The organism is Staphylothermus marinus F1 (assembly GCF_000015945.1).
GTDB lineage: Archaea > Thermoproteota > Thermoprotei_A > Sulfolobales > Desulfurococcaceae > Staphylothermus > Staphylothermus marinus.
Genome location: NC_009033.1, coordinates 1,440,911 through 1,498,581 on the forward strand (window position 1 = coordinate 1,440,911; position 57,671 = coordinate 1,498,581).

Below are 57,671 nucleotides of genomic sequence, written 5' to 3' on the forward strand. Positions count from 1 at the left end.
AAGGCAAAAATATCATTAAGCTTAACGTGCCAGATATAGCATTTGGCGATTATGGTTTTGTATTGATCCTCATTGATAATTGTGATGAGTCTTGTGGTGAAGATTTGAAAAAGGAAATAGTGAATAGATTGGGGAATGATATTATAAAGATAGATGTGTTCACTTCTACTAATAGCTATGTTTTTCTAAAATACAATAGGTTATTACTGCTTGACGATGAATCAATTGTTATGACGAAAAGAATGATTGAAAGAGCTATTTATTATGTGTATAAGAAGGGAATGTTTAATGCCACTGCTTTCTTAACAGATTTTGGTAGGGGTATAGGAGAGTCAATCTATGATATATTTATATCTGAGCTAATGAAGGATGTTGAGAGAAAATATGAAGAAAGACTGAGAGATTCTCTCAAAATGTTTACTTATATATATAAAGCTCTAGGATTAGGAGATATGTTGATAGAAGGTTTAGAAGAGCTTGGAAACAGTTATAGGATTATTATTAGAAATAATTATGAATGCACTGCACTTGCAAAATATGGTTCGAAACATGGTTTTGTCGGAAAAGTTGGAAATATGACTAAAGGCGTTATAGAGGGGTTCTTCAGGAAATTGTTTAATAGAGAAGTTAGTGTAAAAGAAATTGAATGCGTTCTTGAAGGAAGACAAGCAGATGTATTTACAGTCGATCTTAGAGAATATGCTTTTGAGTTGTAGATTAAATATAAAATAAGAATAGGATTTTACTCCTCTACTTTTCAAGCTCTCTTGTTCTCTCAAATAATTCTTTAGTTGCTTCACCCATTTCCTTAGTTCCGCCCACTAATTCCTCTGTGGAGGCAACTTCTTCTGGAGCAACCATTGTTGGAACACCTGCTTCACGACCAGCTTCTTCAAGCTCTCTAACAGCTCTCTTATATACTGAAACAGGATCATAGTAGTAGTTAAATATTATTCTTGAAACATCCCATACATTAAATATGTTCTTATAGATCATCCAGTTTAATACAGTTGCTTTACGATATATTTCATCAATAATGTCTTCAAGCTCTAATCCACGCTTTGCAGCAATATCCCTTAAATGCAGGCTTTCCTCGAGATTAACCTTGAACTGATCTGTTCTAGGATCCCATACCGCAATAGTTCTATATTTACCGAAATCCTCGACTTCCTGTACAATAGTTGCTCTCCTACGGACCCTAACAACTCCCTTCTCAATACGAGCAATAACACGTTGTAGATGAATAAATGTATTCATCAACTTCATATATGTCGGCGGAATATTCATTGGTGGACTCGTAAGCCTCTTAATAGCATAATCAAGCGTCTCAGCATGAATAGTTGATAATCCACCGTGGCCCGTGTTATGGAGTAGAATCGGTATGTTTCCTCCGAAGAACGCCTCTGTTATAGGAACTGATATATCGTAGACATATCCCTTATACTGTTTCTTCCTCACATCTTTGATCTTTAAGACAATGATGTCTCCATTAATTAATGACTCGATTTTTCTCAAATACTCTCTGCTGAAGTCAGTGAAGGATCCATCCCTTCTGATCCATTCTAAGGCTTTTAAAGCTGTTTTCCTTGATATGAACTCTCTCCTCTTTATATATGCTAGTTCGGGAGGCATAGTTCTTGGTTTAGTATACTTGATCAGTTTAAGAATAGGTTTTACAGGCACTCTTTCTGAAGCATTAGGTTTCCTATATGATTGGTCAAGGTAAACTATTACATGATAGTAGGTTTTCCCATTATTCTTTCCTGCTTCTTTTTCTTCTTTAAGCACAGAATAGAAGCCAGCGAAACGAGCCAGCCATAATAGTTGATATGCTAAGTTCTTATTCGCAGTTGTATAACTAGTATATCTTCTCCTAAGCGTTCTCTGTGAATAAGCTCTTAATCCCTCGAAGAAGGCTCTAATAACACTTTTAGGAGAGCTCCAAAGGATTTCTGGCATCTTTTTTTCTTCAAGTTTTCTTCCTAGAAGCTTCTCGAATATAATAGCTAGTAGTGTGTGTGGATACTCGTAAATAATATAGGTGCCACGATCATCTATGAAAGGTTTTATATTGAATTTCTCATACATTATATTCATTACCTTATCGGCAATATTCTTTGCACTCTTACCAAAAGTGAAGCAGATTAGTTTATCTCTACGCTCCTTGACACATCCATTAGCAATGTATGCTCCAAATAGGAATGCTAATTTCTCATCTAATACTAGTCTTATTGGAAGAGTATACTTGCTTCTCCGTAGCTTGATAAGTGAATTATTTTTCTTTGTTATAACACGTTTTCTCAGGATCATGTATTGTTTTAGAGGTATAGGGTTTCTGCCTCCTGTATGCTTCTTTAATTCGCTAGGTATATTGTCGACATAGACATCGTTATAGTCGCTGACAAGATCTATGAGGTCTATTGTTTGATGATCTTTATTCTCCTTAACACCATTAAATGATACAAGGTATTCACCCTTATTTAGAAGCATAACAGGTTTCTCAACTATGTCTAGGGTATCTGGATCTAGGACAAATACGCTATGACTACCTGTTGCTTCTAGTTTGCCTCCTCCCTCATATATTATTTCATAGATCTCATTGGTTCTATGCCTTAACACGTATTTTATGGGTTTCCACACAACTTGGAACCCGTCATGGCTTAAAACATAGTATCCATTTACATGCTTAGCTGTTCTTTCCTCTCCTTCCTCATAGAATTTATCGATGAATTCACCGATTTTTACTAGATGAATTTTGTTAATTGGATCCCTTATCAGTACTGGTGTATCATATGATACACTAGCCATTGCTTGGAACAGTACGAATGCTTCTTCTCCACGAACCTCTCCCACTATTATATAGTCTGGCCTATATCTTAGGCTTAGTTTTACTAGGTCAAATAAGCGTATGTTTGTTCCCAGCGAGCTTGTACCTACTAGGTATGTTTCTCTACTTGTTAATTGTACCCAGTTAGGATGTGGGAGATTGATTTCAGGAGTATCCTCGATGGTGACTATTTTCATTCCTGGACGAATAAACATGCTTATAACGTTTAGCATAGTTGTTTTACCAACACCTGTACCGCCAGCGATCATCGCTGTTTTTCCATGTTCTATAAGTGTCCATAGATAAGCTGCTACAAGACTATTTATGACGCCTGATTGTATAATCTCGGTTACACTAAATGGTCTCTCACGGAACTTACGGATAGTGAATGTTGGTCCTTTAACAGATACTTCACGTCCAAACGTAGCGGCTAAACGGTGTTTTTCAGGCAACATAGCGTCTAGGATTGGGAAAGCTATACTAATATGTTTACCAGCCATATGAGCCATTTTCATAACGAACTCGTTCAAGTAGTCTTCATCTATGAAAGTAATATTTGTAGGGATGCTCTCGTATTTTTTGTGCCAAACATATATTGGTATGTTTACTCCATTACAAGATATATCCTCAATATTTGGATCCTTCATTAATGGATCAATTGGACCATATCCTAATAGGTTTCTCTCAATATAGTAGAGCAACTTAATCTTACGGGCACCAACAAGTCCTAGTTTCTCTCTATACTTATCAGCAATCCTCTCTGTTTCTTTGAAAACATATCCTTTCAAATCCTTAATATCCTCAGGTCTTGTTGGAGGACGTATTTCATCCATCAAAATATCGGTGAGCTTCTCCAATACTTCTTTATCACTCGGTGTAAGACCATATTCTTCAACGAAATACATTGGTCCTTGAGGTGTTTCAGCTATCACGATCTTGACGAATGGTTTATATACATAGTAGCTCTCAATAATTCTCCAACTAGGATCACGTTTTGCAACCTGAATAGGCTCTGCAGGAACAATAATTGATTTAACAGCTTCAGAAACCTCTTCCTCTCCAGGAAGCTTTGTTAACCTCTCCTTCCTTTCCCTACGCGAAAACATCGATAAAATCTTCCTAAGAGACTCCATGGCTCAAATACACTCTCCAAACTAAAATTAAACACACAGTTTTATAACTGATAATCATATTATATACTCCCTCGATAAATAATTATTCCCTAAAACAGTTTGTGGTTGCCCGAGCATTATCTTTTGGAAGCTATGGTTATTTTGGGAATTGTTTGCAGGGGCTCCCCCCTCTTGTGTCGGGGCTCCACATAGACCACTTTGAGTCCTTCATCTGCATTTTACAAACAATTATGAAGGGTTTATAAAGCGAACACATAAACATAAACACTACAAAACAATCATAGCCTCCACAATATCCAAAACAACCATAGCATCTAAATAAGCGAATAGTCTCCAGAGTTGTTCTTATTTAGTATTCCTTGTATAGGTTGATAAATATATTTGTGTCCTAAGGAAACTATATATTAAGGAATACCAACTATGAATACTAGGGGTTATACATGTCCTTTTGGGATTGGGTTTACAGGTATTTTGAGGGTTTAGGCAAATATATTCTTAGAATGTATCCGAACTTATCAAATGATATACGTAAGAGTGGGATGCATCTATATCCTGAAGTATATGCTTCTTTCATGGCTTTTATGTCTATCCTGATTAGTGGTGTGACTATTGTTTTAATAATATTGTTTGCAGTAGTGAAAATATATATTGTTTTACCTTTCCTTGTCCTAGTACCTTTCCTTACATATATTTTATTAGCGTATCTACCAGCTCTTATAGGAAGTAGTAGAGCCGGCGGGATAGAAGGAGAGTTCCCATATACAACGGCTTATTTAAGCATGATGGTTATGAGTGGTTTATCGCCGTATGTAGCGTTTGAGAGAATTACTCATGCAAGCAAAGTATTTACTAAATCAGCAGAGCTTAGCCAGAGATTTATATTATTAGTAAGAGTTCTAGGGAGGGATCCGTTAACAGCTTTCAGCATGTTAGCTCATAGAACACCTAGTCCAACTGCGAGAGACTTGTTAATGGGTTATGTAACAACTGTTCGTGCAGGCGGAGATGTAGCTGATTATTTGAATAAAAAAGCTAGACTATTATTCTCTGAACTACTTGTTAAAATGAAGATTATAGCTGATAGATTAGCTGGTCTTCTAGAAGCATATCTAGCTCTTGTCCTCTTATCAATGATTAGTTTAACAGTCATGTACTTTGTAACAGTATCATTTATCTCCGCCGTCCCCTTTGGATTATCGCCTATAGGATTATTCTTAGTCCTCTACGTATTAATCCCTATGATTTCGGGCATGATTATTTATTTAGCTGATATTACCCAGTATAAGGAGCCATGGGTTGATTATCGCCCATACATATTGTTTGGAGGCTTAACTCTTCCACTAGCGTTTTTCCTAGTATTTTTTGGAATGATTATTCCAAATATTCTACCGCCTGGACACCCGTTTAGGAGTAATGTCTTGGTTAAGGGAATATATGATTTCCTTGTTTACCCAGCTGTAGCCTTTAATCTTCAACCATATATTTATCCATCAGTAGCTTTATCAATGATATTAATCACTGCTACCCTGCCAACAACAATCTATGCGGAAATAGTTGGAAGAGAATACAAAGTAGTAACTGGTATAACAAGGTTTCTACGTGACCTCGTAGAGATACGTAAGACAGGATTATCTCCGGAGAGAAGCATTATTGAGCTTTCACGTAGAAACTATGGTGTATTCACAAAGTATTTAAAGAAGATGGCTCTCCAACTAAGCCTTGGGATCTCCTTGTCTAGGATAATACAGGAGTTATTCAAGAAAATAATTGTTTGGAGAGCAAAGGTATTATTATTCGTATTAACAGACACGATCGAGGTTGGCGGTGGAAGTGTTGAGATAATGGAGCATCTTGCATGGTTTGCTGAAAGTGTAGATGCTATTGAGGATGAGAAAAAGAAGAATCTCAGAACCCTCCTAATAGTTCCATATATGGGTGGAATATTAACAGCAGCAACAGTAATTATGCTGGCAGCATTCATGGGCTCACTACAATTTGGTGCTGGAGGAGCATATTTTCAAGCCGCAGCAACAGCGTTGCCAGCAATAGTTATAAATACTTATCTAATGGGTCTTGTAGCTGGAAAAGTATCATCGGGATCAATAGCTGCTGGATTCAAACACGCAATATTTTTAACAATAGTTACACTCCTATTCTTCCTAGCATCACCACTATTCAACACAATGCTTGGAGGATTAACACAGCCAGTAACGTGAGGTTTAAGAATTGAGGGGGATCAGCGAAACAATATCCACCGTTATAATATCATCGGTAATTATAATGGTAAGTATAATGATATTCTACATAGCCACATATTCTCTAACAACAACTATGCAGGTATCAGAGTATGGATACATGAAATCATCAATGATAAACATAGCTTCATCAATACCAGAAATAATTAAGGGAACAAGCATATCAATATCTGTTCCGAAGGGAAGCGTAGGAGTAGGATATAGCATTCAAAACAATATAGTTTATGAAGTAGATGTTCTCACAAGTTCTGGATGGAAGAATATAATAGTTGATGATTCCCCATCAGCTATCGTGATTAGATCCTATAATGTAGTAGTCACTAGCAATAGGATCATCTATGGTATTAACAATCTAACCGTAAATGATATCGCCTTCATACCAACAATATGGGAGTACTATAAGGATGGAGCATCAATAATAAACTTCAACACATCTAGATTCTATATCCACATATACAAAGTCACAAATGGAACATATACAGAAATATATATTAGAATCTACTATTTACAGCTAAGACCAAAATACATATCTGGCCCAAGAACAATCATGTTTGTACCCGGAGGAAAAGTAATAGAGGATCAAATAAACAATATTGAAGGACTCGTTATTAGAGAAATAAATAGTGTAACAGGTAAAACCATTCGTTCCTATGAACCATCTAAATTGTTCAGTCTAGGATATAAAGTAAATTTATTATTAAGCGTTGATCGATTATATGTGGTGATGACTTAGTGGCGACACCTGCTATAATTCATATGATCGGCACCTTAGCATTAGTGATCGTATTAGCATTCGTGATACTACACGTATCAAGCACAATTACCGTAATGAAAAACGATGCCCTAGTTAATAATTTTAAGAGAATAGCTGATTCAGTTTCTACCCAGATCCTGTATGCTATAATGTGGCATAATAACTTGTCAATAAGACTGATGTATCCTCCACAAGCTGGGTATGGTCAACAATATAATATAATAATAGGCACAGGAGCAGCTATAAGATCCCATTATAAAATATTCAATGTACCAAATGATAATACATTATATATAGTCATAACTACGCCGGATAACACTATTCATGTAGAGAAAAAAATAATAGAAACCACAAATGGTTATACAACGATAACTATGGTAAACGATCCCATACTATTCGGTAGTTCAACAATTACTTACTTAGATATTAGAGTCGTTAACAATAATATATATGTGAATATAGTTGTTAAGGGGGAAATATATAGATGAAAGAACTTATTGAATATGTTTTAGCTGCTTTAATAATTGTTTCCTTCATACCCATATTTGATGTTATAGTCACCGATTTTTCAAGAACAAACCCCCCTATAATAGAGAGTAGTACCCTAGTATACATGTCAAGCGGTATAAGAGATGTTTTAACAAATATTTCTTCCCAAGGAAACTTCACGCCTCAATTAGTCGATATCGCGGGAGCTATTTCTTCTAGACTAAACATATCTAGAAATATAGGATATAATGTTAGAATAGTTTCTTCAGGAGTCAGTAAAATAAATGTTCAAGATAATAATATACAAGTATACACGACAAGTCCTGGAAAACTATATGTATGCATAGTCTATAATGATCTATCATATAGTAACTACCAATTATATAAACCAACCACTACTTTAGCAAATGGAACATTTCTCTACACCATAATCCCTTCCAGAACAGACATAATAGCAGTATCAGCAATTCTAGAAACAGGCGTAGCCAGATATATAGGATACTGGATCTCGGATAACATATACGAAGCACACGCTTATAACGTTAATAACACAGTCACCATAGCAATACCCGACACAGTTCCACAACCAAACTACTATACAGTATCCGGTTTAGAAGCTATAGACGCTATATTAATTTACTATACACAGGGACATTTCTATAATTACTCAATAGCTAGTGGTAGCTTTATAGTTAATCTAACATGGATCCAGTACTATTCTTATTATTGGGGTGCTGGATACTATAAACAATATTTCTCCAGATACATAGCATCTTACTATGATCAAACAACAATTGATGGAATAACTTATAGTCTGCATAAATTACAGAATTATGTGGAAAAAGACACTCATTATATATTATACGAATATTATTCTGGGAACCTTATAATATACTATGATAGTATAGTAGGGACAGAATCTCGGTTCTTCAATATTCAATATCCAATTTACAATTTAGTATTTATATTTCTCAGAGATGCGGATAATAATATATACTATGCTGTAATTTATCCGCATGAACTATCTATTGGTGAACCAATACCTTCTAACTGGGTCACATATAAAACAACATATACGGCGAGAATAGGAATGGTTAACTATGACATAATAATAACTGTGTGGAGGAGGTTTCAGAGATGAAGTCGCAGGCTATTGTTATATCAGCATATCTAGCATCAATACTTATAATATTATTGATAATTACCTACTATATCAACATCCTACCCTATTCTACGACTATAAATATTCGTACACGCAACTACGATGTATACTCGATCATATACTCAAAAGTTTCTTGGACAGCGCGAGAACTAGCATATACTATTATCGATGAGTTAAAGGCTAGCTACGTTGTTGTAAATATAACTGTTATCAACATTACTGATCGCCAAGTTAACAGTACCGACTACTATTCAATCATTCCGAATAACCAAAATGTTACCTTAATCTATGAATACAACGTTTCCAGGCTTGATGATAATGGTTTATTCTATAGTTACTATATAAAGGTGGGGTTTAGATGAAGGCTCAACTACCCGTAGTAATAGCTATAGTTATATTGGGAGGTTTAATAATAGCCAGCTTATTCTATGTTACATCAATCACACTATATACTAAATCCCTCAGCAAAGGCACGGTTAAGAATGAATGGGACCTCATAGATCAAGAACTAGACACATTGGATCTAGTTGCACTAAAATATGCTAGTATGAAAGCCTATAAAGAGTTTAGTTCATCTTTTGACACTATATATAATGAGATAAGCTATACTCTATCTCTCGAGGATAGAAGTGCAATATATTATTCGGACTTTTCAACAGATAATACAGCTGGCCTAGTAATTATAGCGGATAATTATTATGTTGATACAAATAAGCATGTCTTAGTGCTTGAAAGCAGTAGCGATTTTGCCATAGCATATGTTAATATACCTATAAGCGGTATTTTTTATGATCAGGTATATGTAGCTTATAGAGGAACAGCTGACCAGCACATAGACTGGTTTCAATTACGCATCCGCAGATCTAGAATACAGTATATGTATATACTGGGCAATGACATTAATTCTCAAATGCTTGAAGTAAGATATTATAGGAGAGGAGTTTATAGATTGGTGAAAACATCGGAGTCAGTACCTGATCCTTATGTTTATTATGGTGGTTATGATTATATTACAGGAACACTTAGCTTAGACGTGTTTGATAGAATTAATAATGTTTGGGCTAGTATAACTTATGATAGGAGATCAACTTCTCAGAATTTATACTATGGTGTTGGAGGATATTATCATGTTGAAATAGATAAGCTTGTATTATCGGTTAATAGGGATCCCAAATATATATATGTTGAAGGCTTATATCCTGGGTGGAGAGTCGTTGTTTCTAATGGAACAAATAGTTATGAGGGAGTTGCTGATTCTTCGGGTTTAGCAATGGTCTTTTTCCCTGATCTAATCTTTAGAAATGGAGTTATCAGTGTATATGATGATACAGGTGAATTGGTGATCTCTAAGGCTTTCGATGTTATTGTTGGAGGTGATAGGTATGTTTTTGGAGCCGGTAACTTGGCGGGTTATGATTATTATCAAGTTCTAGAGAATTTTAAGCAGTCTTTAAACAATGCTAGTTTAGAGGCATTATCTGTTCTTAGGAAGAGTGTTTTAGAAGTAATTCATAATTGGATATCTTATAAGATACGTGATGGATACTCTATTAATATTACTTATTTCAAGCCATTCTATAATATTACATTGTGGAATAATGGCTATATATCTAATGGTAGGGGATCGATCGGGTTTGAAATAAAATATTTTATAATAGCACCGGATGGAGAGTATAGAGAGTTTGTTAAAAGCATAAATGCAACATACTTTATGTCTTTTGATTTAGTTTATACGGGTTTATGCGTTGTATTTGCTTTATGGGAACAGGGAGGTTCTTGTTCCTTGATCATTTCAAAATATTATATTAAGCCCCTTCCTCCTCTGGTTTAGTGTTTTTGTTTTTATCTTAATTGTTTATGTAGTGTTTTCTTTTTCTCCCTTAACAGCTACTAGTGATTCGTTTTCATGCACTGTTGTTTCTGGGTTTGGTGCTATTATGTATTCATTGTTTGTTTTTACATATGCTATTATTCTGTAACGATATTTTTTATCTTGATTAAGGATTTCTTCTATTTCTCTAATTGTTTTTCTTTCTAGTTTCTTGTTTATTTTAATCTGTATTAAGTCTCCTTTTCCCCGAGCCGATATAATATCGGATAATACTAGTAGTACTCCGGGCTCAAATAGTGCAGAGGTTATTGTTCTTCCAAGCATTCTCGTTGATATTACTGTTTTTGCACCTGCAGCTCTAACTAGTTCCTCTGTCTTAGAATCAGATGCTACTGCGTAGATGTTTATATTGGGGTTTAAATATTTGATTAGAAGAGTTGTATGTATTGTTCTACTATCATCTCTTAAGCATAGGAAGACATGTTCAGCTTTTTCTATCCCTGCACGCTTTAATACCTCAGCATTACTTGGATCACCTACTAGGAAATCAACATCACTTATACTCCTAGGTTCTCTTGGCGTAACCCAGCCAACTTCGTCCAAGTAATTATTAGCTATCAATTCATCTATTATCTCCCTACAAGAATCACTATCCCCAATAACAAGTATCTTCTTATTCTTCAAAGGCGCTCTCCCCAAGCTCCTCCTAATACTTTTAGACAGGAACCAATCAGCTATAACTGATACTGTTAAAGTATATGCTAGAATACCCATAACAGCGGAGAACCCAGCAACAAGCCAGCCAAGCCCTCTAACAGGTGTAATGTCTCCGTAACCAATAGTAGCCATAGTTATAATGCTCCAGTAAAGACTTGCAATAATATCTATCTCCTCCCTACCAGCAAAAATGTGCTCACTATAATAAAACAATAAACCATTAACAAACCATGTAGTAACAAAGAAGAGGACAACATAAAACATACGAGTCCTAGCAATTCTTTTAATGATCCTGTGCTTAGCTAAAATCCTATAAATAATAAACGACACCATAAAACCTCCCATTTACCTATTCTCTATGTATAAGTGAATACTGTAGCAAAGTTCTAATAAAACTTAATATTTATCGATGACCGATGCGGATAAAACATTAGTTTCCATATTTAATGATCGAGTTTTTCGATAAACAATCATTGATGCATGCCCCGTTTAGACTTGGGCATAGTTTCAATATTCTTATCTGGGAGGAGAGGTTTTCTATTAGAAAAAAGCCTTTTTGAAGCGTGGAAATAGTGTTTTCTGGGATCAAATTTAATAACCATGAAGTAATAAGGATCATGTAGTTAGAAAGTATTTGTAGGGTGTTGTTCATGAGTGAGAGGAAAACGGCTAAGGAGATAATATTAGAGGTGCTTAAGAAGGAGAAGAGACCATTGTCTCCTAAGGAGATTCAGAAAATAACAGGGTTAAACTATAATACTATTCGTGGTAGACTTCAAGATTTGAAGAAGGCAGGACTCGTTGTTAGAACTGAGAAGGGCTGGATATATAAGGAGTATGCTAAGTAAAATTGATTTATACCTATATAATCCAAATAATTATTTTTTAAAACATTGTTTCCCTTAATGTATTGCGGGGATATTTTCTAGTACAATATATGCTATGATCGAGTAAAGTATTGTTAATAGTAGGTCTCTCAACAAGTTTTTCTTGTTAACACCTGTAATGCTTATCTTCATCAATATTATTCCAGCAATATTTGTTAACGCATAGCCTGCGCTGAATAATATTGCGAAATCAATTCTTATCAAGCTATGTATAAGGACTGCGAACAAGTATGCTAATGGAATATTTATGAATAAATCATTCCACCATGAGAGAGGAGATAATATATATCCTGCTAAGAACACTGCTGACCTAACCACTACTTTTAACTTACCTAAATATTTAAGCGATAACAACCCAATGATCCCATTATAACCTTGTATATCCACCCGTATTACACATGTATTACCGGGTTCTATTATAAGGAGTAAGATAGATCAGCTATCATGGCATAAACAATATAAAGCTTTCTGATCATTAGGTATTACCAGCCAGTACATAATGGTTGATGTAGCCATGTTAAGACATAAAGATGTTGCGGCAAGATACGAGCACAAGTTTACATGGAAAGAAATAAGTGATCCAATATATGGATACACATATTTCAACAGGGAAATAGAAGAGAAAATTATAAACAGCCTCATACTTCAAAGACTAAGATATATATTACAACTACAAACAGCCCACCTAGTATATCCTGGAGCAGTTCATACACGTTTCCAACACGCAGTAGGAGTAATGCATCTAGCCGGCTTAATGGTTGAAGACATTATTTCAAAAATACTAATATATTATGGAAAAGAATACTTGGAAGACTATGATCCAGACTCATTAATACAAGCAGTAAGACTTGCAGGACTACTCCATGATGCAGGACATGCTTGTTTTGGACATGCATTCGAAGAAGCACTACTATGGGGCAACAATAGGGTTCCCATAGAAGTTAATAATCATGAAAAAATAGGCTATAAAATAGTGCAACTATTACTGGAGGATAAGATTAGAGAATTCGAAGACACATATGGACTGGGTCATTTATACGATATATTAATGAGTATATTGGACCCCGATGAGCCCAGGGATAAAATACTCTTAATCATGAGGTGGTTGATAAAGGATAGCTTGTATCCAGCAGATATTCTTGATTTCCTACGTAGAGACAGCTATTATACTGGAACAAATGAGTATGGATACATTGATTATGAGAGACTCTACAAGAATACTTATCCATACTTTGAAAACAATAAACCTCTCCTCCTACTAGACAGGAATACTTGGGGAGAGTTTAGAGCTTATCTATATGCTAAAGCAAACATGTTTGAACACGTATATTATCATAGTGTTAACAGAGCTTTCGACAAATTATTAAAAACTATTCTTAGAAAATTAGATGAAGAACTAGATCTTACTGGTAGAGTAAATGATCTAGCCAAGGGCGATCCATATGGGTACTTGGCTCTAACAGATGTTAAAATGTATGATGTAATGCTTGAAAAAGCACTTAATACTAATGGTGAATTATCCAAGCTAACCTATAGGTTATTGATTGAGAGGAAACCAGAATGGAAGAGAGTGGGTAGAGAATATATTTTAAGCAGTTATCAAGGATCCTTAGCAGTTAAGCATATATTAAAACTAGTATTCGATAAAGAATATCGTAGAAGAATCGCTGATAAGATCAGGGAAGAAGTATATGATTCCTTAAAGGATAAAGGAGTTGATGAATCAGATATATGGATTGATGTACTAGATATATCACCTGTTCCAAGAAGCATTCTAATGCCTGGAAAAAGTGGTGGTGCAAACCTCTTAACACTACATATTGGGAAGAAGAAGGATAAACAAATCATTAAGGATAGAGACGTATTCTTAGTCGAGGAGGGTATACCGTTAATGATAATATTCAGAGCATATATTAGGAGAGGACTACACAGACTAGAATATGAATCAATAGTTACCGAGAAAATAAGGCAAACAGTAAATTCAGAACTAGGAATAAATATTGACGAGTACAAGAAGATAATCAAAGAAATATATAGTGAATTATCCCCCGAAAAATACGAAGAAGAAAAAATAACCGTTTAATAATAATAGACACCATTACTTTAATAAGCACTCAATTCTAGGGATTTAATAACATGTTCTGCTATTATTAATTTATTTGAAGACATAAATACATTGATATCCTAAAGCGATAAATTGAATATGTTAGAAATAGTGGTGGACAAGCTCTAAGTATTGATGCTGTACATATTAACGATAAACTTGTTACTGTTCAAAGCATTTACGATGCTGATGATCCTGATAATTTCAAATCACTATGAAATAGGATATGATCCAGGCACAGACAAAATTACTACATGGACTTTTCACTCAGGATACAAAGTAACAATCTGGTATATCAAACTATAATATCGTCACAATATTGCTATAATGGAAAAATCTAGTGTAGAGCAGAGAAAATGACATGCTCTGTAGAAAGATTATTTTTCACATGTAAAGTTTTCATTTCCTATAATGTTTCTTTGGGATAAAGATTATTGTGTTCCAAGGTATATTTACTTGATTTGTATGTGTATGGCAATTTTCTAAGAGTTTCGGGAATGTGTTGAACTTATAGATTTAATTGTCTCTTACTCCATAATTATTCCTATTAGAGTGAGTAGAGCTGATGTGGTATGGGTAAGATTGTTTTGTCTTTGAAACATAAGCCTGAGGAGTATAGTGTTTTGATAAAGGTTTATGGTGGTGATGGTGCATTAGTTAAGGAGGAAAGCATTGATCATATTAAACAGGTTATTATTAAAGCTGGAGAAGTTAGATTGTCTAGGCAATTGTCTCCGGAACCCCTTGTAGTAGTTATTGATGCTGAGAAACCATCTATAATGGTTAAGGAGGGAACACTGCTTTATATACGTGACGAGGGAGCTGGAAAACAATGAGTCAATATGTAGTTGGAGGCTTTAAGCTTGAGGAATCCCGTAGTAGGAGAGGGAAGCATATTGCGAAATCAGTAGCTTACATATATTCTAGAGATAAGGGATTCATACCTATAGATAAGGCTAGCGAATACATTGTGTCTCGAGAACCGGATAAACCAACATATGTTAAGGGGGAGGCTTGGAAGTTCTTCATAAGGCTTGGTCACGGCGAATATATTGTTTATGGATGGTTTGTACGTAATTTTCTAGGCAAAGTCAAGGGGTTTATCAGTGTATATAATTATAAGGGAGAACTTCTTTATCGAGCAAAATACTATGATGGTGTCCTTAGGAGAAGCATGGGGGACCCAATATATGCTTGGCTAGTAAGGTTATTTATTGAGAAAACCAAGCTACCAATAAAAAAGACGAGATTAGGTGATGAGAAGATATGAGTGAACTTCTCGATCTAGCTAAGAGAATGGTTAAAGCTTTCAGGACTTTTGAATGCTTTGTTTTCGAGAAGGAAGAGATCGATAAGGTTAGAGAGCTCTTGGTTCAAGCTGATATTAGAAGTCTTGTCAGGATAAGAAAAGCTGATCCAAGATATCCATATATATACGTAGTTGTTCCCTGGAGTAGGGAGTTTGAGAATATATGTGTGTCTAGAGTTAAGAAGATGCTTGCTGAGGGAAGAATTGATCGGGAGACATATAATAAGAGATATAATGAGATGATCACTCAGTGTATTAGGCATTATGAGAGGGAGAGGGTAAAAGAAATTATTGAGAAACTAGAAAGATATATTGGTAAAGGCTCAGGTGGAGGTTTTGGAGGAAAAACTACTATCTTTCCCCTCGAATTCCCGTAAATACTTAGCAATAGGTTATTTTCTAAGAATAATACCTATAGGAAACATTGTTGGTTCAGCACTTATACCTATTGGATGGTTCAAAATCAAGAATTGGGGTAAAAATACTCCTTACGATTTAGCATTTATTGGTTCAATTATAACACTTATCATACTCATCTATAGTAGTTTTATTGGCGGAGCAAATCTTCTCCCAGGAACGCAGAGTGTTCCACAAATACAGATAACGGGTCAAGAAACAGTATCTGAGCTAAAAGAGAAGATTATCCCATATCTACAGCAATTAGTTGATTTAATGAGGAATCCCAGTAGCTATATACCACCATTAATTATGGGGTTGGGAATTATGCTTGAATCATTTGGTGTGAGGAGATTGAGTAGAGATACTAGTAATGTTGTTTCCAAGTATTTATTCATATTAATGATTCTCCTAGCATTTCTCACAATGCTCTCATCACCCGCAACACTATATTCTGCTCAAAACTTGGAGAAGCTTATTCCACAAGTAGAATCTGCTGAAACACTAGATGATATAACATCTATTCTATCCATAGGATTACTTTCAGCACTAATCCCGGTTCTGATCGTTAGTGGATTAACTTTTATCATAGGATTGATCACATATATTATGCTCGGCTATAAAATATGGAAAATAGAGGAGCATGTGAAGAGAATAAAACTATTATCTGAAGTAGAGGAAGAGGAGAAGCCCAGCGAAGAATTATTAATATAAAACAATATTTAACCGTATACTAGCCTATATATGATTCTCCTTGAACCTTTATATTCATAGATTATTTTTAAAAGACACCCACTCCTTTCTTTAGATATATTGAACATAAAAGTTCTTGATTCATGTGGTTTTATTATGGTGTTTAATTGATAAATTGAATTACATATTGATACATTGATTATGAATACTTTTTCATCATAATTATTCGTTATATTAACCATTAATGTAGACTTATTCTCTAGTATATTGTATTGAATAAATAATCCACCCCTTATAGATGAGAAGTTATTTTTTAAGCTTGGATGAAATATTCGCGGTAGAAACACGGTTAATGAAAACATTATTGTTAATAGTAGTAATGCTACGAAAGGTTTAGCTAAAACAGATTTACTACTACTTATAACGCTCATACATTACCCTAATATATGTATGGAGACTATAAAAAGTGTGTTAGAAGATGGCGAATTGTAGAGTAATATATAGTCCTATCGAGAAAATAAACGATATAATCCACAATAATGGTTTCCAAGAAATAATCTTTGATCCATCTAGTGGAGGGATAGGTAATAGGTTAAAGAATGCAACCCAAGAATTAAGTATTGCTGTCCAATATGCGAGACTAAGTATTATTGAGGTACATAACATGGTTTTTAAGCAAACCACAACGATGAAGAAGGATATTGTTGCGAACAATATATTAGTTATTGGTCCAGCCAGTGATACTACTCCATTAATCCTCTTATTCTCCACTGGATCATAGTAGTGGCTTATAACGAGAGTATATCCAGGCATAATTATTTTGAATGGTATAATTGGTATAGCTGTTATAAGTGTTAATAATAACCCGGTAGGATCTAGGACATACCTGCTATAACAACCCATTCTCCGAGCACTCCATCTATGAGCTAGTTCGTGGGGAACCATAGCTATTATTGCCCCGATAGAAATGATCAAGAAAACAATGTATTCATGTGATAACAAGTAGCCTAATCCGAATACTAGGGATACAACAATAGATGCTATAATCAAAGATAATGCTTCGTTAAGCTTAATTATAGACGACACTTCTATCCACCATTCATTCTAGAGCTATCTATATAATTACTTAGAATAATATGTTTAATAACTGATTATATAAAACTCCATGGGTAGGCGGTGCTTTTAATGGTCGGTGTTGATGATAGATGCATGATGATAGCTAGGTTCCAGCCCCTCCACTATGGACATTTCAATGTGATCAAGTATTGTTATGAAAAATTCAAAGAGGTAATTATAATAGTTGGTATGGCTAGTCAGAGCCACACACCAGAGAACCCGTTTACAGCTGGTGAAAGAATAGAGATGATCCGAGAAACAATTAAGTGGGCAAAACTACCCCTAGATAAACTAATAACTGTGACTCTCCCAACTCTAGAAGTTAGTAGAGCAGCTGTTCATTATGTGAAACTATATAGTCCACCATTCAAATACGTTGTAACATTGAATCCTATTATTCAAAGAATATTCATTGAGGAAGGCTACCACGTTATACAGCCACCAATAGTTGAGAGAGGAAACTATAGAGGAACAGTTATTAGAAAACTAATAGCGAATGGTAGTGATGAATGGAAAAAGCTTGTTCCACCACCTGTTGCTGAAATTATTGAGAGAATAGATGGTATTAATAGGATAAGAATGCTTTACAAAGAGAAACTGCCAGGATACTATGTTACGGTTTAAAAATATTAACGCACCTAGTGGAGGAGCCGGTGTGTATAAGAGGTTTAAGTGTATTTTATGCGGCGATTGCTGCAGAGCTTCTCCAATATCTCTACTACCATATGAGGAAACTATTCTTAGACTACTAGCTGGAAAACTAGGATTACCGTATAAGAGCAGGATCGGCTATAAAGTATATGATGCTCGTCGTAGAGTAAATATTGTTTTAAGCTATGCTATGGAATTAATCGATGGTAAGTGCCCTTTTCTCACTAAGAGGAATCTATGCTTAATAAACAATATCTATAAACCATTGATTTGTAGAAGCTATCCTTATGTTCCAAAACAAGTAAGATACACTATAAGTACTGATTATAAAATAATATTTGCAATTGCCGATTATAGTTTAAGCGTTAAATGCCCAGTTATAGAGAATGATAAAGAATACATTAGTAGTTTGATGCAGAACACGATTAATTGGCCACAAATATATTTGCCAAACGAATACAAGGCTGCTAGAGAAATGGAGGAGAAACGTAATTTACTTCTTAAACTGTTATCCGATTTATGGAGGAAAGGAATAGTTGATTTAAAAGATGAAAAACCTAATGCTTCGGTAATTAACTTATATGATTTGCTGAGAATTTATTATCCAAACCTACCCTATATATTGGAAATCGATAAAATATATAAAAAGATGAAAAACCTCTAGTAATTGAGGGATGTAGTTTATTGATTAGCGAAGAAACAATTATTAAGTTATTGATAATTGATAAGCTTATTCATAGACAAGAATATGTGTTGAGAGAATTAGCTTGGGAAATAGGTGTACAGCCCGATCTCTTGGAGAGAATAGCTGATGATATGAGTAAGAATTACTTGTTAAATATTGAGAAAGGCAAAATTATATGGAATCCAGCAGATAATCCCAGCACATTGAAGCCTTGGGGATGGCTTCTCATACATAAACCATTGCTTGGCTCAACACAGGAGGCTGCTAAGGGGGCTAGTCCTTGGAGTGTTATTGTTGCGGAGTATATGTTGGCGGGTAGGGGTAGGCATGGGAAGAAATGGTATAGTAATCTAGGGGGTTTATGGGCTACGTTCAAAATATTAACTAATGCACAGACAGCTAGTATGGCACCTATAATTATACCTATTATTCTGGTCAGAATATTTAGGAAAAGCTATGATGTAGAGGCTAGCATTAAGTGGCCTAATGATATAATTATTGATAATAAGAAAATTGCGGGCATACTCATAGAGGGAGAAGCATTCAGGGATCAAATATTATTATATGTAGGTATAGGAGTAAACATTAACAATGATCCACCTCTCCCAGACACTATATCTTTGAAAAATATATTGAATAAACTAACACCTAGAAACAGGTTTTTATCATTATTAATTGGATGGATGAGCAGGATGGAAAAATTATCTCTAGAGCCAGAGAAAATAAGGGAAAACTATATGGAATACCTTGAAACACTAAATAGAAAAGTTCTAGTTAAAACTCTTCAAGGAGAACTAATTGGTAAAGCAGTAGATGTTAGAGATACTGGTGAATTAATCGTTGAGGTTGGGAGGGGGGAGAAAAAAGTTCTTGATCCAACTCTTACATTTGAGCTTAGACATATTGACTAATATTATTTACTAGCAATTCTCGCTTTCTCAACAATTATTTGCGGTGCATAAATGTTTTCTACCCTATAAGTCTCCTTGCTGACGCTGACTAATTGTTTTCCCAGCCAATCATAAATGTTTCCGCCAATAACCAGTCCCTTAACTGGATACTTTACTTCACCGTTTTCAACGTAGAATCCATGAGTAATTGTTGCTTGAACAGCTCCATTCACATAATTAGACATCCAATACCCGATCATTCCATGAATTATTATTCCTCTCCCAACATCTCCCAGCATATCATTTATATTAGTAGCGTTTTTCTCAGCTTTCAACACAAAGTTTGTTGGAGATGGCGAGGGCGGTGATGATGGTTGTCTACGGAAACCATTACCGGTAGATTGTTTGTTTTCTTTTCTAGCAGTATAGTAGTCATATAAGTATCCTGTCAGCACACCTTTATCGACAAGAGTTTTTGTCCTAGTAGGTATTCCTTCATCATCAAAGCTTCTTGTACCTATTCCCCAATTTATTCCTGGCTCATCTGTAATTGTTATGTTTTCTGCCAATACTTGTTTCTCTAACTTATTCTTTAATGGGCTACGGTTTTGTTGAATGTTCTGTGCTGAAAACGCTGGGATCAAAGCTGAGGATAAGAATAATGCTGTCATATATGGATCTATTACTACAGTGTATTCTCCGCTTGGAACAGTTTTTGCCCCGATAAATTTAACTGAGAACTCGCCTGCTCTTCTAGATTGCTCCAATATTTCATCGATATTTATTTTCCTACTGCTAAAATATGCGTTAAAACTGGATTCTTCACCGGCTTTTCGAGACTTGACAGTATAGATTAGTGATGCTATGGTGAATTCTTCATATATGTTTTCACCATAAGTATTTGCAACATATACTCCTCCAAGCCCTACTCTGAAGCTTCCCCTAGTAATTATTGATTCTTCAGCTCCACATTTTCTAGCAATATCGTTTGATTCATTGAAGGCTTGGATCATTATATCTATTGCTTCCTCAGGAGTGATCTTAGCGGTTTTCTCATCGTAGACGTCGCCCATAACCCCCCTACTATAACCTGTTGCAAAACCTGGCCAATACTTGTCTTCAGGCGATGCTTTTATCATGGATAATAATTGATCAGCTAGCTTAGAGGGATCAGCTTCTAAATCTTCTGAAGCAATCCCTGCAACTCTTCTCTGAATAGCTCCTCTAACACCATAGTTTACAACATACCTGGTAGTAGCTGTTTTCACATTATCTCGTGATACATTTATTAACATGTTCTTTGTCCATACACCATAGAACTCTGCTTCTTCAACTCCTCTCTTCAATAGCTCGTTGAATATCTTATCTGATAATTCAAGCATGTATTCACGCATATCAGCCACCTCCACCAATTGTTATTTCACGTACACGAACATGTGGTCCACCATCACCTACACGTGCTAATTGCCCAGCTTTACCGCATCCGCCGAAAACACTTGTTCTAACAACCAAATCGTTTGCGACAGCATCAACATTCTTCAACGTCTCCAAGATAAAGCCTGAAAGCATTACTCCGCGAACAAGTTTTGTTGGTTCACCATTTTCTATTAAATAGCTTGGGCCAGCTGTGAAAGTAAATGTACCCATTGCCGGATCTACTTCTCCACCCATAGCGCCTTTACCTCTAACATATATTCCCTTCCTCGTATCCTTGAATAGTTCATCTACTTTCCAATCGCCGGGCTCCATATATGTGTTCGTCTGCCTTACAAGGTGTGGGTGGGCATAAGTCATAGCTCGAGCATTACCGGTTGGTTCTTCACCTAGTTTTTCAGCTGTGGATAAGCTGTGGAGAAATGTTTTCAATACTCCTTTCTCAACTGTTTTAACTTTCTTCTTAGCTGTTCCTTCATCATCGTATGGAACATAGTATCCTCCAGCTATTCTGCCATCATCCACTATTGTTACATACTCACTAGCAACTTTCTCACCTATTCTATTCTCCAACACGCTTCCACCAGATTCAACAATATCACCCTCCGTTGCATGCCCAAATGCTTCATGTAGCATTAACCCTACAATCTCATTGTCCAGGATAGCGACATATTTACCTGGTTTAACAACGGGAGCTTTAGCGGCTTCTACAACAAGTTTAGCATTTTCTGATGCAAACTCCTCAATATTCATGTTCTTAATAAATTCCCATCCAGCAACATTTGATCTAGAATCCCATAATCTCTCACTAACTCCTTCAACCATTGATACAATAAATGCACCCACACCTATTAATCGAGTGGTAACATCTACGTAGTCTCCATTACTTGAAGCAATAATTCTATGATCAACCTCGTATCCATATCTAGGAATAACACTAACAACTCCCCTAACATTTTTACTAATATCATATATACTTTTCAAAACCTCAATCTTCTCGACTGGATCTATTTCTAAAGCATCAACAGCATAATGACTAATTATCTTATCCTTATAACTAGGCCTACTATATAGCTTGGTTTTAGAACCATGCAGACTCAACGCTTTAGCGTTTTTAACAGCTTCCACAACAGTTTTCTTGATCTCCTCCCAATCAAAAACATTCGTAGCAGCATACCCCATAAACCCATCAACAATAACTCTAACACCAACACCCCGCAACCTATTAACACTATACTCTCGTAAAACACCATTATCTAAAGTAATAAGCTCATATACTTTCTCATGAACCCTAACATCAACATACTCAGCACCAAGCTCCTCACCATACCTTATTAACCGGGCAAGATCTAGGCTGGATAAATTCATACCACATCATCTACTAGCACATATTCATTTAAACCATATAGAAATATGCAAGTTAAATGCTTTTCAAAAACCCATAACCCATTAATAAACGAGAAGATAAAACAAGCAATTATAGAGGGGGCCCTCGCAAACTATAGATAAATAAGCACTAAATCAGAGACTTTATTTTACTCAAACTAAAATAATATATATGAAAAACCGGGTTCTGGTTGTGATCGTATATGAAGGCTATTTCACCCGTTATTGCTACTGTTATTATTGTTGCTGTTGCTATTGCTATTAGTATTGCTGTAGCATTATGGATAACAGGATTAACATCTAGTTTTACAGGTGTTGAGAAATTAGAGGTGGTAAATGCTTATGCTGAATTAGATACTGCTAATAATCAGTGGATTGTGCATTTACATGTTAAGAATACTGGGACAAAGGCTGCTACAATAGACGATATATTCATTAATAGCAAACCTTACTCAAGCTATAATACTGCCACCAGTACCTATGTTACACTATCGGAAACATTACCTAAAACCCTAAATCCCGGAGAAGAATTAACAGATTTACAAATAACTATTAGTACGAATACCCCCGGTTTTGCTAGCGGCCAGACAGTTAGCATAGTTATTCATACTGCTAGTGGTGGACAATACCCAGCAACAGTAACATTACCTTAAAACAAATATTTTTTCAAACATTATTTGTCGGAGATAAACGTTTTAATTCTGCCCTCTATTAGAGCTAAACCTACATAATTGTATTCCTTAGATAGTTTTAGGGGATCGTTGGTGTATAGTGTTTTCTGTTTACCGGATGATCTCGGCTTTATATCTTGTCGTAATTAGTATTAGTTATTAAGTTATTAGCTAATCCTAATATTCAGTTGTATATAATATATTATGTGGTGTAGGAGATGGTTGAGGAGAAGATATGTAGTGTTGAGGGTTGTGGTCGGGGGGCTGTTAGGGAGATTAGTTATTTGGATGCTAAGGTTCTAGAGGAGAAGGCTGGGTTGAAGCTTAAGGTTTATCATGCTCATCCTCCTAGGAGACCTGGTGTTGTGTATTTGTGTGAGGAACACTATAAGTTGTGGAAAAAGCTTAGTAGGGAGGAGAGGAAGATCAGGGAATTATCTATGAAGGGCTAGATAATATTTTTGGGTAAGTTGTCAATGATTATTAGGGATCAATTGATCCTAAGCATAGACAATGATCTCCGGGATCTTATAAAGGCTAGAGATATAGGTGTTATCTATGTTTATCGTGAAGAAACAGGTGAGCCAGAGCCTGGTCCTAGTATTGAGGACATAGATTTACCTGAGCCATTACTTGAAGCTTTGAAGAAGAGGGGGATTAGGAGGCTTTATCGTTTCCAATACGATGCATATAAGAGTATATTGAATGGCGAAAACGTTGTTATAACAGCTGGTACGGGAACAGGCAAGACGGAGGCATTCCTGCTCCCAATCCTATCAAAAATATATGAGAAGAGAACTCCTAATCCGCAAGCAATGCTTGTATATCCGACAAAAGCTTTGGCAAGGGACCAGCTTCAAAGAATAAATGATTATCTAGGCTACGGTGTTTTCTCTGCAGCAGTATATGATGGTGATACTCCGCGTAGAATTAGGCAGAAAATATCTGCTAATCCACCCGATATAGTAGTTACTAATCCAGACATGATACATGTAGGCCTTGTTCTCAGCCCTACTATTAGGAGATTCGTTAAAGCTTCCCAGTTCATGGTTATAGATGAGCTACACGTATACGAAGGCGTTTTTGGATCAAATGTTAAATGTGTTTTCGAAAGAATCAATAAGTATCGGAGAAATAATCCACCACAATATATTGGTTCATCTGCAACAATTGGTAATCCAAGAGAACATGCTGAAACATTGTTTGGTGTCCCAGTAAAGGTTATTGAGGGACCGTTGAGAAGGAGGGGGATAGCTTATCATGTCCTTGTATCAGCTGGCAAGCTTAGTAGGTGGACGGTTACTGCGGCGTTAGCTTCTGTTCTTGCTCGTCGAGGACTTAGATTCATAGTATTTGTTGATAGTCAGCAAATGGCTGAATTAATAGCTAGGATTGCTTGGAGAAGCTATGGTGTAGATATAATGGTTCATAGAGCTGGTTTACCGGCTGATGAGAGGAAAATGATTGAGTCAAAGCTTAGAGCCGGAGAGATCAGTGGTGTCGCCGCTACACCAACGCTTGAACTAGGAATAGATATTGGGTTCCTCGATGCAGTAATTATGGCTGCTCCACCCCCTAGCTTCGCAAAATATTTGCAGAGAGCTGGTAGAGCTGGGCGTAGAGGTAGGAAAGGATATGTTTTCACAGTTTTAGCAGATGATCCTATTGATGCATACTATGAGCGGAATCCTAAGAGGTATTTTGAACAAGAAATCCCGCCACTATACATGGATCCTGAGAACGAAGAGGTTTTAAGGATTCATTTATTGGCTCTCCTATTAGAGCAGGGGAGGATTAGAAGAGACGAGTTGAAGAGGGCTTGGCTACGTGTTGCTGAGAGGCTTAGATATGAGAGACTAGTTGCTTGGGTTGGACCATATATTTATCCAAACTATAGGTTGGCGAGAAAAATTTTCATGGAATATATGAGTATTAGAGGTAGTGGTCCACAGGTTGTTATATATGATGTTGATGAGAAAAACATTGTAGGTTATAGAGAGCTTCCACAAGCAGTTCTCGACCTACATCCTGACGCGGTGTATTTGCTTAATAGAAGAGTATATAAGTCTATAGAAATCGATGTTGATAAGAAGATTGCACGAGTTAAGAGATTACCAGATGATACACCATACTATACTAGGCCACTCTATACTGTTGATTTGGTTGATTACAGTATATTAGCTTCTAGAACAAGTAGTAGAGGCATACCATTAGCTTATGCATGGGTAAAGCTCAGCATAAATGTTGAAGGATACATTGTTAGAAATTATTGGGAAACAGAAAAAGCCGGTATAAAGTACTGGTTTGATCACCCTATAACATATACTTATAATACAAAAGCACTACTATTAAAATATCCAGAGAATCCCGAATGGGATTATATGAGCAATGCCGAAGCTTTTCACGCAATAGAACACGCATTAATCTCTGCTGCCAGACCAGTATGTGGAGCAGCATTAGGTGAAATGGGGGGAATAAGTTATCCAAGCGGAGACATAGTAATATATGATGGAGCACCAGGAGGATCAGGCTTAGCCAAACTATTGTTCGAAAGATTTGAAAAAGCAGAAGAGATAGCTTATGAAATAGTATCAAAATGCGACTGCGAAGATGGGTGTCCAAGATGTATATATAGTCCATACTGTGGAAACAATAACCAAGTATTATCCCGTAGAAAAGCAACATATGTTCTAGGAAACATATTGAAGAGAGGAGCAGTAAAGGTTATGGAACCCATTAAGAATAGATATGGTAAACCAATTGTCTAGATATAGCTTAAAATCATTTATTAATAAAAAATATAGAAGGGATGACCGAGGCCTCTACTAGATGACCAAGCTTGTGAGAAGGGATGATTGTTTCACGGACCGGGGGACCCTTTTTTCTAACTATATCCTTTCTTCTTGTAAAAATATATTATAATGAGAAAAGCTAGAGTTAAGGCAATAATTGTTGGTAAAACCCATGTGTTAAGTGAAGGCTTTTTTCCCGTTACTGTGTTTGTGGTATTCGAGTTTTGCGTAGTTGTATTTGTCGCAGTAATAATGACTGGAGTGCCTGTGGATTTATTTAGTATAGTGTTAATGTCTGGTATACAATAGTAGTCTTTTAGATCGTTTATCGATGTATTTAAGACGCCGGCTTTTAGACTATTTATTATAAAACGTGGGTAATCAGCTTGTTTACCCGTAATATTGAATGATGAAACATATAGTTCTTTAAGCTTGGGAATATACGAGAGATTATATTCTCTAATAGAACAATTATCATATACAACAACAGCTCTACTAATATTAACATCAATGAATAAGCGGAACTTTAAATTAGGCTCATCACTATCCCCGAGATAATACCATTCATTTTGTGTTCCAAGCATTAAATACATAGAATAAGCTTCTTTATCAGGATCCTTTAATACTGTGATCCCATAAGCATATACTCCATCCGGTTTTAAATAAATAGATATCACACCATAGTTTCCAATTCTATAAATATTAATGTTCACATCTAAAAAGTATAAGTTACCCTGCTCCTTTATCGAGTATTCTTCTCTATACGCTGAAAATACATGTGTAGACTGAGAAATAATAAGTAATAATATGAAAACTAATATCATATATTTAAGAACATGTTTTCTCAATAAATTAAACATTATTTTAAGCCTCTGAAAAATGGTTTCATTTAAACTATTACTAGGATAAAATATCGTTCCTTATTAAAGTATTCATCTATCTCCATAAACTATGTTTTCTCTACTATAGTCATAGCAGCTACTCCGCTAACCAGTTCTGAAACCTTATTGGTAATGGTTTCTATGAGGGTTTCATATGCTTTTTCCTCTATTTTCAAATGAAGTAATTCGTCAACTTCAACATGTACACCGTTAACGCTTACAGAAGGTTTTGTGCCAGGCATATATACTTGTATAATATTTGCTTCAATACCTTCCTCTAATAGTTTAGATACTGCTACCGATACAGCATTAACAATTACTGCTTCCTCGGGGGATCCGTATACTACAGTTATAGTAATATTTTCTCTCACACCACTCACCATAGTGTATAGTAGTAGGAGATTTGTTGCTTGAATAATTTTTATGCTTCTGATTCAACTGGTTCTACAATATTTGTTAATGCTTCTATTTCATCCAGTAAATCATCTACATACTCGTCTTCATGATAATCAATTCCCAGCTCTTCTGCAATATGTTTCTTTATTGCTTTAAAACCTATCAGCAATAATAGGTCCTTCTGTGTCTTCACAGGTTTAGATAGGATCTCAGCCTCTTGGGCAACAATGTCTTCAAGCATTAACAAATATTTATGCTCGATAAAACCAGCTAACTCAATGCTTCTATCATATATTTCGCTCTGCTTAGTAGGCATTTATCTCCACCTCAACCATGATATGGTTTTTGAAAATATTTTTAAAACAAGTTTAGAGTGTTAATGAGATATTACATGTGTATATTTTCTGAATAAGCCGGAAACCAATTTTCTGTTTCAACTTATGTTTTAAGCATTTGTCTATGATTATTGATCTTATTCATAACTGTTATAGCACTCTTTTTATCTTTTCAAATGTATATATGCATAAGGGACGTATATGGATAACAGAACATGTAAATAGTTGTTTTAGAAGAGAAAACTTGTTTATATTGGAGGGAGTCGTTGATGTCTAAAGAAAATATTTCATTTGTAGATGTTTTAAAGGAGAAAATAATGTCTGGTTTTTATCCAAGTATATTAGTTGTAGATAAGTATCCATGGATCACTCCTACGATAATAGGTAGGTTAGCTGAAGAACTAGGTATTGATTTATTCGTTATCCTTACTAGTCAGCATGTCGTTCAATCGGTTGAGCAGAGTCTCCAGCATATTAAGGAGGATGTTGAGGATTTAGGCGCGATTATTCTTCCAGACTATGTGTTTGGTCAGTCTTTAGTAAAGGATAATGTTTTTGATACGGCGTTTACTCTTAACAATGTATTTAGTAAGATAAGTGATCAAGTGGAGAAAATAGTAGTTGATTTATCGGGTAGTGATGGAGCAATAGCTGCAACAACAGTTTACTCAGTCAAGAAAATACTTGGCGATAAAGCAGTATTCACAGTTGTAGACACTATTCCATTATATGGAATACCTGCTTATCCAGGTAGTCCTAGATGGCTCCACAAAGTATACGTATATGGAGATGCAGATATTAGGAAGAAGGGGTCAATAGTTGATGATTACCCAAAAAACATTGAGTGGAGAGGTAGTAGGGGAATATATATTGCTATATCAAAATTATTCAATACATTAACAAGATGTGGTTTCATAGAAACATACCATAATAGCAGGCGATACATGCCCGGTGAAAACAGTAAGTTAGAAGCATGGATAGAAACAATTGGTGCATTAGGGGAGAAGCGCAGGCTCTTAATGATTGAGGAGCTGAAAGGCCCTGATCAAAACACTAGTAACATGTTATATAATGCTTGGAAACAAATTTCTGAACTATTAGATATGACTATTGGCGATAAAGATAAGCAGAGCATTGATAGATTAGTTATGCAGATTCAAAGATATGTTGGCGCAGCTGATCTGATAATTAAAGAATCTGCTTCATCTAGTCCCCAATGGTTTGATCATGAAGGCGAGAAGCTTCACAGAATAATTCTTAGATCAACAGGTGAAAGAAACAAATTAGCGGTTGTTCCAGACACTAATCTATTCTATCAAGGACTACATATGGTATTGCTTAAAGCAAGTATAAGACAAGGTTCTCCCTGGAGCACTCTACGGAATATCTCGGTATATATTCCAAGATGTGCTGAAACAGAAATTAACGGTAAAGTTGCAGAGACTAATCCTGATGCAGGGGGATTACAGCGTGTATCATATATTATGGCTTTACTAGCTAATAGAGCATTGCTCGAGACAAAATATTATTATGACGCTAAAACATTATCGGCAACGGCACAGCCTTGCGAAGCATCAATGGCTGTTGAAGCACCGAATCTCCCGGAACACAGAATATTATTGATAACAGCTGATCACAAAGCATTTACTGCTTGGCAAACACTAAATGTTTGTAGAGGAAAAGTTGCATGCGCATATATTGGACACAGCGATAAACCATTAGATACAGATACAATATATGGTAGATTCTATGCCAGCATAGCCTCCAGCATATTATTATATGTATCCAGCTTATTCCTCCCAGTAACAGTTAAGGGATCAAGTGGCGAAGCTAGATTAATCGTTAAAAACTTAAAAGGCTCATCAGCACCAATAGTTAGCGTTCATAGAATAAGGAATGACGAGAAATTATAAACATTTTTACTATTCATAAATACATTGTGTGAGCAAAACATGAAGGAGAAGTATGGTTTCCTGACAAAGATACAGCTATTATCTCTATACTATAAATCTAGAGGCTATAGTTATCGTAGAATAGCTGAGATAATTGGTACAAGCCATCAAAACATAGCAGTAGCTTATAGGAGAGCATTGAAGAACATAGAATTATCTGAAAAAACAATTCTCTACTATAAACTTTCCACAGCAAAATTCATAGCACTTATTAATAAAGGAACACATTTAGCAGAGATACCAAAATTAATTATTGAAGAATGTGATAAGAGAGGAATTAAGCTAAGAGCAGACTTTACATTAATCTTCAAACAAATACGTTTCTACACCCCTCAATGCGTGTCTGGTTCACGGCTTGCTGGAGAAATAATAGTGGTTGTAGATGAACATGGATTTATCCAAGTATATTCTTACCGGGAAGTAAAAGATATTATTAAGGATATAGAGAAAACCCTTGGCAAACAAATAATCAGTATAAAGCATGGATACTAGTTAAAACAACACCTTACATAGCCATATATATATTGCTGTGTATTATTAGTAGTTCTTATAAGAGCATATAATCATAATGGCATAATAAGAAGAACTCTAATGGTGTGTATAGATGAGCTATTCTAAAGAATTATATGATAAAATAATGGAGAATCCATGGCTTACTATTTATGATTGTCTTAGAAGCAAATGTGATTTCTCCGAAATAGGAAGAATACTGAAAGATCTCTTATTGAAGCCTATGAATACTAAGGAATACATAGTTGGTTTAGAATTATTAAAAGCTATTAAGAGCCAAGCACCAGTAGAAATACTGTTTCGATCAATATCTATGGTTGTCGATGATAAAGTAATAAAGAAAATTCTAGAAGATACAAAACCAGACAAGATCTTAGAGGAATATAAGAAAAACTATTTCAAAGGAATGGGCCTCATAACTCTATTAGAGATCTATCCGTTTCTCAATCTACGGGATGAACTAGCTGAGAGAGTAAAGGAATTATTGAGGGAGGCACCGGAGAAGATAGATAATGAAAAGGATCTTAGGGAATTTTTGAGAGCACTAACATTTGGTCCATTATCTGTTCTCTCACCAGCTAAGTTAAAAGATGTACTGGTATTTATTAGAAATAACCTCAGCAATAAACCACTATGTCTCCAAACAAAAACTGACATCATATCTATGATTGTAGATAATTATCCTCCTCAAATACTAGGTGAAAATATTGAAATAATCGATATCATAGCGGATATTCTAAGAGAAGTTGCTGAAAACACTATATTGCTGGCATCAAGTGAACTAGATAGAGCGGTCAATATTTATAGTGATATAAATATATTCATGTCCAAGATCAGAAAACTATGCGAAGATCTCGGCAGATTCGATCTATGCAGGAGAGTATGGGATAGAGCAGGCGATGCTTTAAACGAGCTATACGAGAAAATAGGAAAGATCATTGTTTCACTAAACGAAATTGCTGAGCAATAATTCAATCTAACATGGAATATACACTATATTGTTAAATCTACTGGTTTCTTGATAGGAATCATTTTATATACTGGTCTTATTAAGAAGATGATAATGTTCTATACAGGAATTAAAGGAGGTTTAGGTGGTTTATGACTAGGAGAGTATATGTAGCAGTTGCAGCTTCTAGTGAGGAACCAGATGAAAACATGTTGAAGAATTCTATGTGTTTCATTAATGAATTATCAAAATTTAAGGAGAACATAGTAATTGTTCTAGGAGGTTATTGGGGATTAATGAAGAATATCGCTGATTACGCTATTAAAGCTGGTATTCAGACAATGTTCATACTTCCCGATAACCCGCCTATAATGCCTCCAAACAATGAATACACTATTATAGTTCAATCTGATCTAGGCTTTCCTACTAGGAGCACTATTATGTGTAAAACAGGCGATATACTAGTAGCTATGGGTGGCAGTATTGGCTCCATAATAGAGATTATGCTTAGCTATGATTTTTGGAAACCAATAGTTGTTGTCAAATCTGGGAAGGAAACGGATAAGGTGCCTCAGTGTTTTGGTAAATATATTGATCATAGAATGAAGGCTGAGTTATCATATGCTAGGGATGGATGTGAGGCTGGTAGGATAGTTGCTGATTTTATTAGAGAATTATTGAAAAGATAATTTTACTATTGTATCGAGTAGTTTACTATATATGTTTTTCCTCCAACACTTACCTTATAAGCATTATTAGGTAGTTCCTCTACGTCTACAATAATATCTTTTCCTCCAAAGCTTACTTTAATCTTTGATTTAAACAATATACCAGCTAATGGTAGGAGCCGGGCTAGTTCGGGGAAATCCTTGAAAAGATCATATTTTTTCAGCGTAGCTGCTTTGTATTCGTTAAAAGCTGTGATCGTTGCTGAGAGTAGTGCAATCAGTTGTGGATCAGTTTCTCTCCTAGGTTTTTCAGTCTTAACAGGTTTTTCCTCGACTATAATTCTTGTTTTTCCGGTCTCTTCCTTTTTCATCTTCTTAACTGGTTTGTAAATGGTTTGTTTTAGAACATGTATAATAATGACTAGGATAGATAAGATACTGAAAACTATGGCTACACCTATACCTGTTATGTATAAGCCTGTTATTATGGTGTTTATATCCATATTAATCACCCAGATACGATCAGCCTCCAAGCATTGATAGGAATACACCTGCTACAACTGCTGTTCCAATTACTCCAGCCACATTGGGCCCCATTGCATTCATTAATAAGTGGTTTTCAGGATCCTCTGCAGTAGCTAATCTTTGAACTACTCGTGCACTCATAGGTACAGCTGAAACACCTGCTGCTCCTATCATTGGATTAATTTTTTCTTTAGAGAATAGATTCATTAGTTTAGCGAATAATACTCCTCCAGCTGTTGCAGATGCAAATGCTACCACTCCTAATCCAAGCACTAGTAGTGTCTTATATGTTAGAAATGTCTCAGCCCTCATAGTTGAGCCCACTCCTAGTCCTAAAAAGATCGTTACAATATTCATTAATTCTTCTCGCGCAGCTTTGCTTAGTCTCTCGACTACGCCGGATTCTCTAAACAAGTTACCGATCATGATCATTCCAATTAATGGTGCGGCGCTGGGAACAAGTATTCCGACAGTTATCATTGAAACTATTGGGAAAAGAATCTTTTCTGTTTTAGAAACAGGTCTTAACTGTTTCATTCTGATTTTCCGCTCTTCTCTCGTTGTTAGAGCTTTAATTATTGGGGGCTGGATTAGGGGGACTAAACTCATATAGCTATAAGCTGCAACAGCTGTAGCAGCTAACAAGTGAGGGGCAAGCTTAACTGTTAAATAAATAGTTGTAGGACCGTCTGCTCCTCCAATAATGCCTATACTAGCAGCTTCTTTTAAGTTGAAACCTAATAGTAATGCAGTTAACATTGCAACAAAGACACCGATCTGGGCAGCTGCACCCAATAATAAGCTTTTGGGATCAGCAATCATTGGTCCGAAATCAGTCATTGCGCCGAGACCAAAAAATATTAAGAGAGGCACAACCTCGGTATCGATCAAATAATGTTTTACAAGGTATAAGAAACCATATGGTGCCTCTGTAAGACCTGTCAAAGGAAGATTTACTAAGACAGCAGTGATACCTATGGGTAAAAGGATTAATGGTTCATATTCATGTTTTATAGCTAAATATACTAGAATAAGTCCGACGCCAATCATTATTATATTGCCCAAAGTGATATGCATTAAGCCTTCAAACACCAATCATGATCACCGCTTGAAACAAGTGTATCACTACTAGTCATCATATAGTGTCTAGCGATTAAACATCAACATCTTTAGAAATAAAAATATATTTACCTAAGCCTTTCTTTTAATGCATACACACCATAACCTATGAAAGCTATAAGTTCAATAATTGCTAGTACATTATGTGCACTGTTCGCTTCATATCTAAATCTATAAGCATCTATTCTTTCAAGTATATCCCATGTTTCCAGTACATCTCCTAATAATTCATCTCTCAACATTATTTCTACAATATAGGGTTTATCAAGCACTAATGGTTTTACCTCGCCTTTCCTAAGCCTATTAATTGCTTCAGCAATTCCTTCCCTAAGCTTATCGAGAACATCACCAATGCTTTCATATATTGCTGCATAACGTGTTATTCCCTGTTTAAAACCAATGAATACAGCCCATGGAGTATATTTTGAAACCTCATCTCTTAATAGAGAATCTCCCGCAACAAGTATTACTGGAACCCCTTTTTCACCAGCTACAAGAGCGTTTATCAAGTACTCACTAGCTCTTCTACCATTCAATTTTATTTCAGCAAATACTTTTCCGCTCATAGTATGATCGAGGAAACCATGCATTGTTCCAGCAGCTGTATGGTATCCTATAAATAATACAGAATCATATGAGTTATCAAGTCCCGTCAACATAGAGTATGGTCTTGGAAAGCCTTGTATTAGAGAAGTATTTTTGGGTAGTTCTAAATAATCAATATTGGTCATATATCCATGACTATCCGCAATAACTACTTTATCGAACCCATTATTCAGTAATGCCTTAGCTGTCTCCTTAGCGATCATTGTCATAATTCTTGATCCACGACTATACTGGGTATAACCGGGAGAAACCATAGTTGTAGATGCTATACCGGGTAACCCCTCAATATCGATGGAAACATATGCCTTCAATTTTTTCCACCAATTAGGAATTATTTTAGTTCACTAATTAAAGCCTTATAACTCTAGGAATAATATTCCTGAACAACTCTATATCTCTCGCTTCATGAGCATCTTCAATGATCACGTAGAAAGAACCAGTAATTCTTCGGCTTAATTCTTTATTGAGTAAAATACTTCTCAATGTAAGATAAGCCCTTCTAACACCCATCATTAAGATTAGGTCTGTCAATGTATTATATAGAACAATTACTTGTTTATCACTATACTTATCAACTACCTCGTTAAGTATGCCTAAGATATGAGTAGGCGAAGCAGCAGCTTCATAGTATTCAATAATATTTATGATTTCATCCTTAACCCCTGTTCTAGAGGTGAACCCCCCATATTCTTTAATATTAACATTAATTACTTGAATATTTCCTAGAGTAGCACGTAAAATGATCTTTTGAAGAGTATTTAGTTCACCAATAACTAGTAGGATCTTGTTCTTAACACCTCTTATCTTATCCAAATATAACCGGATCATTGAGAAAATTCTCGAGTTAAAAGTAATGGGATCATCTATTGATGTATTAATTAATATATGAAAATTGCTGAGAGTTTTTCTTAGAATAAAGGGTTCTACTGTTCTGAGTAGATTGAATAATCCATTGAAAACTATTGTTAGTAACGCTAATATCAGTGATAGATCGAATGTAAAATACATATAAATTACCCATAACTGGCTTTTATACAAGAAATTATCAATAATATCTCCAACATTGTAGCCTATAATTAATAATATCATAGCATTTACAATATCACCATAGTCTTGGAGTTCAATATATAGTACAAAATTGTATACTTTAATCAAGTAATGGGCTAGAACAATTATGAAAAACAAACCAATAAGTATGTCGCCTATAGTAAAAGCATCTAATGTAATTGGGTTATTTGATATAGTTAAAGTAACAAAGAATACAACAATAGGTATTAAAACAATAAATAAAGATAACAAGGTTAAAGGAGATTCTAATAATTTTCTCTTCATCATAGTGCCAGAAATAATCATTAGATCATATACGAAGTCAAAGAAACTAGCTAAAATTATCACTATTAATACATCATTTATTAATGCATAAGGAAACATATTATACTGGACAATACCTGAATCTTCAAATAACTCGATCAATACCGCTATACCTAGTGAAGAGAAGAATAAAGCAAAGTATTTCTGATAAAATGATATGTTTGAGATCTTGGTTTGTCTCAATAACTCATAGCTTATAATGAATAAGAGAAATAATGTACTTAAAAGAACAATTTCTAAAAACGACTCTAAAGGACTAATAGTACCGCTCTTTAAGAAACCCGTATATCTTCCTATAACATAGAACCCTATTGTGCCTAACTCAATAACTATAGTAGTAGCAAGTATTTTTATCCATATTTCTCCATGACTCCAAATATGATGCTCTGACATAATATCAGCAACTTTTTATGTAATCTTCCTATCCACATCTATTCATTATACATTATTAACCATTAGTTGTCTAATATTTTAAACCAGTTCTCCACTTAAAAATTATCTGTCTATAGAAGAATATGTTAACCATTATAAAATAAGTATATTTCCTAGAATATATTAATAAACAAATTATTACTCTATTGTTTTTGATGGATTTTTCTTATTGAAGAAGACTATAATATGTTAAGGTTAGCGTTAATATTTATTGAAGAGATAAATTTGTTGTACATCTTGGATTATTTCTAGGAAGAACATGTTGCTCCTGCATTATTTAGCATGAACAACCACATAACAACTAAAATATTATTAAACAATCATAGTATTCATGGTTTCCAAAAAGAAAAACACCTGAACAAATGAACAGTGGTTGCCCGTGCTTTATTTTTTGGTTGTTTTGGAAACTTTGGATGCTTGCACGGGCTTCCCCCTCTTGGGTTGGGGCTTCGCTCCTTCATCGTGGGGGTTATCGGGTCTCCACCAAGACCACTTTGAGCCCTTCATCCGCATTTCCCAAATCATTAACCATTATATTAGTGAGGGTTTATAAAGCGAACCCAATAATTAAAACAATCATGGTTTCCACAATTTTCCAAAACAACTATAATATCCAAATAAGCGAATAGTCTTCAATGGGTGAATGGGTATGAGTATACGAGTTGGTTTGAGGAGAGAAATGGATTATGTTGTATCTGAAAATGATGCACCAAAGTTCTTGTTGGATAAGGGGGTTGGTGTTCTTAGTACTCCTAGAATGATCGCGTTGATGGAGGGGAATTCGAAGAGGTTGCTTGATCAGTTTTTAGGAGAAGAATATACTAGCGTAGGCATACATGTGGATGTGTATCATAAGGCACCAGCACCTGTTGGTTCAAGAGTTAAGTTTGTATCGGAAATTATAGAGGTTAAGAAGAATAAAGTTTTGTTTAAAGTAAAATGTGTGCTTAACGACATAGTTGTGGGAGAAGGTATTCATGAAAGAGCAATAGTTTCTTGGAACAAGTTTATAGAACATGTTAAAAAGATTATGGGAAAATAAAACTCTATTGTTTTTTATAACAGTTTTCATAATTCTTATAGAATAATTAATATATCTGAAACACAAAAATAAAATATCTATGATAGTATTAAAATTCGCAAATTTAGTAACGATATGAACGGGCGAGGAAAAATGAGATCGCTTGTTGACTTATTAATTTTTCTTGGATTACCTGCAGTAGCAGCTTCTGCATTAGCGGTTTTAATAAAGGAATCCATACCATTATCACTTAGCGAGCTTTCTGAAAAAACAGGTTATGCTAAGAGTCATCTCTGCACGCATTTAAAGCATTTAGTATTTAATGGTTTAGTTAAAGTTAAGAAAGTGGGGAGGAAGAAGTTGTTTTATACTGATAGAGACACATTAACCAGACTGATCATTAAGCATCTCAACGAGCTTAAATCTAGAATAGATTTCGTTGTAAACGAGACAAATAATAGTGAATTCTCAAATATTTTGCTTTCATATTCACGTAAACTTCACGAGGTAATATATCTTGGAAGAATTTAGATTTTGTGTTTAGAGGTGGCTGTCTTGGAGTATCTTAAAGTTTTAGAAGAAGACAATATCCATGTCGTCGTAGGTGTGGGAGGCGAGGAAAACTCTACTATTGATAGAAGCGGGGTTATCTATAGTGAGTTGGTGAGGCTTGCAAACAAGTATAATAAGCGTAGATTCACACTACATGTTGTCTCAGATAAGCCGAGGCCATTATATATAGAGAATATTAGGAGTCTCATACAGAATAATATTGTATATTCTCTTACAATTAGGTATCATAACTTGAACTTCGAAGAGTTGGAGAAGATAATTAATGATCTCCTAGCTCGGAACAAACTTGTATACGGGGTTGTTGAGGAAGAATTTGCTGAACTAATTAGTTTTCTCAGAAATAAAGGTGTAGAAGTCGTAAAGATCTAGGTTTGAGGTGATACGTATGAAGGGGTTTGAAATAGTTTTAACAACAGATAGAACAATGATGAGTAATCATCATGGAAAAGAATTCTTGGGCTTCATAGCTACTGGTCCAGCTATAGGTATGCCTGAGAAACTGTGGATGTGGATTGCAGCTCCAAAAATTGATGTTGACGAGTATGGTAGGCCTAGAGAAGCACCATATGGTATGAGGAAGGTTGAGGCAAAACTTGTTGATGCAGGATATAATGCTGCAATAATTGATCCTGATCACCTGCATAGATATCTTGACACTATGAAGGTTCTAATGATTGGTCACCACGACTACTTCGCCTACGGGCCTCCAAGCAGTGAATGGTGGAGTTTAACAGGGAAGGAACCAGTTAATAGATTGAGTTTTAAGAGATTCATGAATAGCCCGGTTATTAGGAAAGCTAAGGAGAAAGGTGTAAAAATAATAGCTGGTGGCCCAGCTGCTTGGCAGTGGTTATGGGAGCTGGAGCTTTGGAGGAAATGGGGTGTTGACACAGTTATTGATGGAGAAGTAGAGAAGGTAATTGTTGATCTCGTTGATAAAGCATTGAATAATGAGCCTTTACCTGACTACATATATGTTGGTCCAAGAGATGCTCCAAGCATTGAGGAGATACCAATAATTAAAGCTCCAAGTATTAATGGGCTCATAGAGATTATGCGTGGATGCCCGCGCGGCTGCAAATTCTGTAGCGTAACCCTCAGACCCCTCAGATATATGCCTCTGGAAAGAATTAGGGAAGAGATAAGAATTAATCTTCGCGGAGGAACTAAAGGTGTTATTCTTCATAGTGAAGACGTACTATTATATGGTGCTGACGGTGTTAAGCCAAGGCCTGAACCACTAATTAATCTCCACAAGACAGTGTTTGAAGAATTAGGTGAGAAAAAAGAGTTTGCATGGTCTCATGCAAGCTTAGCAGCCATCAAATATGCTGAAGACGAGTATGGGCTTGTATCTAAGCTTATGAATGAATATATATTATCTGATCATAGACGTTTCCTAGGCGTAGAAGTTGGTATAGAAACAGGTAGTCCAAGGCTTGCAAAAATAATAATGCCTGCTAAAGCAGCACCTTATCCAGCGGAGAAATGGCCTGATATAGTTGAGGATGCGTTTAGGATTATGCATGAAAACAAGATCATACCTGCTGCAACCCTTATACTTGGACTTCCACAGGAGACGCCTGATGATGTAGTTAAAACAGCAGAGTTAATTGATAGGTTAAAACCTTATAGAAGCGTAATAATACCAATGTTCTTTGTTCCAATGGGTGCTTTAAAGAAGAACACGTGGTTTATGAGAGATCATATTACAAGAGAACATATAGACGTGATGCTTAAAACATTTGAGCACACAGTATATTGGGCAGAAGATATTATGAACAAGTTCTATTTGAAGGAAACATATCTATACCCTGTAAGACTTGGTTTGAAAATGTTCTTGAGATACGCTAAACACAAAATTAGGAAGATAATGAAAGAAGGACTTGAACAATACATTAAAGCCTAGAAATATTTTTATAAACAACGAAGAGATAATTTCATATTTCTCCAATACATTATCTAGATTAAAACAAGGAGAATCAATAGAGATATGAATAATAAGCACGAGTAAGGGGTATAGATGATGAGTATATTTTACATAACAACACCAATATATTATCCAAACGCACCACCCCATATAGGGCATGCTTACACAACGGTTTTCGCCGATGTCTTGGCGAGATATCATAGGCTTATAGGGGATGAAGTATTCTTTATGACTGGTAATGATGAGCATGGATTAAAGCTTCAGAGAGCTGCGGAGAAGAAAGGTGTTCATCCTAAACAATTTGTTGATGAAATGGCTGATGTTTATAAGAAGTATTGGGAATTGCTTGATATAAGTTATGACTACTTTATACGTACAACGGATGATTACCATGAAAAAGTTGTTAAGACAGCTATTCAGAAACTATATGATAAGGGATTAGTATATAAGGCAAGCTATGCTGGATGGTATTGTGTAGACTGCGAAAAATTCTATAGTCCAGGAGAATACATTGAAATCAATGGGAAACCACATTGTCCTATACATAAGAAGCCTCTTGAATGGCTCGAGGAGGAAACATATTATTTCAAACTAAGCGAATTCGAGGATTTCATAATAGATGTCTTGAAAAACAAGGATATAGTATATCCTCGTAGCTATGCATTAGAAGTACTCGGCAAAGTTGAAAAGGAGGGATTAAGGGATGTATCAATTGCTCGCCCCAAAGAACGCGTTTGGTGGGGTATAGAGGTACCCTTTGATAAGAACTATACTGTCTATGTATGGTTCGACGCGCTCCTAAACTATATTAGTGGTATAGGCTACTTAGAAGATATGGATCGTTTCAACAAGTATTGGCCGAATGTACACCATGTTATCGGAAAAGATATCTTATGGTTCCATACAGTAGTATGGTTTTCGATACTTAAAGCACTAGATATTGAGTTGCCAAAGAAACTGCTGGTTCATGCATTCTTGATTAATAGGGGGTTGAAAATAGGTAAGAGTGCAGGCAATGTTATAGCTATAGAAGATCTAATTGATAGATATCAGGATAGTGATGGTGTTAGATATATTTTAATGAGGGTCTTTAACATGGATAAAGATGTTGATGTATCAACAGAGTTGTTCGACTCAATATATAATAGTGAACTAGCCGACACACTTGGCAATCTTGTCCGCAGAATTGGTGTATTAGCTAAGAAGAAACTTGGCGGAATAGTTTATAAGCGAGAAGTAGATAAAGAGCTCTCAACAAGTATTGTGGAAACACTGAATAAATACAATGAATACATGGAAGCCTATGATGTATCAAGAGCTATCCAGGTAGTAATGGATTTGTTAAGGAAAGCGAATGCATATGTGAATTTGACAAGGCCATGGGAGAAAATGGATCCAGGAAAAGAACTATATAGCCTACTAGAAACAATTAGAGCATCAACTACAATGCTATATCCAATAATACCTAAAGCCGCTAGTAAAGTATCCAAAGCATTTGGATACCGCATAGGTAATCCATCAGAATATGTTATAGGAGAAATCGAAAGATATAATATAGTTGATGCACCCATACTTTTTAGGAAAATAAAACAGTAATCTATTTCTTCTCTAATCCAAAGATCTCCCCATATTTTCTCCCAATAAGTGCTTCTAATAATTTCTCGTTCTTCTTAATATAAGATAATAACATGCCTAAAGCATCAGATAAAGAACTATAATCTTTCACAACCAAGTAATGAGCCATTTTACGTATAGTACCCATTACTTTCTCATCGCTCATCAATGCTTAAACCCCTCTCCTACCTCTTTTACTCAATAAATAGTTACTTATAGCTGGTTGGCTAACGCCGAGCATTTTTGATGCTTCAACCTGAGTATACTCATATTCCTCAACTAGGATCTTAGCTAGAATAGCTCTAATTGCTGGAAGAATATATTTGGAGACTATTCGCTTATCTAGATACTATAGTTATTTTGGAAGCTATGGAAATAATGGTTGTTTTGGAGGCTTTGGAGCTTGGGTTCAATTTATAAACCCCCTACAATATAATGGTTAATGGTTTAAAACTGCAGATGAAGGGCTCAAAGTGGTCTACGTGGAGCCCCGAGAGCCCCCTCCGTGAAGGAATGAAGCCCCAACCCAAGAGGGGGAAGCCCGTGCAGATATCCAAAGTTTCCAAAACAACCAAAAGATAAAGCACGGGCAACCACAGCTTCACACCATGTTTTCAAAGTCAATAGAAAACCCCTTTTATCCAACAACTAATCTATACTTGTTCTGCTTATAACTCTTCTATTTCTATATTATTTAAATTGTTTGTGGGAATAAATATATATTTAGAGAATCATGTTCTATTTGGGGAATGGTCTTGATCGAGGAATCATATAATGTTGGAAAATATAGGTGCAGGATCATCTATAACAGTGTTCCTGGATTACCAATAGTCTTCCTTCACGGCTATAGTTTTACAAGTGATGTTTGGAGAGACATAGGTGTACTAGATAAGCTCGAGGAAGAAAAAATTCCATTCATAGCTATTGATATGCCTTATGGAGCTAGAAGCATATGTAGTCCTCATACACGTAGCGTTGATGAAAACTTATTTGTTCTCAAAGAGATTTATAGAGGTGTATTTGGTTCTTTAAAACCATTAATTGTTGGAGCAAGCTTGGGAGGATATATTGCTCTAAGATACGCATTAGAAAAACCTGTGGCGGGCTTATTTCTCATAGCTCCTGCTCATGCTTTAGAAAAGGAACTAGTTAAAAAATATAGATCATTAAGTGTTCCAACAATTATAATCTGGGGATCTAGGGATAGAATTGTTAAGCGTGAAGAAATGGAGAAGCTTTCACAACTATTAGAAGCTAAGTTGTTAATATATGATAAAGCAGGTCATCCAGCATATCTAGATTACCCGGATAAATTCATTAATGACTTGTTATCTTTTCATAAAGCATTAAAGCTTGAATAAAATAATGCTTTAAATAATACTATTTAAGAGGTGCTATTGTTTTGGCAAATGAATACTATTTAGCTATTGATATAGGAGCGACAAATACTAGGATAGCTATTGGTTCTCGGAATGGAATAATAAATAAAATAACCTATAGGACTCCGAGGGAAGGAAACGAGCTGAGTATTCCTGTTAAAATATATGAGGAGATCAAGAAGAATTATGGGAAATACATTGACCAGATCAAAGCTGTAGGGATCGGGACGATTGGTCCCATAGATTTGAGGCGGGGAAGAGTTGTAAACACACCTAATCTACCCATACACACTTTTGAACTAAGAGATCCATTGATGGAATGGTTAAAGAAGCCTGTATATGTATTAAATGATGCAGTCTCTGGTGCTTGGGGAGAGAAATTCTTTGGTTTAGGCAGGAATTATTCCAACATAGTATATATAACTATGAGCACAGGTATTGGTGGAGGAGCAATTGTTAACGATCATCTCTTGCTGGGGAAGATGGGGAATGCCCACGAGATAGGACATATTGTTGTAAAATATGATTCAGATATTAAATGTGGTTGTGGAGGATATGGTCATTGGGAAGCATATGCTGGGGGAGCAAATATTCCCAGAACAGCCCGGGTCTTAGCTGAGAAGTATAAGCCATTAATCGAGACAGAAGCTTATCGAGAAGCGTTGAGAGGAGAACTAACTCCTCCAAAACTATTCGAATACTTTAGAAGAAACGATTTATTCGCAAAATATGTTGTGGAAGAAATAATTGATGCATCAGCAGCAGGTCTCGCTACAACGATAAACCTGTATGACCCAGAAGTAGTAACTATTGGTGGAAGCATATATTTATATAATCAAGACATACTCAAAGAACCAATCATTAGGAAAGCACTTAAACACTTAGTAACTGAGCCACCAATTATTGATACAACACCTCTAGGCGGAGACATAGTATTATATGGAGCTTTAGCAACAGCAATTAATCCTCCAGAAGACCTATTAAGGTTTTATAGATGAAACCATTTTAAACCCCTTAATACTCCTCGTTAAAATAGATATACTGTACATATGGGTTGTTAAGCCTTGGAGAAATGGTGGAAAAAACCTGTTAGAGTAATACAGTTCAATATAGAGGATCGTTATGGTAGGTATGTATCGAAAATAAATGGTAAACAACTAGTCGAGCTAGCGAAGAGGCTTCACGCAAATGTCCTCGTAATATTTGCTAGGGATCCTTGGGGCAGAATATTTTATCGTGGAGGTAGTGTTGGGAAAGAGCATCCGAAAATGATTGGTGATATTGTTAGGGAAGCAGTAGAGGAGGGGCGTAGAATAGGAGTTAAAGTAGTCGTGATGGTTGGTCATACTGCTAACAAATACTTATATCATCTACACAGTGATTGGGCACAAGTAAATCGTAATGGAGAAATCATTGTGTTAGAACACATACCTTTCTCCCTTGAACACTATGAGCCTGAATGGCCACAGTTATGTATAAACAGCCCGTTCATAGAGCATGTTAAGAAAGAAGTAGTTGAAGCCCATAGCTTGGGAGTCGACGGTGTATTCCTGGATAGTTTCCGTTATCAACCAGATATTGAAAGAGCATGTTATTGTGAATGGTGCCGGAGAAGGTTTAGAGAAGAACACGGATATGAGATGCCTAAAGAGCCGAATTGGCTGGATAAGCGCTGGAGAGAATTATGGGAGTGGAGATATAAGGTAGTTGTTGAAAGAATTAAGGAATTATACAAGTTATCTAAAGAGACCGATCCCGGAAAAGTATTTATGTATAATAGTCACCCAGGAGGATGGGCTGGTAGAACGAATCGAGTCGTAGAAGAAGCAAGGAACTATATAGATGTAGTATTCGCTGAGTGTAGCGAAGCAGATCATCAACCACCAGGCTTTATTACTGAAATGACAAAGCTGACACGAGCTATGAGCGGCGGGAAACCAGTGTGGAGTTCTAGAAACTATTTCCACTTATATAGAACAGTGATGTCAACAACGCCTATAGTTATTAAGCAGGGTTTAAGAGAAGCTGTACTTGGAGGAGGCTCGCCATGGGCACTGATCTTCTCGATCAGCTATTTCCAAGACCCATCCTCACTAGATGCTATAGGGGAAGTATTTAAGCAATATGAAGAAATAGAAGAATACCTTGAAGATACTGAACCATATCGTTTCGCCGGCATACTTGTCTCAAACCATACACGAGATTATTATGGTAGAGGGCATCCTGAAAGATACGTTGATGGAATACGTGGAATGTACTATGCATTAATCCATAGCCATATACCAGTAGAGTTTATTTCTGAAAAAGACGCTGTGAATCCAGATTATTTATCAAAATATAAAGTATTAATTGTTCCAAATACTGTGTGTTTAAGCGAGGAGATCGGTGACTCTATTAAAGAATATGTCCGTAGAGGAGGTAAACTATTATCAACGTATCTATCATCAACACGGGATAAATACTGTATTAGAAGATATGATTTCTACTATCCAGAAGTTATAGGTGCTAGGTTTATAGGAGTATTGAGGAAGCCATGGACATATCTAATACTTGATCTCGATAAGAAGCATCCATTATTCAATAATGTAAAAACAGAAACTATACTATGGGGAGATATGAGCTATGAATTCATAGCATCTAGGACAAGACCTAATATTGGATGGCATACGATGCTAGATGATGTTATTGGAGAGGTTCTAGGATACATTGGATTATCAAGTACTGATTGGGGACATGAATACACTCTCGGCCGCTCACCCCCCGCACTAGGTGCTCGAACCAAGTTGCCGGGAATAATATTGAATAATTATGGAGAAGGTAAATCACTCTATTTCACAGGCCAGCTCGGCAGACATTATTGGAGAACAGGATTACCAATATATAAGAAATTGATTGAAAACAGCGTATTATATCTAGGTGGAGAACCAGATATACAAGTAATTGCTCCAGAAACTGTTCATTCAGAAATATTTGTTCAGGGCGAGAGAATAATTATTCACTTACTTAACCATACATATAATCAGAGAATAATGGCTAAGGGGATCGGTAGAGTAAAACAGCCTCTCCCACCATATGGTAGTGTAGACGCTGTTCATCCAGCTAGAGAAATTATACCTGTTAGCGGTGTTGAGATAAAAATAAAGAATAAAATGAACAATATAAAAGCATATACTCTCATATCTAGGAAGAACCTAGAAATAAAAACTACTGGGAACCAATTACAGATAAGGCTAGATAAACTTGACGACTACGAAATAGTAGTGGTTGAGCCTAGGAAATAATTTATCTCACGGCTACAACGGATAACGCTTCTATAAATGCAGCAGTAAAAAGGATCAATGCACTGATCACAAAGTATATTGTAAACTTGGATTCTTTTTCAATAAAGATCCTCATAGATAATGATGCGAAGAATGCGTAAGCTAGTAATTCTAGTATTGCATGAGGCATTAATGGCAATAATAGAATAGATAGATTACCTTCAGAGAGAGCAATGTTTATTGCAACTCCATAATATAGGGCAGCATTACCTAAGCCTACCCCTAAATATAGTGGGCCTATGATTGGGATTGTTGAAATAAAGGATATTATGAAATTGTTTATGAAAATATTCCTCGTCAAATTGAATAGATCATTTGTTCTCAGTTCAACTAATTGCTTAGATGTCTCTTCATAGAGGCTATAATATGTTTGTGCACTAGTATATCCTATTATTGAGAACAATATAAATGATAAATAAATAAAACCATAAACTCTTCCCACCTGCGAAGAAAAACTTTTTCTCCTATAATAAGCAGCTATACCAGCAATTAGCAACCCGTATCCTATTGTGCCCGTTAAATGGTTCATGAAACCAATTATTCCCAGTAAACCATATATGCCTGCACCTAGAAAAGCTAGTGATAAAGCTAGTATTGGTATTTCTCCTCCATGTTCACCATATGTTAGTGTTGTTGTAATGGTTAATGGTGGTTCTGGATGGCTTCCATGAATAATTTTCACATGTCTATTATAGTTTCTAACAATAATGTAGTCCCAAATAATTAGGAATAATCCTACTGTGAGAAGTGTTGCCGCTACATATACTAGTCCATGTTCTACGTTAATCCTATTAGTAATGTGTATTCCGAGAAACTTCCCCTCTTCACCATAGTAGTGATCCCTCATGGTTTTATCCACTACATATAATAGTATAGGATAAGCTATGCCTCCAGACAATAGTGTTGCTATTAATCCTGTTAGGGGCGAAGGTAAATCTCTCCTCATAACACCTGATCTATATAGTTTTATTATTGAATCATAGTCATCGAGTTTTTTCAGCCAATAATAGGATGTTATACCGCTATTAACTAGGTGTGTATGGGTTATTTTCAATAATCTATAAATAGATATAGCTGATGCAAGAATATATCCAATATATAGTGTTGCTAAACTAGTGTACCAGCTACTGGTTGCTTCTTGGACACCGTGGAACATAATATTATATATTAATGATATATACGCAGGCAATGATATAATCAACATTATCCCTGGGAAAATATGTGGTATATATGTTTCTTTTCTGAACTCAAAGCTTCTAACAAGTTTTTCTAAACCATTAGGTATGCTTGTCTTATTTTCTGTCTCCAGAGTACTCAAAGCTTCTGCACCGTATTCTTCATATTTCTCAGTATCTGTTAATCTATATTGCTATGTATAAAATAATGTGTTTGGTGAATGCTTATGGCTAAATCCATAATCCTACATGGTGGAGCGGGTAGTTGGAAGGATTCAAGAGTTAGGGAGAAAGCATATATTGTGATGGAGAATTGTACGAGGAAAGCATGGACAGTTCTGAATAATAGTAATAATGCGTTGGAAGCAGTTGTAGAAGCTGTTAAATGCATGGAGGATTCAGGATATTTAAACGCTGGTGTGGGTAGTGTGCTCGATATATTGGGTAATAGAACGCTTGATGCAGGCATAATGACTTCTAACGGTTTAATAGGTGCTGTATCAGCTGTTAAAGCTACTCGTAACCCAGTAGTTCTAGCAAGAATAGTTGCTGAGAAAACACCACATATAATAATCGGTGGTGATGGAGCAGACACTCTAGCCAAATTATATAGTCTACCACCCCTCCCACCCCCGCCAAAACATGTTGTTGAAAGATACTATGAGAGCCTCAAAAAACTATTGAGTGGAGAAATAAAGAGGGATTATTGGCGAAAAATACTGAGCTTTATAGAAAGCAATGAAAACTATAGGAGACTAGTTGAATCACTAGCTAGTTTTGCTGATACTGTGGGAGCAGTTGCAGTAGATGATAATGGATTATTGGCAACAGCAGTTAGTACGGGGGGAGTAATACTTAAGCTTCCAGGTAGAATAGGTGATTCACCAATACCAGGTGCTGGATTCTACTCATCCAGAAAAGTTGCATGTAGCGCTACAGGCTTCGGAGAAATGATTATAAGATCAATGCCCTGCTTAAAACTTGCAGAATACATTGATCAAGGAATGGATTTTGAAGAAGCACTAGACAATGTTATAACATATGTTAATGAGACAGTTGGAAAAGACACAATGGGCTTCATTGCAGTGGACTATGAAGGGAGAATTGGGTGGAGATATAATACGGAAGCAATGCTTATAGGGTATATGGATAGAGAAGGCAGAGTAATAGTAAATCATAAACCATAACTCTTCATGGATAAAGAAAATGACCCATAACGCTCAGGAATTCTGCTGGAAAAAATATGGAGACCTAATGGAGAAAACGATAGAATGGTTTAAAATAAAAGGATCAAGATACCGTGCTAAGCCATGGAAACAACTCTTCATCGAGAAATATACTCATGGAGCAGTATTGGATCTAGGTGGGGGAATTGCTTCAACCTCTAGATATTTTTTAGATAAGAAAATCATTGAAAAACTAGTGATCGTGGATTTAGCTGAGACACCACTACTAAGTATTAAGAACACCAATGCACTTGCCATAGAGATTTGCGGAGACATATTAGATAATATGTTTTTAGAAAACTATTTCAACACAATATATTTATTCGCAGTTCTCCACCATATCCTAGGCAGAGAATGCAGAATAGAATTGTTAAAAAATATAAAGCATATGCTTAGGAATAATGGACATGTAATAATTACTGTTTGGAACCCAGATTTAGATTCTCTAAAGAAGAAATACATGATCAAAACCTTAGAATCCGAGAAAGATGTATTAATATGTGATAGTATAAGTTGTAGATACTATTATCTCTATGATATTGAAGAACTATGCAATGAGATAAGATACGTAGGACTCGAAATCATTGAGAAAGGATATTTTTACCAAAACACTAAGCGAAAAAACATAACCCGCAACATATATGTAGTTGCCGAGAAAAAATAATAGGGTATGAGTATAGTTGATTTTGTTTTCTAAGCGTTTTTATTTTATGAAGTCCTTATTGATCGCTTTGTAAAATTAAGATAACAAATACTGGTATGTGAGAGTTAATGTAAAATTTAAATGTTTTAATTTATTTCTTGTCTATTGGGGTTGTTGAGAGGTTATGTTTCATGTACATGTATGGTGATCATTTTAAGAGAGCTGTTGGCTTCTCTGAAGCATCCAATATTAGGCGTAATGAGACAACTGATATTGTTCATCGTCTGGGTGTTATTGCTCCTAATCGTGTCTATTTGAATAATTATCCTATTAGTAATCCCATAGCTGTTTTTAATTCTGCTCTAGCTGTTGATGAGGAGGATGCTATATTATATGCTAGGATAATAGTTGGTTATTTCATGTATGTTTCAGCAATTATTGCGATCAGGGTTCCATTAGACGATATTTTCTCGGGTTCAGGAGATATTAATATAAACTATTATGCTGGTCAACCAGTGGTTTATCCTTCGACAAAATATGATTTATGGGGCACAGAGGATCCTAGGGTTTACGTGATCGATGGTAAACTATACATGACATATACTGGTAGAACAGTAAATTATTTTAATCCACGTATTGGTAGGGAGAGGACTCTGCCTGTTACAGCTGTAGAGGAGGAGAAATATTATAAGTGGAAGAAGATACACGTATATGTTTTCCCTCCAGGATTAAGAGAGCATGTTGTAAGTAATAAGGATGCTTTCTTAGTGAAGCTAAGCAATGATCTATTATTGTTTCATAGGCCGCACATGGATGATGATGGTTTCTATCTGTTAACTAGTAGGATAGGCTTAGAAGAACTATATAGCGTAGCTGAACAGGTTAGAGAAGTCGTATTAAGGGATACTATATGGGTAACTGATAAAGCTAGTTTTGAAAGCAAAATAGGATGGGCCACGCCACCAATAAAGCTTAGGGATAATGAAATAATTGCTCTACTCCACGGTGTAGACTATGAATTAGAAGCATATCGTCTCTTCGCAATGCAACTAGAATACTCGAGGAACGAAGGCATAATTGTGAAAGCTGTTACACCAACATATATTATGGAGCCCAAACTACTATACGAAATATTCGGTGACAGACCCTACACTATATTCCCCTGTGGATTATGGAGGCTTAGCAGAGACAAGATACTGATAAGTTATGGAGCCGGAGACTATATGATAGGGCTTGGAGAAATAGATCTAAACGAGCTCTTAAGCATACTTGATAAAGGACGCATATATTAGTATTTTATGATTAATATCATAGTGATCGATCATAGATTTTTCTAGGTAAATGAATATAGATCGATTTATATGTTTATCATATTTATATCTTGTCTAGCTAATTATTATTCACTGGATTAATGGTGGTGTAGTTCTGTGGGCGGAATATTTGGTGTTGTTTGTAAGGAGAAGATCCGCAGGGGAGTAGTGTTTGAGGGGCTTAGACGCCTCCTCTACAGAGGCTATGACGGTGTTGGTGTAGCTTTTCTCGATGATGAAGGCAATATAGTTATTAGGAAAAAACCTGGACATCTTGAAAAGGTTGCTAATGAAGTAGACCTATTTAATATTCCATCGAGAATAGCTTTGGGGCATACTAGATATGCTAGTCGTGGATGGCCCACGGTTGAAAATACTCATCCTCTAACTGATTGTACTGGGAAGATCGCGGTTGTAGGAGATGGTTTAATCGAAAACTATGAAGCTTACAAGGAAAAACTAGTTAGGAAAGGACATAGTTTCTCATCTAGAACAGATACAGAGGTTTATGCTCATTTACTAGAGGAATCAGTATTTAGGGAGAAAAAGGATCCATTGGAAGCTATTGCTAGATATATGCGTGAGCTTAGAGGTATGTATGCTGTCGCAGCTATCATTGCTGGGAAAGAAGTATTTTATGTTGCCCATAATGGTCAACCACTCATAATTGGGTTAACACATAATAATGAATGTATTTATTTATCAAGCGATATTCCAAGCCTATATGGTTACGCTGATGAAGCATATATATTGGAGGAGGGTATGGCTGCTGAGATAAGCATAGATAATATTAGGATAATTAATGCTGAAAACATGGAGCCAATAAGTATTGAGAGATTAATTAAGAAGAGAGTAAAATACCAAGTAGAACTTGTTGGAAAAGCTGGGTATCCACATTATATGTTGAAGGAAATATATGAAATACCAGACTCTATGATCAAGACAACATATTCCTTAATGGAAAAATATCTACGATTAGCAGCAATGATAATTTATGGTGCTAAAAACGTATATGTTATTGGTAATGGTACAAGTCTTCACGCAGGAATGGTGTCATCATATTACTTCACTGATCTAGCAAATATAAACGTCAATGTAGTTAGCGCGGCTGAATTCCCCTATTATGCTTTGAAAAATGTTTCAACAGGTACGGTTATCATAGCTATTAGTCAGAGTGGGGAGACAAGCGATGTCATTAAGAGTGTAAAACTTGCCAAACAATATGGAGCAGTAATTATAGGGGTTACAAACGTTGTAGGCTCTCGTCTCTCGCTAGAATCAAATGTTTATCTACCAATAGGTGCTGGCCCGGAACTAGCTGTTCCAGCAACAAAAACTTTCGTATCAAGCCTTGTTGCACTAGCATTACTTGCTGGATACACTGGATTATATACTGGTAAGCTTAGCCAAACCGAGTATGTCGGGATCACTGAAAAAATACGTGAGACAGCTAAAGAGTTAAGAAAAGATCTCCAGGTCTATGATAATATTGCGGAAAAGATCTCTGAGAAACTGTTAGGATGGAAAAACATGTATGTATCAAGTAGTGGAATAAACTATCCCGTAGCACTAGAAGCTTCTCTGAAATTCAAGGAAGCATCCATAATACATGCTGAAGGTGTTCAATTAGGTGAGTTAAGGCATGGACCATTAGTGCTTATAAGAGATAAGTATCCAGTAATTATTATAAAGCCTGTTGAAGAAGAAGCTTTACCTCTATATAATAAGGTTGCCGAGTATGTATTGTCAAAGAATGGTTTCCTAATAACAATTACACATGATGATATAGGCTATGGCGAGGTAGTTAAGGTTAAACCCACCCATAAAATATTATCGCCAATAACCACTATTATCCCCCTACAGCTTATAGCGTATCATCTAGGAGTAAAACAGGGATATCCAGTAGATACACCGCCCGGATTAGCCAAAGCAATAACTACATAAGATCCATTATTCATTTTATAATTCACAATATATTTTCTCCCCGAACATATACGGATTCGACTCTTAAATTATTATTTAAGACTACGAGGTCTGCTGTGTATCCAGGAATTATTGCTCCAGCGTCACGTATACCTACTGCTGAGGCTGGATTATATGTTAATGTTCTCACAGCATCTTTTAATGGGATCCCTAACTTGACAAGGTTTCTTAGTGCTTTATCCATTGTGAGAGTGCTTCCAGCAAGAGCTCCATTTCTAAGCCTACTAACTCCTTCTTCAACAATTATTTCTAATCCTCCCAAACTATATGTTCCATCAGGGAGATCCGTTGCAATTATTGAATCGGTAACAGTTACTATTCTCTCTATACCAGCATATCTTATCGTGAACTTTATCATAACAGGTGAGACGTGGATAAAGTCACATATAAGCTCTAAGTATACTTGAGGGCTTTCTAGGAGAGCAACTACAACACCTGGTTCTCGATGATGAATCTGTCTCATCCCATTATAGAGGTGGGTAGCTCTATTCGCCCCCACATATATGGCGGCTTTAGCTTCTTCATATGTAGCATTTGTATGGCCTATTGAAACATTTATTCCTAGACTCCTAGCATACTCTATAAGCTCTAACGCCCCCTTAACTTCGGGTGCTAATGTTATGGTTCTTAATTTTCCTCTTGACGTTTCCCAATACTCCTTTAACTCGCTAATACTTGGAGAACGTATATATTTGGGATTCTGTGCCCCCGCCTTCTCCCTGCTTATATATGGTCCCTCCATGTGGAGTCCTTCAATCAATGCCCCCTCGATTCTATCTCTTTGATAATCCATTGTTTCAGCAACACCCTTAGTAGCTATTAGGAGAGCTTCATGTGGCGCCGTCATAGTAGTTGGTAGAAACCTTGTTACTCCATGAACAGCATAGGCTTTACTCATTTCTACTAATGTTTCCACTACTTTCTCCACAGATCCTCCTAGAGAGCTTTGTGTAATATCATGTCCTCGAATACCATGGGTATGTATATCTATAAATCCGGGAGTCAGTATTTTTCCCTCCAAGTTTTCGCCGCCGCATCTTTTCCCATAGTAGACTTTCTTAATGATCCCGTTCTCTACCTCTACGGTTCCTGGATATATCTCCTCAAAAGGTGTTATTATCCTCGCATTACTTAGAATAATTCTTCCCATAATCACCACCCACAAATATCCGGAGACTATATATTTTCAACATCATTTATTATGCTCCCGAGTATTAAGCAGAGCAGAAATGATCTAATATTCTAATTTATATCTCAATAAGTTCATCTACAAACTTCTTATATAATTCCTCACACTCTTTAGGAGAGACTATTCGCTTATTTAAATACTAGGCTTATTTTTAGGGAATTATGAAAAACATAATTATTTGATATGATTAGTTGTTGAATTCACTTTCAGAAACGAGCTCTTTCATTTCTCATCGTCTTCTCTATGTATTCTCTGCGTCGCAGTACTCTAATATACAATTATTATTACTCTAATTATTTATGGTGAAGATTGATTATTAATTATGTAAATAGTACTTGTTGGAGAAGAGCAATGAGCGTGGTCATCATAATTCCTCGCAGAGTTGCAGAGCATGCTAGACGAGAGGCTGAGAAAAAGGGTATGACGCTTGAAGAGTATATTATTGAGCTATTATCCCATAACCTCGATCCTATGGATAAAGCCATAGAATATGTTGAAGCAGCACAGGAACTTCTACGAGAAGCTGTGGAGGAGCTTGGAAAAGGCAATCTCAGGCAAGCATCTGAGAAATTATGGGGGGCTACAGCTCTAACAGTGAAAGCTTATGCACTACATAGAGATGGTAAGCAGTTGAGAAGTCATGGAGAATTATGGGAGTATAAGGATAAATTAGTAATTGAGCTGGGTGAATGGGTATATGATGCATGGATGGCTGCAAACGGTATGCATACATGCTTTTATGAAGGATGGTGTAGCGCTAGGGATGTAGAAATAGCGATTAAACATATAGAAAAACTAGTTAATGCCGTGAAGGAAACTATGAATAAAACAAGACACAGTACAAGCTCGAGGAATCAGGGAACCTCATAATTTATTGAGCTGTTCACTAAGTTGACCCTACTATTTCCATCCACAAGTTTATAAGTGTATGAACCACTGGTTTGTTTTATATCTTGGCTGTTTTTAGAACGTTATATGTGGGGCTTGCTTTATAAACCCCATATATCCCAAGTTCGTGTTAGGGGAATTTTAGCTTATATTTTTACGTGGAACTTTAAAATGGAGGAGGTTTGTGGCTGGTGCTAATGTGATTTATACTATGATATCCAAGCATGTTGCTGAAGAACTATGCTTGGAGAAGATTAGTAGGAGTATGTTCAGAATTGCTAATAGTGAAGTAGCTGAATATTCTGTTTCAGAAGCATATATAGTTGTTGAAGATAGAGATGTTGTTTTTGTTTTCTATCTAGATTTTAAAGTTTATATTGTTATGATGAACTTAATATATATTGGTGTGAGTAGTCTTGGGTTTTTGGGAATCATATAAGCGGTTCCCTGTTATCTATAAGGTTGCTATTGCTTTTGTTCTAGGTATTGTTGCCGGCGTCATAGTGGGTCCGCCGATAGCTGTTATTAAGCCTCTTGGCGATGTCTTGATAAGATTATTGAAGATGATTGTTGTCCCAATAGTGTTGTTCTCTCTAGTGGTTGGTTCAGCGAGTATTTCTCCTCTTAAACTCGGTAAGGTTGGTGTAAAGATTATTGTCTACTATATTGTTACATCGGCTATAGCGGTTTTGATAGGTATAGCGATGGGGTTATTGTTTCAGCCAGGTGTAGGAGTACACCTTGCTGGGACAGGTTATAGTGTTAAAACAGTTACTCCACCATCACCTATAGATGTATTACTTAACATTATACCTACAAATCCGTGGGCTGCATTAGTTAATGGAAATGTTCTCCAAATAATATTCTTCGCAATAGTACTAGGTATTGCGCTAGCATATCTAAAGGATAGTAAGGATGAGAGGTTAAGAAATCTTGGCTCAACAGTTCTCAACGTATTTGATGGCCTCGCTGAAGCAATATATAAGATTGTTAGGGGAATTCTTGAATACATGCCGTACGGTGTCTTCGCACTCATAGGATACGCTGTTGCAATAACGGGGCCCGGAGTCTTAGGACCTCTAGGTGTTGCTGTAGTTGCACTATACTTGGGACTTTTCATACATATCTTCGCAACATATGGTAGCATACTAGCAGTGTTTAGATTCAATATAATCAAGTTCTTGGCTAAAGCGAAGGATGCAATGTTAACAGCATTCGTCACCAGGTCATCTTCAGGCACACTACCAATTACAATGAGTGTTGCAGAGGAGAAAATGGGTATTAAGAAATCCATTTATGCATTCACACTACCATTAGGAGCAACAATAAACATGGATGGAACAGCAATGTACCAAGCCATAGCAACAATGTTCATTGCTAACGCTCTAGGAATACATTTAACCGTAGTACATTATGGCATGATAGTTCTCACCGCAGTCCTAGCATCCATAGGAACAGCAGGAGTACCCGGTGCAGGACTAATAATGTTAGCCCTAGTACTACAAGCAGTAGGACTCCCACTAACAGAACCCAACGTCGCCCTAGCATATTCGTTAATAGCAGGCATAGATGTAATCCTAGACATGGGTAGAACAATGGTCAACGTAACCGGCGATCTAACTGGAACATTAATTGTTGCAAAAACAGAGAACGAAACAGACTTATCCAAGTGGAAATAATACTAAATACCTTTTTATCATCCATAAATAAATTATCATCGTTGACAATTCTTTTCTCAGAGAGAATTCTTGTTCTCAAATAGAATTATTTACCTATTCAAGTTATATGTATTGCTACATCCTTATTTTATGGTGTTGTTGTTGAGGATTACCGCTACCGTTCTTGCTGGCGGTGAGAGTAAGAAGTTTAGGCGTTTCCCCACCCTTATTATTTCTGAGTATTTTTGATTATTTTCCATGGGTGGGGTTAGCTCTTGGTGTGGGATCACCTGCTTCACCCACACCTCATGGGGCTCGGTCGAGCCCAACGCCATGGGGCTCCCATTTGTGGATAAGTATTTTAAGCCAATATTTATTGCACCTATCACGTCTCTGTCTAGTATTAATCCATTTTTTAGTTTGTTTTAGAGTAACAGTGTGGGGCCGACAAGTCTACCTCATACTCGGATGACTTGTCGCTTGGTTGAGTGCCTCGGGAGTGCTAGTCAATATCCGGGTATATTATTTACTGTTTTATCGACTGTTTTGGCTTCTCGGCGTGTAGCGAATGCTAGGTTACTACTAGCTCTAGCAGGTTCTTGGAGATAGCCAGCTTTAACTTTCTCGCCTTCCTCCTGCCCATGCTCATAGGCTCATCCCAGTATAGGAGTGAGTAGGGGCTCCCGTGGATGTAGAGGTTGGTGCCCGCAACTATCCTACCCGAGAACTCGAATACTTTAACTTCGAGGTCCTCGGTTATTATGCTCTCTAGGCTGAAGGGGCCTATAATACCTGGCGGGAGCTTCCTTTTAGTGGCCTCGACGAACCTAGTTCCATACTCGAGCACTTTGGGGAGGAGACTCTCCCTTAGCACGAGCGGTATGTTCCCCACGACTACGAAGCTGGGCTCGACTTCCCCCGCCAGGGTTGGGGGCAGCCTCTTGGCCCCGTCGACGTTGGATTCATACCTTATGTCGGCTCCCAAGATTTCGAGCCTGCCCAGGATTGGGCTGTAGAAGAAGTGATAGTATGCCGGTGTGCCGATAACATACTCCTGTACAAAGAGAAACGAGACATACTGCTAAACTCTCTTGAAGAATACGTAGGCTCGGCTAAATTTACGAAGCCTAAGGCTGGTATGTTTGTTATGCTATATCTTCCAGAAAAAGCTAGTGGAGAAGAGTTCGCATCCAAGCTCATTGACGAATACAAAGTTGCAGTTGTACCAGGAAGACCATTCTATACTGATGGCTCGGGAGCGAACACGGTAAGACTAAACTTTAGTAGACCATCAAAGAACGATATACGTGAAGCCGTAAAAAGGATTGGCGAATTATATAAAAGGTTGTATAGTTAATGTTGAGTAGCTAATTCCTAACTCTCAATGCTAGGAGTTGGTGTCTTAGCGCCCTTAATAGGATTCATAGCATATACCGTTATCGGACTAATCATGACATTAATTGGTATATTAGTAATGAATGATTTTGGAAACCCTTATTAAACGATATATATTTCCAACATGACACACCATGGAGAAGAGGCTGATGTCCGAAGCATGAACAACTATACTAACACATAGTACATTAACTGGTAATCCTGCATTCCCATGTTAAAATCTAAAAGTTTAAGTAAGCGTTAAGATCTACGATGGCTTCCATCCTCTGGGTAAATCCTGTGCTCGCTTCAACTATGAATACTTGTAATTAAATATAATTGGTTCCCAGAATAGATACTAATAAGATCATCCAAACACTCCTATGAGAAGGTATTGTTAGAAGAATATTCTTGTTCAGAAACCTTAGGATTTATAGGTTTACAGGTATGTAAACATATTAT

At 36.2% G+C, this 57,671-nt stretch carries 57 protein-coding genes and 1 pseudogene (1 of these 58 cut by a window edge); 40 read left to right on the forward strand and 18 right to left on the reverse strand.

What is annotated here, in order from left to right:
* Positions 1–716 carry the 3' portion of a V4R domain-containing protein gene (locus SMAR_RS07635; RefSeq protein WP_244372398.1) on the forward strand. 193 nt of this gene lie to the left of the window's left edge, so the window shows 716 of its 909 coding nt (coding positions 194–909); the start codon falls outside the window, past its left edge; it ends in the stop codon at positions 714–716.
* Positions 717–750: 34 nt separating this feature from the next.
* Here SMAR_RS07635 and SMAR_RS08620 read toward each other — a convergent pair whose 3' ends face one another.
* Positions 751–3,960, reverse strand: a complete 3,210-nt coding sequence (locus SMAR_RS08620; RefSeq protein ID WP_212576997.1) for an ATPase, T2SS/T4P/T4SS family — start codon at positions 3,958–3,960, stop codon at positions 751–753.
* Between the two features lie 440 nt (positions 3,961–4,400).
* Here SMAR_RS08620 and SMAR_RS07645 point away from each other — a divergent pair, with 440 nt between their 5' ends.
* The 6 genes from SMAR_RS07645 (at position 4,401) to SMAR_RS07670 (ending at position 10,451) form a co-directional block, all read left to right on the forward strand.
* Positions 4,401–6,176 (forward strand): type II secretion system F family protein, encoded by a 1,776-nt coding sequence (locus SMAR_RS07645; protein ID WP_011839755.1) that lies wholly within the window; start codon positions 4,401–4,403, stop codon positions 6,174–6,176.
* A gap of 64 nt (positions 6,177–6,240) precedes the next feature.
* A complete protein-coding gene (locus SMAR_RS07650) occupies positions 6,241–6,948 on the forward strand; it encodes a hypothetical protein (protein ID WP_244372400.1) in 708 nt (235 codons plus the stop codon).
* The gene (locus tag SMAR_RS07655; RefSeq protein WP_011839757.1) at positions 6,948–7,457 is read left to right on the forward strand and encodes a hypothetical protein; all 510 of its coding nucleotides are present in this window, start codon (positions 6,948–6,950) and stop codon (positions 7,455–7,457) included. The genes SMAR_RS07650 and SMAR_RS07655 overlap by 1 nt, the downstream gene beginning before the upstream one ends.
* Entirely contained in the window at positions 7,454–8,599 is a 1,146-nt protein-coding gene (locus SMAR_RS07660; RefSeq protein WP_011839758.1) for a hypothetical protein, read from the forward strand. The genes SMAR_RS07655 and SMAR_RS07660 overlap by 4 nt, the downstream gene beginning before the upstream one ends.
* Entirely contained in the window at positions 8,596–8,982 is a 387-nt protein-coding gene (locus SMAR_RS07665; RefSeq protein WP_011839759.1) for a hypothetical protein, read from the forward strand. The genes SMAR_RS07660 and SMAR_RS07665 overlap by 4 nt, the downstream gene beginning before the upstream one ends.
* Positions 8,979–10,451 carry a hypothetical protein gene (locus tag SMAR_RS07670; RefSeq protein WP_011839760.1) on the forward strand — a complete coding sequence of 491 codons (1,473 nt, stop codon included), beginning with the start codon at positions 8,979–8,981 and terminating at the stop codon, positions 10,449–10,451. Before SMAR_RS07665 ends, SMAR_RS07670 begins: the two co-directional genes overlap by 4 nt.
* A gap of 24 nt (positions 10,452–10,475) precedes the next feature.
* Here the strand turns inward: SMAR_RS07670 and SMAR_RS07675 are convergent, their stop codons facing one another.
* Positions 10,476–11,501: a potassium channel family protein gene (locus SMAR_RS07675; RefSeq protein WP_169696946.1), complete on the reverse strand. Its 1,026-nt coding sequence runs from the start codon at positions 11,499–11,501 to the stop codon at positions 10,476–10,478.
* A gap of 317 nt (positions 11,502–11,818) precedes the next feature.
* Here SMAR_RS07675 and SMAR_RS07680 point away from each other — a divergent pair, with 317 nt between their 5' ends.
* Positions 11,819–12,016 carry a winged helix-turn-helix domain-containing protein gene (locus tag SMAR_RS07680; RefSeq protein ID WP_011839762.1) on the forward strand — a complete coding sequence of 66 codons (198 nt, stop codon included), beginning with the start codon at positions 11,819–11,821 and terminating at the stop codon, positions 12,014–12,016.
* A 54-nt stretch (positions 12,017–12,070) separates the two neighbouring features.
* Here the strand turns inward: SMAR_RS07680 and SMAR_RS07685 are convergent, their stop codons facing one another.
* Positions 12,071–12,409 (reverse strand): DUF7980 family protein, encoded by a 339-nt coding sequence (locus tag SMAR_RS07685; RefSeq protein ID WP_011839763.1) that lies wholly within the window; start codon positions 12,407–12,409, stop codon positions 12,071–12,073.
* A 160-nt stretch (positions 12,410–12,569) separates the two neighbouring features.
* On the opposite strand from SMAR_RS07685, the gene SMAR_RS07690 reads away from it, so the two are divergent.
* The 6 genes from SMAR_RS07690 (at position 12,570) to SMAR_RS07710 (ending at position 16,578) form a co-directional block, all read left to right on the forward strand.
* A complete protein-coding gene (locus tag SMAR_RS07690) occupies positions 12,570–14,138 on the forward strand; it encodes an HD domain-containing protein (RefSeq protein ID WP_244372403.1) in 1,569 nt (522 codons plus the stop codon).
* A gap of 153 nt (positions 14,139–14,291) precedes the next feature.
* A complete protein-coding gene (locus tag SMAR_RS08580) occupies positions 14,292–14,465 on the forward strand; it encodes a hypothetical protein (RefSeq protein ID WP_169696947.1) in 174 nt (57 codons plus the stop codon).
* A gap of 266 nt (positions 14,466–14,731) precedes the next feature.
* Entirely contained in the window at positions 14,732–14,995 is a 264-nt protein-coding gene (locus SMAR_RS07695) for a hypothetical protein (protein ID WP_052833872.1), read from the forward strand.
* Positions 14,992–15,429, forward strand: coding sequence for a hypothetical protein (locus SMAR_RS07700; RefSeq protein WP_011839766.1), 438 nt, complete (start codon positions 14,992–14,994; stop codon positions 15,427–15,429). The genes SMAR_RS07695 and SMAR_RS07700 overlap by 4 nt, the downstream gene beginning before the upstream one ends.
* Positions 15,426–15,845 carry a hypothetical protein gene (locus tag SMAR_RS07705; protein WP_011839767.1) on the forward strand — a complete coding sequence of 140 codons (420 nt, stop codon included), beginning with the start codon at positions 15,426–15,428 and terminating at the stop codon, positions 15,843–15,845. The genes SMAR_RS07700 and SMAR_RS07705 overlap by 4 nt, the downstream gene beginning before the upstream one ends.
* On the forward strand, positions 15,796–16,578 hold the full coding sequence (locus SMAR_RS07710) for a hypothetical protein (protein WP_244372405.1): 783 nt from the start codon (positions 15,796–15,798) through the stop codon (positions 16,576–16,578). The genes SMAR_RS07705 and SMAR_RS07710 overlap by 50 nt, the downstream gene beginning before the upstream one ends.
* An 8-nt stretch (positions 16,579–16,586) precedes the next feature.
* On the opposite strand, the gene SMAR_RS07715 is transcribed toward SMAR_RS07710, so the two are convergent.
* The gene (locus tag SMAR_RS07715; protein ID WP_011839769.1) at positions 16,587–16,988 is read right to left on the reverse strand and encodes a hypothetical protein; all 402 of its coding nucleotides are present in this window, start codon (positions 16,986–16,988) and stop codon (positions 16,587–16,589) included.
* A 40-nt stretch (positions 16,989–17,028) separates the two neighbouring features.
* The gene (locus tag SMAR_RS07720) at positions 17,029–17,643 is read right to left on the reverse strand and encodes a site-2 protease family protein (protein ID WP_011839770.1); all 615 of its coding nucleotides are present in this window, start codon (positions 17,641–17,643) and stop codon (positions 17,029–17,031) included.
* Between the two features lie 99 nt (positions 17,644–17,742).
* On the opposite strand from SMAR_RS07720, the gene SMAR_RS07725 reads away from it, so the two are divergent.
* From SMAR_RS07725 to SMAR_RS07735, 3 genes are read left to right on the forward strand one after another with little or no spacing between them, the layout of a single operon-like run.
* Entirely contained in the window at positions 17,743–18,297 is a 555-nt protein-coding gene (locus SMAR_RS07725) for a nicotinamide-nucleotide adenylyltransferase (RefSeq protein ID WP_011839771.1), read from the forward strand.
* A 31-nt stretch (positions 18,298–18,328) separates the two neighbouring features.
* A complete protein-coding gene (locus SMAR_RS07730) occupies positions 18,329–18,988 on the forward strand; it encodes a YkgJ family cysteine cluster protein (RefSeq protein WP_011839772.1) in 660 nt (219 codons plus the stop codon).
* A 20-nt stretch (positions 18,989–19,008) separates the two neighbouring features.
* Complete coding sequence (locus SMAR_RS07735) at positions 19,009–19,920, forward strand: biotin--[acetyl-CoA-carboxylase] ligase (RefSeq protein WP_011839773.1); 912 nt, start codon at positions 19,009–19,011, stop codon at positions 19,918–19,920.
* A 2-nt stretch (positions 19,921–19,922) separates the two neighbouring features.
* Here SMAR_RS07735 and SMAR_RS07740 read toward each other — a convergent pair whose 3' ends face one another.
* Together SMAR_RS07740 and SMAR_RS07745 are read right to left on the reverse strand one after the other, a co-directional pair.
* The gene (locus tag SMAR_RS07740) at positions 19,923–21,293 is read right to left on the reverse strand and encodes a TldD/PmbA family protein (protein ID WP_011839774.1); all 1,371 of its coding nucleotides are present in this window, start codon (positions 21,291–21,293) and stop codon (positions 19,923–19,925) included.
* 1 nt (position 21,294) lies between these two features.
* Complete coding sequence (locus SMAR_RS07745) at positions 21,295–22,701, reverse strand: TldD/PmbA family protein (protein ID WP_011839775.1); 1,407 nt, start codon at positions 22,699–22,701, stop codon at positions 21,295–21,297.
* A gap of 221 nt (positions 22,702–22,922) precedes the next feature.
* Here SMAR_RS07745 and SMAR_RS07750 point away from each other — a divergent pair, with 221 nt between their 5' ends.
* The 3 genes from SMAR_RS07750 to SMAR_RS07760 all read left to right on the forward strand — a co-directional run bounded on the left by SMAR_RS07750 (position 22,923) and on the right by SMAR_RS07760 (position 26,158).
* A complete protein-coding gene (locus SMAR_RS07750; protein WP_011839776.1) occupies positions 22,923–23,372 on the forward strand; it encodes a hypothetical protein in 450 nt (149 codons plus the stop codon).
* Between the two features lie 236 nt (positions 23,373–23,608).
* The gene (locus tag SMAR_RS07755) at positions 23,609–23,842 is read left to right on the forward strand and encodes a hypothetical protein (protein ID WP_011839777.1); all 234 of its coding nucleotides are present in this window, start codon (positions 23,609–23,611) and stop codon (positions 23,840–23,842) included.
* 9 nt (positions 23,843–23,851) lie between these two features.
* Complete coding sequence (locus tag SMAR_RS07760; protein ID WP_244372408.1) at positions 23,852–26,158, forward strand: DEAD/DEAH box helicase; 2,307 nt, start codon at positions 23,852–23,854, stop codon at positions 26,156–26,158.
* Positions 26,159–26,274: 116 nt separating this feature from the next.
* Here SMAR_RS07760 and SMAR_RS07765 read toward each other — a convergent pair whose 3' ends face one another.
* The 3 genes from SMAR_RS07765 to SMAR_RS07775 all read right to left on the reverse strand — a co-directional run bounded on the left by SMAR_RS07765 (position 26,275) and on the right by SMAR_RS07775 (position 27,775).
* A complete protein-coding gene (locus SMAR_RS07765; protein WP_011839779.1) occupies positions 26,275–27,042 on the reverse strand; it encodes a hypothetical protein in 768 nt (255 codons plus the stop codon).
* 89 nt (positions 27,043–27,131) lie between these two features.
* Entirely contained in the window at positions 27,132–27,434 is a 303-nt protein-coding gene (locus SMAR_RS07770) for a hypothetical protein (RefSeq protein ID WP_011839780.1), read from the reverse strand.
* Positions 27,435–27,484: 50 nt separating this feature from the next.
* Positions 27,485–27,775 (reverse strand): hypothetical protein, encoded by a 291-nt coding sequence (locus SMAR_RS07775; protein ID WP_011839781.1) that lies wholly within the window; start codon positions 27,773–27,775, stop codon positions 27,485–27,487.
* A gap of 288 nt (positions 27,776–28,063) precedes the next feature.
* Between SMAR_RS07775 and SMAR_RS07780 the strand changes: the two genes are divergently transcribed.
* The 4 genes from SMAR_RS07780 to SMAR_RS07795 all read left to right on the forward strand — a co-directional run bounded on the left by SMAR_RS07780 (position 28,064) and on the right by SMAR_RS07795 (position 31,894).
* Positions 28,064–29,707, forward strand: a complete 1,644-nt coding sequence (locus SMAR_RS07780) for a hypothetical protein (RefSeq protein WP_011839782.1) — start codon at positions 28,064–28,066, stop codon at positions 29,705–29,707.
* A 39-nt stretch (positions 29,708–29,746) separates the two neighbouring features.
* Positions 29,747–30,238: a Tfx family DNA-binding protein gene (locus SMAR_RS07785; protein WP_011839783.1), complete on the forward strand. Its 492-nt coding sequence runs from the start codon at positions 29,747–29,749 to the stop codon at positions 30,236–30,238.
* 112 nt (positions 30,239–30,350) lie between these two features.
* Complete coding sequence (locus tag SMAR_RS07790) at positions 30,351–31,226, forward strand: hypothetical protein (protein ID WP_011839784.1); 876 nt, start codon at positions 30,351–30,353, stop codon at positions 31,224–31,226.
* 131 nt (positions 31,227–31,357) lie between these two features.
* Positions 31,358–31,894 carry an SLOG cluster 4 domain-containing protein gene (locus SMAR_RS07795; RefSeq protein ID WP_011839785.1) on the forward strand — a complete coding sequence of 179 codons (537 nt, stop codon included), beginning with the start codon at positions 31,358–31,360 and terminating at the stop codon, positions 31,892–31,894.
* A gap of 5 nt (positions 31,895–31,899) precedes the next feature.
* On the opposite strand, the gene SMAR_RS07800 is transcribed toward SMAR_RS07795, so the two are convergent.
* The 4 genes from SMAR_RS07800 to SMAR_RS07815 form a co-directional block, all read right to left on the reverse strand.
* Positions 31,900–32,376 (reverse strand): OadG family protein, encoded by a 477-nt coding sequence (locus tag SMAR_RS07800; protein WP_011839786.1) that lies wholly within the window; start codon positions 32,374–32,376, stop codon positions 31,900–31,902.
* Between the two features lie 19 nt (positions 32,377–32,395).
* A complete protein-coding gene (locus SMAR_RS07805; protein ID WP_011839787.1) occupies positions 32,396–33,475 on the reverse strand; it encodes a sodium ion-translocating decarboxylase subunit beta in 1,080 nt (359 codons plus the stop codon).
* Between the two features lie 110 nt (positions 33,476–33,585).
* A complete protein-coding gene (locus SMAR_RS07810) occupies positions 33,586–34,434 on the reverse strand; it encodes a M55 family metallopeptidase (protein ID WP_011839788.1) in 849 nt (282 codons plus the stop codon).
* A gap of 37 nt (positions 34,435–34,471) precedes the next feature.
* The gene (locus SMAR_RS07815) at positions 34,472–35,887 is read right to left on the reverse strand and encodes a hypothetical protein (protein ID WP_011839789.1); all 1,416 of its coding nucleotides are present in this window, start codon (positions 35,885–35,887) and stop codon (positions 34,472–34,474) included.
* 688 nt (positions 35,888–36,575) lie between these two features.
* On the opposite strand from SMAR_RS07815, the gene SMAR_RS07820 reads away from it, so the two are divergent.
* From SMAR_RS07820 to metG, 5 genes are all read left to right on the forward strand, one after another.
* Positions 36,576–36,968, forward strand: a complete 393-nt coding sequence (locus SMAR_RS07820; protein ID WP_011839790.1) for a thioesterase family protein — start codon at positions 36,576–36,578, stop codon at positions 36,966–36,968.
* A 132-nt stretch (positions 36,969–37,100) separates the two neighbouring features.
* On the forward strand, positions 37,101–37,478 hold the full coding sequence (locus tag SMAR_RS07825) for a hypothetical protein (RefSeq protein ID WP_011839791.1): 378 nt from the start codon (positions 37,101–37,103) through the stop codon (positions 37,476–37,478).
* Between the two features lie 15 nt (positions 37,479–37,493).
* A complete protein-coding gene (locus SMAR_RS07830; protein ID WP_244372411.1) occupies positions 37,494–37,889 on the forward strand; it encodes a hypothetical protein in 396 nt (131 codons plus the stop codon).
* Between the two features lie 16 nt (positions 37,890–37,905).
* Entirely contained in the window at positions 37,906–39,429 is a 1,524-nt protein-coding gene (locus SMAR_RS07835; protein WP_011839793.1) for a B12-binding domain-containing radical SAM protein, read from the forward strand.
* A 114-nt stretch (positions 39,430–39,543) separates the two neighbouring features.
* Positions 39,544–41,046, forward strand: a complete 1,503-nt coding sequence (gene metG / locus SMAR_RS07840) for a methionine--tRNA ligase (protein ID WP_011839794.1) — start codon at positions 39,544–39,546, stop codon at positions 41,044–41,046.
* Position 41,047: 1 nt separating this feature from the next.
* On the opposite strand, the gene SMAR_RS07845 is transcribed toward metG, so the two are convergent.
* Complete coding sequence (locus tag SMAR_RS07845; protein WP_052833873.1) at positions 41,048–41,233, reverse strand: hypothetical protein; 186 nt, start codon at positions 41,231–41,233, stop codon at positions 41,048–41,050.
* A 580-nt stretch (positions 41,234–41,813) separates the two neighbouring features.
* On the opposite strand from SMAR_RS07845, the gene SMAR_RS07850 reads away from it, so the two are divergent.
* From SMAR_RS07850 to SMAR_RS07860, 3 genes are all read left to right on the forward strand, one after another.
* Entirely contained in the window at positions 41,814–42,425 is a 612-nt protein-coding gene (locus tag SMAR_RS07850; protein WP_244372414.1) for an alpha/beta fold hydrolase, read from the forward strand.
* 41 nt (positions 42,426–42,466) lie between these two features.
* Positions 42,467–43,441, forward strand: coding sequence for an ROK family protein (locus SMAR_RS07855; RefSeq protein WP_011839797.1), 975 nt, complete (start codon positions 42,467–42,469; stop codon positions 43,439–43,441).
* 66 nt (positions 43,442–43,507) lie between these two features.
* On the forward strand, positions 43,508–45,724 hold the full coding sequence (locus tag SMAR_RS07860) for a beta-galactosidase trimerization domain-containing protein (RefSeq protein ID WP_011839798.1): 2,217 nt from the start codon (positions 43,508–43,510) through the stop codon (positions 45,722–45,724).
* A gap of 1 nt (position 45,725) precedes the next feature.
* Here SMAR_RS07860 and SMAR_RS07865 read toward each other — a convergent pair whose 3' ends face one another.
* Positions 45,726–47,081 carry a stage II sporulation protein M gene (locus SMAR_RS07865; RefSeq protein ID WP_011839799.1) on the reverse strand — a complete coding sequence of 452 codons (1,356 nt, stop codon included), beginning with the start codon at positions 47,079–47,081 and terminating at the stop codon, positions 45,726–45,728.
* Between the two features lie 84 nt (positions 47,082–47,165).
* Between SMAR_RS07865 and SMAR_RS07870 the strand changes: the two genes are divergently transcribed.
* The 4 genes from SMAR_RS07870 to glmS all read left to right on the forward strand — a co-directional run bounded on the left by SMAR_RS07870 (position 47,166) and on the right by glmS (position 52,061).
* Positions 47,166–48,125 (forward strand): isoaspartyl peptidase/L-asparaginase, encoded by a 960-nt coding sequence (locus SMAR_RS07870; protein ID WP_011839800.1) that lies wholly within the window; start codon positions 47,166–47,168, stop codon positions 48,123–48,125.
* A 19-nt stretch (positions 48,126–48,144) separates the two neighbouring features.
* Positions 48,145–48,828: a class I SAM-dependent methyltransferase gene (locus SMAR_RS07875; protein WP_148676786.1), complete on the forward strand. Its 684-nt coding sequence runs from the start codon at positions 48,145–48,147 to the stop codon at positions 48,826–48,828.
* 170 nt (positions 48,829–48,998) lie between these two features.
* Positions 48,999–50,099 (forward strand): glycoside hydrolase family 130 protein, encoded by a 1,101-nt coding sequence (locus SMAR_RS07880; protein WP_011839802.1) that lies wholly within the window; start codon positions 48,999–49,001, stop codon positions 50,097–50,099.
* A gap of 135 nt (positions 50,100–50,234) precedes the next feature.
* Positions 50,235–52,061 carry a glutamine--fructose-6-phosphate transaminase (isomerizing) gene (gene glmS, locus SMAR_RS07885; RefSeq protein WP_011839803.1) on the forward strand — a complete coding sequence of 609 codons (1,827 nt, stop codon included), beginning with the start codon at positions 50,235–50,237 and terminating at the stop codon, positions 52,059–52,061.
* A 22-nt stretch (positions 52,062–52,083) separates the two neighbouring features.
* Here the strand turns inward: glmS and nagA are convergent, their stop codons facing one another.
* Positions 52,084–53,250: an N-acetylglucosamine-6-phosphate deacetylase gene (nagA, locus tag SMAR_RS07890; RefSeq protein WP_011839804.1), complete on the reverse strand. Its 1,167-nt coding sequence runs from the start codon at positions 53,248–53,250 to the stop codon at positions 52,084–52,086.
* Between the two features lie 390 nt (positions 53,251–53,640).
* On the opposite strand from nagA, the gene SMAR_RS07895 reads away from it, so the two are divergent.
* From SMAR_RS07895 to SMAR_RS07905, 3 genes are all read left to right on the forward strand, one after another.
* Positions 53,641–54,159, forward strand: a complete 519-nt coding sequence (locus SMAR_RS07895) for a PaREP1 family protein (RefSeq protein ID WP_011839805.1) — start codon at positions 53,641–53,643, stop codon at positions 54,157–54,159.
* A 202-nt stretch (positions 54,160–54,361) separates the two neighbouring features.
* Positions 54,362–54,616 (forward strand): hypothetical protein, encoded by a 255-nt coding sequence (locus SMAR_RS07900; protein ID WP_011839806.1) that lies wholly within the window; start codon positions 54,362–54,364, stop codon positions 54,614–54,616.
* Positions 54,594–55,856, forward strand: coding sequence for a dicarboxylate/amino acid:cation symporter (locus SMAR_RS07905; protein WP_011839807.1), 1,263 nt, complete (start codon positions 54,594–54,596; stop codon positions 55,854–55,856). The genes SMAR_RS07900 and SMAR_RS07905 overlap by 23 nt, the downstream gene beginning before the upstream one ends.
* Before the next feature lie 550 nt (positions 55,857–56,406).
* Here the strand turns inward: SMAR_RS07905 and SMAR_RS08470 are convergent.
* Positions 56,407–56,910: pseudogene (locus SMAR_RS08470) on the reverse strand (DUF1297 domain-containing protein); the annotation flags it as partial.
* Between SMAR_RS08470 and SMAR_RS08475 the strand changes: the two are divergent.
* Entirely contained in the window at positions 56,857–57,192 is a 336-nt protein-coding gene (locus tag SMAR_RS08475) for an aminotransferase class I/II-fold pyridoxal phosphate-dependent enzyme (protein ID WP_011839809.1), read from the forward strand. The pseudogene SMAR_RS08470 and the gene SMAR_RS08475 sit on opposite strands and share 54 nt — an antisense overlap.
* The last annotated feature ends 479 nt before the right edge of the window (positions 57,193–57,671 follow it).

What these genes read in the sequence shown, in the direction of transcription:
- SMAR_RS07875 (WP_148676786.1), top strand. Translation starts at nt 48,145, where the DNA reads ATGACCCATAACGCTCAGGAATTCTGCTGGAAAAAATATGGAGACCTA.
- SMAR_RS07795 (WP_011839785.1), top strand. Translation starts at nt 31,358, where the DNA reads ATGACTAGGAGAGTATATGTAGCAGTTGCAGCTTCTAGTGAGGAACCA.
- nagA (WP_011839804.1), bottom strand. Translation starts at nt 53,250, where the DNA reads ATGGGAAGAATTATTCTAAGTAATGCGAGGATAATAACACCTTTTGAG.
- SMAR_RS07665 (WP_011839759.1), top strand. Translation starts at nt 8,596, where the DNA reads ATGAAGTCGCAGGCTATTGTTATATCAGCATATCTAGCATCAATACTT.
- SMAR_RS07660 (WP_011839758.1), top strand. Translation starts at nt 7,454, where the DNA reads ATGAAAGAACTTATTGAATATGTTTTAGCTGCTTTAATAATTGTTTCC.
- SMAR_RS07870 (WP_011839800.1), top strand. Translation starts at nt 47,166, where the DNA reads ATGGCTAAATCCATAATCCTACATGGTGGAGCGGGTAGTTGGAAGGAT.
- SMAR_RS07725 (WP_011839771.1), top strand. Translation starts at nt 17,743, where the DNA reads ATGGTCGGTGTTGATGATAGATGCATGATGATAGCTAGGTTCCAGCCC.
- SMAR_RS07785 (WP_011839783.1), top strand. Translation starts at nt 29,747, where the DNA reads ATGAAGGAGAAGTATGGTTTCCTGACAAAGATACAGCTATTATCTCTA.
- SMAR_RS07745 (WP_011839775.1), bottom strand. Translation starts at nt 22,701, where the DNA reads ATGAATTTATCCAGCCTAGATCTTGCCCGGTTAATAAGGTATGGTGAG.
- SMAR_RS07650 (WP_244372400.1), top strand. Translation starts at nt 6,241, where the DNA reads ATGGTAAGTATAATGATATTCTACATAGCCACATATTCTCTAACAACA.
- SMAR_RS07825 (WP_011839791.1), top strand. Translation starts at nt 37,101, where the DNA reads ATGAGATCGCTTGTTGACTTATTAATTTTTCTTGGATTACCTGCAGTA.
- SMAR_RS07695 (WP_052833872.1), top strand. Translation starts at nt 14,732, where the DNA reads ATGGGTAAGATTGTTTTGTCTTTGAAACATAAGCCTGAGGAGTATAGT.
- SMAR_RS07755 (WP_011839777.1), top strand. Translation starts at nt 23,609, where the DNA reads ATGGTTGAGGAGAAGATATGTAGTGTTGAGGGTTGTGGTCGGGGGGCT.
- SMAR_RS07700 (WP_011839766.1), top strand. Translation starts at nt 14,992, where the DNA reads ATGAGTCAATATGTAGTTGGAGGCTTTAAGCTTGAGGAATCCCGTAGT.
- SMAR_RS07670 (WP_011839760.1), top strand. Translation starts at nt 8,979, where the DNA reads ATGAAGGCTCAACTACCCGTAGTAATAGCTATAGTTATATTGGGAGGT.
- SMAR_RS07740 (WP_011839774.1), bottom strand. Translation starts at nt 21,293, where the DNA reads ATGCGTGAATACATGCTTGAATTATCAGATAAGATATTCAACGAGCTA.
- SMAR_RS07895 (WP_011839805.1), top strand. Translation starts at nt 53,641, where the DNA reads ATGAGCGTGGTCATCATAATTCCTCGCAGAGTTGCAGAGCATGCTAGA.
- SMAR_RS07880 (WP_011839802.1), top strand. Translation starts at nt 48,999, where the DNA reads ATGTACATGTATGGTGATCATTTTAAGAGAGCTGTTGGCTTCTCTGAA.
- SMAR_RS07675 (WP_169696946.1), bottom strand. Translation starts at nt 11,501, where the DNA reads ATGGTGTCGTTTATTATTTATAGGATTTTAGCTAAGCACAGGATCATT.
- SMAR_RS07805 (WP_011839787.1), bottom strand. Translation starts at nt 33,475, where the DNA reads ATGCATATCACTTTGGGCAATATAATAATGATTGGCGTCGGACTTATT.
- SMAR_RS07765 (WP_011839779.1), bottom strand. Translation starts at nt 27,042, where the DNA reads ATGTTTAATTTATTGAGAAAACATGTTCTTAAATATATGATATTAGTT.
- SMAR_RS07775 (WP_011839781.1), bottom strand. Translation starts at nt 27,775, where the DNA reads ATGCCTACTAAGCAGAGCGAAATATATGATAGAAGCATTGAGTTAGCT.
- SMAR_RS07705 (WP_011839767.1), top strand. Translation starts at nt 15,426, where the DNA reads ATGAGTGAACTTCTCGATCTAGCTAAGAGAATGGTTAAAGCTTTCAGG.
- SMAR_RS07780 (WP_011839782.1), top strand. Translation starts at nt 28,064, where the DNA reads ATGTCTAAAGAAAATATTTCATTTGTAGATGTTTTAAAGGAGAAAATA.
- SMAR_RS07815 (WP_011839789.1), bottom strand. Translation starts at nt 35,887, where the DNA reads ATGTCAGAGCATCATATTTGGAGTCATGGAGAAATATGGATAAAAATA.
- SMAR_RS07820 (WP_011839790.1), top strand. Translation starts at nt 36,576, where the DNA reads ATGAGTATACGAGTTGGTTTGAGGAGAGAAATGGATTATGTTGTATCT.
- SMAR_RS07715 (WP_011839769.1), bottom strand. Translation starts at nt 16,988, where the DNA reads ATGAGCGTTATAAGTAGTAGTAAATCTGTTTTAGCTAAACCTTTCGTA.
- SMAR_RS07645 (WP_011839755.1), top strand. Translation starts at nt 4,401, where the DNA reads ATGTCCTTTTGGGATTGGGTTTACAGGTATTTTGAGGGTTTAGGCAAA.
- SMAR_RS07800 (WP_011839786.1), bottom strand. Translation starts at nt 32,376, where the DNA reads ATGGATATAAACACCATAATAACAGGCTTATACATAACAGGTATAGGT.
- SMAR_RS08620 (WP_212576997.1), bottom strand. Translation starts at nt 3,960, where the DNA reads ATGGAGTCTCTTAGGAAGATTTTATCGATGTTTTCGCGTAGGGAAAGG.
- SMAR_RS07790 (WP_011839784.1), top strand. Translation starts at nt 30,351, where the DNA reads ATGAGCTATTCTAAAGAATTATATGATAAAATAATGGAGAATCCATGG.
- SMAR_RS07750 (WP_011839776.1), top strand. Translation starts at nt 22,923, where the DNA reads ATGAAGGCTATTTCACCCGTTATTGCTACTGTTATTATTGTTGCTGTT.
- SMAR_RS07690 (WP_244372403.1), top strand. Translation starts at nt 12,570, where the DNA reads ATGTTAAGACATAAAGATGTTGCGGCAAGATACGAGCACAAGTTTACA.
- SMAR_RS07850 (WP_244372414.1), top strand. Translation starts at nt 41,814, where the DNA reads ATGGTCTTGATCGAGGAATCATATAATGTTGGAAAATATAGGTGCAGG.
- SMAR_RS07835 (WP_011839793.1), top strand. Translation starts at nt 37,906, where the DNA reads ATGAAGGGGTTTGAAATAGTTTTAACAACAGATAGAACAATGATGAGT.
- metG (WP_011839794.1), top strand. Translation starts at nt 39,544, where the DNA reads ATGATGAGTATATTTTACATAACAACACCAATATATTATCCAAACGCA.
- SMAR_RS07680 (WP_011839762.1), top strand. Translation starts at nt 11,819, where the DNA reads ATGAGTGAGAGGAAAACGGCTAAGGAGATAATATTAGAGGTGCTTAAG.